This is a genomic window from Halomonas litopenaei, from assembly GCF_017303055.1.
Taxonomy (GTDB): domain Bacteria; phylum Pseudomonadota; class Gammaproteobacteria; order Pseudomonadales; family Halomonadaceae; genus Halomonas; species Halomonas litopenaei_A.
This window is the reverse complement of sequence record NZ_JAEKJT010000012.1, coordinates 1-57,671: the sequence shown is the minus strand read 5'-3', so window position 1 is coordinate 57,671 and position 57,671 is coordinate 1. Positions and strand designations below refer to the sequence as shown.

The following is a 57,671-nucleotide window of genomic DNA, read 5'->3' as shown; positions in this document are numbered from 1 at the left end:
TCTTTTTCATTTATTTTGACTGAAAATTGCGTATATGCAATGCTCAATCACGATAGTGATGCTTAACACGCAGTGTCTGCCGATCGATAACAACGCCGGCTGGGCATTGCCTTGCGCTCCTGTACGCCTATAAGAAATCCAACGAGGATAACAATGTATAAGTTGAACCGACTGGCTGGCAGCGTGACTGTTGCCGCCGCCCTCGCGAGTGTCTCCCTGTCTGCGACTGCCGAACCGATGGAGTGGAAAATGGCCACCCCATGGGGTGGCGGGCCGTGGTTGGAGCGGGACGCCCAGACCTTCGCCGACTATGTCAATCAGCTGACGGCGGGTGATGTTTCCATCGAGGTGTTTCCTGGTGGCACCCTGGGTGGCGCGCTGCGGGTGACCAATACCGTCAAGGCCGGGGTCGCCGAGGTCAGCCATAATTACGTCAACTATGACTACGGCACAGATCCGACGGCGGCGCTGCTGGCAGGTCATTCCAGCGGCCTCACGCCGGAAGAATTCATGATGTGGATGTACGAGGGCGGCGGCGTGGAACTCTATGAAGAGTTCCGCCGTGATGTCTTCGATGTGGTGGCCTTCCCGTGCTCCATTCTTGGCACCGAGATCTTCCTTCACTCCAACAAGAAGGTCGAAACGCTGGAGGATTTCCAGGGCCTGCGCCTGCGCACGTCAGGGGCCTGGGCTGAGATCGCCTCACGCCTGGGTGCCTCGACGGTGGTCATGGCCGGCAGTGAGATCTACAACGCCCTGGATCGCGGCGTGATTGATGCTGCCGAGTGGGGCAGTCCGGAAATGAACAAGCCAACGGGCTTCCAGGATGTGGCTCAGTACGTGGTGCTGCCGGGCGTTCACCAGTCTGGTGGCTTCCTGGAATGTCAGGTAAACCAGGAGGCGTGGGACGCGCTGAGCGCCGAACAGCAGGAGCTGCTGCGTCTTGCCGGCAAGCTCAGTGTGTTTGACTCCTGGCTCGCGAGCTCCTACGCCGACCTGGAGGCCTATCAGGAACTGGTGGACGGTCCGAACGAGATCGTGCAGCTGGATCAAGACTTTATCGACGCCATCTACGCGGAGACCCGCAAGTGGGAAGATGAGTACGCCGAGAGCAACGAATGGTTTGCTCGAGTGCTTGAATCTCAGCGTGAGTTCAAGGCCAGCATGACCAACTGGCAGCAGTACCGTCTGCCGATCGGTGCCATGGCTCGGGACTGACATCGTTGCTGGCGGCCCGGAGGAGGGGATGGTCCCTTCCTCCGGGCCGTTTCCTGTTCTGACTTCCTACTTTCGGGCAATTCAAGATGACGCTTATTCACGCGATCGAGCGGCTGACGCGCTGGGCAGGAGGGCTGGGTGCTCTGCTGACCTTTCCGCTGATAGCCGCGCTGGTCTACGAGGTCTTCAGCCGCTATGTGTTGGGACAACCTACCCTGTGGGCCTTCGAGGTCAGCTACATGGTCATGGGGGCCATCTTCATGCTGGGCATGGCTGATACGCTGCGACAGGGGCAGCACGTCAGCGTTGATCTGATGACGCTGCGTTGGTCGAGGCGCACCAATGCCCTGGTGCAACTGATCGGCTATGCCGGGTTCTTGCCGGTTCTGGCCTGGCTGGTGTGGGAGCTTGGCCAATACGCTCACGAAGCGCTTTTATCCAATGAACGCTCAGGCAGGTCGGCCTGGAACCCGGTGATCTGGCCGGTGTTCCTGACCTGGTGGCTCGGCTTTCTGCTGCTGGCGCTGCAGGTCGTGGCCGAAGTGTTCAAGGCGATTGCTGCATGGAAAGGTCAGGCAACCGAGAGTGAGGGCGCCCAATGAGTGATTATCTTGCCCTGGTGATGTTTCCGGCGCTGATTGGCTTCATCATTTCCGGCTTCCCGATTGCCTTCTCGATGATTGTGGTAGCGACGCTGTTCGGGGTAATGCAGTTTGGGGATGCTGCTGCCTACCAGCTGTTGACCAAGATCGAGGACACGGCGTCCAACTCGATTCTCGCAGCGGTCCCGCTGTTTATCTTCATGGGTGCGATGCTCGAGCGTTCAGGCATCGCGGAGCGGCTGTTCACCGCCATTCATTTCTGGACCCGGCGCCTGCCTGGCGGACTCGGCGTGGGCGCGGTCATCATGGGTACGCTGTTTGCAGCAGCGAGTGGGGTAGTGGGCGCGACCGAGGCGGTGATCGGCCTGCTGGCCATCCCGGTGATGCTCAAGCATCAGTACAGCAAATCGCTGATGTCGGGCACCATCTGCGCCAGTGGCTCCCTGGGCACCGCGATCCCTCCCTCCATCACTGTGGTGGTACTGGGGCCTGTGGCCAGCGTGTCGGTGGGATCACTGTTCAGTGGGCTGATGTTTCCCGGATTCCTGATGGCGTTGCTGTTCCTGCTGTACATCGTGCTGGTGGCGTACCTCAAGCCAGAAATGGCGCCTCGCATGTCGGCAACAGAGGGTGAGAGCGCGACCCTGGGGGAGAAGCTCAAGGTCACCTTTGGCGCGCTGCTGCCGACGATGGCACTGATCGTGACTGTGCTTGGCACGATCCTGCTGGGTATCGCGACCCCCACCGAAGCGGCAGCCTGTGGCGCGCTGGGTTCGGTGGTGCTGGCGCTGGCCTATCGCAACCTGACCCTGGACGTGCTGTGGAACTCGGCCAAGCGGACCTTGAATATTTCGGCGATGATTCTACTGATCGTGCTGGGGGGCAATATGTTCGCCGGTGTGTTCTTCGCCGCCGGTGGCATGGCCACGGTGCAGTCGCTGCTGATGGATACCGGGCTGAGCCCCTGGATGATCCTCGGCATGATTCTGCTGATCGCCTTCCTGGCAGGGTTCGTGCTGGACATGATCTCAGTGGTACTGATCGTGATACCGGTGGCCATGCCGATCGTGCGGGCACTGGGGTTCGATGAGATATGGTTCTGTGTTGCCTTCCTGGTGGTCATGCAGACAAGTTACCTGACGCCGCCTCTGGCTCCTTCCATCTTTTATCTCAGGGCGATCACGCCCCCCGAGGTTACGCTCAAGCATATGTACACCGGGGTCATTCCTTTTATCGTTGTACAGTTGATCGTGTTGGCGCTGGTTCTGGCCTTCCCTTCCTTGGCGCTGTGGTTGCCTGATCAGCTGAGTGGGCCGTCATGGAAGTAGGCCGATCATGTTCCAAGGAGAGTCGCTGATGCAGGACACTAACGCCGCCAGTTCAGAGGGGACCTACCTGACGCGGGAGGCCATGATGTCGCTATGTCGCAGCGTGTTGGCCCAGCATGGCTTCAGCGCCGCCCAGGCCGAGGCCTTGGGGGCCACCCTGGTCGCGGCGCAATGGGACGCTTGCCAGTCCCATGGGCTTTACCGCTTGCTCGGCATCGCCGCGACGGTACGTGCAGGCGCGGCTGTCGCGGATGCACAGCCGCGTGTCGAGGACCTGGCCCCGGCGGTAGTCAGGGTGGATGCTGACGGTGGATTTTCGCCGGCAGCCTTCAACCTGGGTCTGCCGCCTCTGATCGACAAGGCCAGGCAGGGTGGCATCGCGGTAATGGCCATTCAGCGTTGCGTCCATGCCACCGCCCTGTGGGTAGAGCTCGAGCAACTGACCGAGGCAGGGCTGGTGGCCATTGCCTGCAACCCGACCCAGGCGTACATGGCTCCCCATGGAGGCAAGCGTCCCCTGTTCGGCACCAACCCGCTGGCGTTTGGCTGGCCGCGGCAGGGGCAGCCACCGCTGATCTTCGACTTTGCCACCAGTGCCATTGCCCGGGGTGACATTGAGCTTCACCGTCGCTCCGGCGATGCGATTCCGGAAGGCTGGGGCGTAGACCGACATGGCCAGCCATGTACCGATCCGGCGGAAGTGCTGGATCATGGTGCGATGCTGCCCTTCGGTGGCCACAAGGGGTCGGCGCTGGCACTGATGGTCGAGCTGATCGCCGGGCCGATGATTGGTGACTTGATGAGCCTTGAGTCAACGGATCACGACGATGGGCGTGGTGGGTTGCCCTTCCACGGGGAGTTGATCATCGCCATTGATCCGGCCCGAACAGGAGCGGGAGCCGCTGACATGGGCAGGGCAGAGCAACTGTTCGAGCAGATGTTGGGACAGGGGGCTCGGTTGCCCGCCCAGCGCCGCTATCAGGAGCGTGCACGCAGCGCCCAACGCGGTGCCTGGGTGTCCCAGGCGCTGCTCGACGATATCCATGCCTTGATGAACTCTTGATGAACTAGGGCTTGTACGAAAAGTGCCTGCGCTTGGTGATACGGCGTTAACAATCGGCTCAAAGTGCTCATTTACACCTCGTAAACTGCGCTTTCTCACCGATTTTTGCCTTATCTAACCTTCGCTCGTCGACTTTTCGGACAAAGCCTAAGCCACCAGGCATGCGGTAGCCCGCATGCCTGCCTACCTTCCGACTGACACCTATGAATCTACTGGACAAGCGAGCGCTGTATCTGCACGAGGTCTGCAGTTGCGGGGGTATTCGCGCCGCGGCTGAGCATCTGCATGTCAATCCTTCTGTGATCAGCCGCCAGGTGCGAAGCCTCGAGCAGGAGTTAGGCATGGCCCTGCTGGAAAAGCAGGGCCGTCACGTGGTGCCGACAGAAGCCGGCAAGCTTGTGGAAGAGAGCTACCTGGCCCAGCGTCGGCTGCATTCGGAACTCGGTGATACGCTGTCCCGGTTGCGCAACCTTCAGCGTGGCAAGGTGGTGGTGTCGGTGGGAGATGGCTTCGTCGATAGCTTCATTTGCCATGTCATGAAGCGGGTGGCGGCGCAGTTCCCCGATGTGTTGATCGATATTCGCACGGGCATCTACTACCCCCGCGAACCACATGAAATGGTCGCCAATGATGAAGTCGACATTGCGGTCACCTATGGGCCGGTATCCGACCCCAGACTTGTGGTGCACTCTTTCGAGCGAGGGGCGTTGTGCGCCCTGGTGGCTCCACAGCATGCGCTGGCGCAGTACGATGCTGTCAGCGTCACACAGCTGCTTCAGCACAAGTTGATCTTCCTGCCGGACGAGTCCGGGTCCCAGCGTTTTGTCGATGCGATTTTTCGTGCGTCAGGATTGCTGGCCACGCCCTCATACCGCTGCAATCTGCATTCGATATCTCGACGCCTGGCCTGTGCCGGGATTGGTGTCGCATTCATGACCGCTGCGGCAGCAGGCCGAGAAGTGCGAGCGGGAGAGCTGGTCGCCATTCCCATTGACCACCCCATGGCCAGGGCGAGTCAGGGGAATCTGGTGCGCAGAGCCGGCAGGCGGCTGTCGCCGGCTGCCAGCTATCTGTGGAAGGTGATGTTGGCGATGCAGTGATCAGCTTGCCATCATGTAGACCCCGGGTCCGATCGGCCAGCCCATGGTCAGCCAGAACATCAGGAAGGCGCTCCAGGTCAGCAGGAAGGTGATCGCCATGGGCAACATCGTGGCAATCAGGGTTCCCAGGCCCATATCCGGTTTGTAGCGCTGCATGTAGACCAGGGCGACCGAAAAGTAGGGACTCATCGGCGAGATGATGTTGGTGCTTGAGTCGCCAATCCGGAACATCGCCAGCACGAAGGCCGGGTCAAAGTCGATCATCATCAGCATCGGCACGAACACCGGTGCCATCAGTGCCCACTGGGCCGAGCCGCTGGTCATGAAGACGTTGAGCACGGCACTCATCAGGATGAAGGCGCCAACCAGAGGCAGGCCGGTGAAGCCGGTGCTCTGCAGGATGTTGGAGCCTTCAATGGCAATGAACTGCCCCAGCTCTGACCACTTGAAGTAGGCAATGAACTGCGAGATGGCGAAGAAAAGCACCAGCGTGGGGGCCAGCTCGCTGGCCGCCTCGGCCATGCGCTGCGGGACGTCACGGCTGGTCTTGATCTTGCCCACCGCGATGCCGTAGACCAGACCGATGGCGACGAAGTAGCCGAACATCAGGGGTACCAGCGACTTCAAGAACGGTGACGGGATCAGTCCGCCCTCATCGTTGCGCAGAGGCGATGCCTCTGGCAGCACGGCCAGCAGTACCAAGGCCAGATAGACCAGCGTCGTCAGTCCCACACGCTTGAGACCGCGCTTCTCGTCGGCGCTCAGTTCGTGAGTCTCCACCTCAGCGGTGAAGTCCTTGCCAAGTGGCAGGGTTCGCTGCAGTCGCGGTTCGATCACCTTGTCGATCACCAAGGTGCCTACCGTGGCAAGCACGAACACGGAGCAGGCCACGAAGTAGTAGTTGTCCACTGGAGAGATGTACGCCTCTGGATCCACCAGTCTCGCCGCATCGGTGGTAATACCGGCGAACAGCGCATCCCCGACCGTGATGAAGAGGCTGGCGTCGAAGCCCGCCCCAGCCGCTGCATAGGCGGCGGCCGCACCGGCAATCGGATGCCGACCGACGGAGTAGTAGACCATGGCGGCCAGGGGAATCAGGATCAGGTAGTTGGCATCCGAGGCGATGCTGCCGCAGATGCCCGCCAGAAACACGCAGAAGGTGAGCAGCGACGGCGGTGCCTTGGCCACGCTGACCTGCATCAGGGTCGACATCAAGCCCACCTTGTCGGCGAGACCGATACCGAACATCACCACCAGGATCAGGCCCAGGGGCGGGAAGTTGACAAAGTTGCTGACGACGCTGGTCAGCATGAACTCCAGTCCATCTGCAGAGATCAGGCTTCGCACGTGGACCACGGCATCCGTCTGCGGGTTGACCGCTGACACGCCCAAGGTGGCGAGAATGGCAGAGACCACCACCACCACGGCAGCCAGGATGGTGAACAGAATGAAGGGATGAGGCAGTTTGTTGCCTACACGCTCAATGGAGCTGAGGACGGCTTGCATGGCTCTTGACCTTGTTATGAGGTTGTCTGAAACGTTCACTCGCGGACACAGCAACAGAACGTTGTCGATGGTGTCTGTTCTGCTACCGCCGGCACCGTTAGGGGTCTCTGTCAGTTCGCTTGCATCAGGTGTTGCGCCAATGCCACGAAGGTGCCGCCTGCGACCGGCAGGATCTGGTCGTTGAAGTCGTAGTGCTCGTTATGCAGGTAGGCACTGTCACCGTTACCGACAAAGAAGAAGCAGCCAGGGACCTGCTGGAGATAGAACGCAAAGTCCTCTGCCCCCATGGTAGGCATGTAGTCCAGTTGCTGGATGTCGTCACTGACCTGCGCTTCCTTGGCCGCCGTAAGAACCTTCTCAGCCCATTCCGGGTCATTGACCAACGGTGGAATCTGGTGCTCGTGGAACATCTCGAAGCTGGCGCCGTGGGCGCTGCAGACTCCGTCGACCACCCGTTCGAGCTGTCCGGCCAAGGCCTCGCGGGATGAGGCGCGATCGCTGCGGATATTGACGACCAGTTCGGCTTCGCCGGGAATCACATTGGCGGCCTCTCCAGCATGAAAGGCCGCGACGGTGATGACCCCGGCCTCGAGCGGAGACTTGTGACGTCCCACCAGGCCCTGCAGCTGCTGGACAACACTGGCGCCGACGTAGATCGGGTCCACCGCGAGGTGCGGCATGGCGGCATGCCCGAAACGTCCCTTGATGGTCACGCGGAAGGTGTCATTGCCCCCCATCGCCGGTCCTGGCTTGACGAAGACTTGGCCAGCGGGGAAGCCGGGGCGATTGTGATAGCCGAAGATGGCGGACACGCGGGGATTGTCGAGGACTCCTTCCTCGATCATGCGCGCGGCACCATTGCCACCTTCCTCGGCCGGCTGAAAGATCAGCTTGAGGTGGCCGCACAGAGCGTCTCGACGCTGGATGATGGCTTCGGCCGCCAGCAGCAGGGCGGCGGTGTGGCCGTCATGGCCGCAGGCATGCATGAGGCCCGGATGGCGTGAACCGTGGTCAAAGGTGTTGGCCTCCTGGATGGGCAGTGCATCCATGTCGGCCCGAAAGGCGATCACTGGCCCGATGCGTCCGGTATCCAGTTCCGCCAGGACGCCCGTCCCGGCGATGTTTTCGGTGACCTTGTAGCCGAGCTCCTTGAGTCGCGATGCTACGATCGCGGCGGTGCGGTGCTCCTCGAACTTGAGCTCGGGATGGCGATGCAGATCCTGTCGCAGCGCCATACTCTCGTTGACCTGTTGCGCGGTGAACATGCTGGGTCCTTGTTGTTGACGATGATCCATGGACGCTTAACGTCGCTGAGCAGTGCCAAGGTAGGGGAATCAGCGTCACGGATGCAGCGGTCAACAGGCATGCAATTGTTGCTTGGTGGTCAACAGTTGTGGCGTGTCAGAAACGATCAATCACCGTAGCGCCCACCCCCTTGAACTGATCCATGCTGGTGAGCCGGGCGGGAGTGTCATCCAGCGTAATGCGATCACCCACCAGCAGCGATGGATTCAGCTGCCCCTGCTGGATCATCCCCAGCATGGCGTCATAGCGGTGAGCCTGCATGCCGTGGCTGCCGACAAGTTCGAGCTCCTCGGCGATCACCTTGTGCATGGGGATCGCCGGTGCCCGGTGCTCCCCAGCCAGCAGCCCAATCTGTACGTGTCGGCCTCGGGTACGTAGTCCCATGATCGAGTTGCTGCAGGTGACCTGAGTGCCCAGGGCATCAAAGGAAAGGTGAGCGCCGCCGGCACTGATGTCTTGAATCGCTTCCACCACATCCGATCTTTGCGAGGCATTGATCGTGGCAACGGCGCCCAGTTTCTTGGCCATCACCAGTGCGCCGTCCGTGATGTCGATGGCGATGACCCGGGCGCCAAGCGCAGAGGCGATCATGATTGCAGACAGGCCGACGCCACCACAGCCATGCACGCTGACCCACGCACCGGCAGACACGCGCCCCTGATCCACTACTGCACGGAAGGCTGTGGCAAAACGGCAGCCGAGACTGGCGGCGGTGGAAAATGACATGTCCTCTGGCAGCGCAACGAGGTTGAGGTCGGCGTGATGCAGGCTGGTGTATTCGGCAAAGGCCCCCCAGTGAGTGAAGCCCGGTTGAAACTGCGAGTGGCAGACTTGCTGATGGCCTGCACGACACTCGTGGCAGCGTCCGCAGCCGCTGACGAAGGGCACTGTGACACGGTCGCCCTCTTTCCATTGCGTGACGTCCTTGCCGGCGGCAACCACGACACCCGCCATCTCGTGGCCGGGGACATGGGGGAGGGTGATATCCGCATCGTGGCCCATCCAGCCATGCCAGTCACTGCGACATAGCCCAGCCGCTTCGACCTTGACGACCACGCCGTGGGGCTCTGGTGCAGGATCCTTCACCACCCGAACACTGGGTAACTGCTGGAACTTTTCAATGACAACGGCACGCATGATCGACTCTCGCAAAGGCTGAATGTGTCGTTCCATGCTAGAGCGTTGGCCAGGAATTGCTTTGCTATATTTTCTTGAGAGCCCGCAATGTGGAAAGTATCTTTTATTTCTACAAGGTTTGTTGGGAGAACATTGCGTGAGTGGGCTGGACAGGAAAAATCTACAGCTGCTTGATCTGTTGCAGCAGGACGGTCGAATCACCAATGCGCGTCTTGCCGAGGCGCTGTCATTGAGCGAGACACCATGCTGGCGACGGTTGAAGCGTCTTGAGCAGGACGGCGTTATCTCAGGCTATCAGGCAACGCTTGATCGCAAGCGTCTCGGGCTAGGGGTGATGGCGTTCGTTCAACTCAATTGCATGGCCCATGACGCCACCACGGTGGCGGCGTTCGAGAAGGTGGTGATCGACAGCCCGAATATTCTGTCATGCCACAATACGACCGGAGATGATGACTTCCTGCTGATGGTCGTCGCTCGAGACCTGGAGGACTACAGTGACTTCATCGAGCGCGTGTTGCGGCGCTTGCCGGGCGTCACCAACATTCGCTCCAGTCTGTCCCTGCGAGAAATCAAGTCCACCAACCGGCTGCCGCTGGGCTAGACACGGCGGAGTGCACTGGCGACCTGGCGCGTCATGCGCGCCGGACGCTGCTGCGGAGCATCGGCGTCACCGGCAGGGTCAGCTGCTGCGGAGGGGTGTCCGGGTGATCGATCTGGGCCATCAGGAGTTCGGTGGCGCGCATGATCATGGTCTGTACCGGTTGCTGCAGAGTGGTCAGGGAGTGACTGGGCCAGGCGGCCATGGGCACATCATCGAAGCCGATGATCGATACGTCCTGTGGGATGCGCAGCTGAAACTCGCTCTGCAGCACCTCCATGGCAGCGATGGCCATCAGGTCGTTGGCGGCGAACAGGGCGTCGGGCGGAGTGGGGTGGGTAAACAGGCGGCGAGTCGCCTGACAGGCGTCTGCGTACTGATAGTTGCCCACGTCGCAGGCATGCAGTGTCTGGCCTGCCGCTGCCAGACCCTCTTCCAGTCCCGCCTGCCGTTGGCAGCTGGTAGACGTGGCGGGAAGACCCGCCAGGTACGCCACGCGACGGTGGCCTTGTGAAGCGAGGTGTCGGCCCGCCCAGTAGCCCCCTTGATAGTTGTCGCAGGCCACCTGACTGATGCCGGCATAGTCCACGGTACGGTTGATGATGACCACGGGGATTTCGTAGTCGGACACCACGGCGGCTTGCTCCTCCGTCATGGTGATGGCGAGCATGAGAATGCCTTCCACCTGACTGCGCAGAATGTCTTCCAGCACGGCATCGAAGCCATCGCTGGCGGGGGCAGAAAACAGCAGCAGGTGATAGCCCTGCTGCCGAAAGAACCGTGATGCCTCTTCGAGCATGAAGCTGTAGAACGGATTCTCCAGGCTATACACCACGACGGCGATGGTCCTGCTGGAGCGAGTGATCAGGGAGCGCGCGATGGTATTGGGGCGATAGCCGAGCTCTCGAGCGGCTTCCATGACCTTCCGGCGAGTCTTTTCCGATACCTTCGCCTCGGGAGAGAAGGTGCGACTGACGGCAGACTGCGAGACACCGGCCAGGCGGGCAACATCGCGGGAGGTGACGGATTTCTTTTTCATCGAGGCATATCTTGTCGGGTGACTGTATTGCCGGCGCTCACGCCGGCTCAATACGCTCCAGAGAAGCATAGGTGGCGATCTTGTCGATATAGACCTGAGCATTGGTCTTCACCGACTCGACCTCTTCCTCGGTCAGCTCACGCACGCGTTTGGCGGGACTGCCGAGGATGAGCGATCGTGGGGGAAAACGTTTGCCGGAGGTAATCAGGGCTCCGGCGCCAACGATACTCTGCTCCCCGATCACCGCTGCGTTGAGGATGGTAGCATTCATGCCGACCAGCACCTCGTCGCCAATTCGGCAGCCGTGCAACATGGCCAGGTGACCAATGGTGACACGCTGGCCAATGGTCACCGGCTCACCGGGGTCTGTGTGGACCACGCAGCCATCCTGCAGGTTGCTGCCGGCGCCTACCAGGATGGGGGCATTGTCGCCACGCAGGACGGCACCTGGCCAGACACTCACGTCTGCTCCCAGCTGCACGTCACCGATCAGGGTCGCCTCGTCCATCACCATGGCGTCGGCGGCGATATCGGGGGACGCGCCCCCGAGTCGATAAAGCGTCACAACCCATCTCCTTATGCGGGTGCTGATATTGGCATGCTCAACGGCGGGCCAAGCCTAGAACCCGACCTGATCCCCGCCCTTGAGTCCAAGCATCTGACGCGCCTCGTCGGGTGTGGCCACCTCGAGAGACAGGCCCTCCAGAATCTCGCGAACCTTGGTCACCTGGCTTGCATTGGTCTCGGCCAGCTTGCCCGGCCCAAGCCACAGCGAGTCCTCGAGACCGACGCGCACGTGTCCACCCATGGCAGCGGCTTGCGCTGCAATGCGCATCTGGCTGCTGCCGGCCCCCAGCACAGACCATTCATAGTCATCGCCGAACAGGCGGTCTGCGGTGCGGCGCATGTGCATGACGTCTTCAGGATGCGGCCCGATGCCACCCAGGATACCGAACACGCTCTGGACGAAGACGCGGCCCTTGGCGACACCACGGTCGAGTAGATTGCGCAGCGAATACAGGTGGCCGATGTCGTAGCACTCGCATTCAAAGCGGGTGCCATTGGCATCGCCAAGCGTCATGGCTTTTTCGATATCAGCGAAGGTGTTCTTGAACACCAGGTCACGGCTATTGGCCAGGTGATCGCGCTCCCACTGATGGGTCAGCTCGTTGTAGCGATCCAGCATCGGGAACAGGCCGAAGTTGATCGATCCCATGTTCATGGACGCCAGCTCAGGCTTGAACTCCATGGCGGGGCGCATACGTTCTTCCACCGTCATATGGGGGCTGCCGCCGGTGGTCAGATTGATCACCGCGTCGCAGGAGCTCTTGATGCGCGGCAGGAAGCGCTCGAACATCGCCGGATCCTGGGTCGGCCTGCCATCCTTGGGGTCCCGGGCATGCAAATGCAGCACCGACGCGCCAGCCTCGGCGGCGGCGATACCGGCCTCGGCAATCTCCTCGGGGGTGACGGGAAGGTAGCGAGACATGGACGGGGTGTGAATGGCGCCGGTGACGGCGCAGGTGATGATGACCTTGCGTTTTGCAGCCATTTCCGTGAAGTCCTCTAGCAAAGTGAGCACAGCGGCGTGAACGTTGCCGCATGACGTGTGCGGTTTAGCGTGGTGTCGTAGCCTGCTGATGGGCGAGCAGTGCCATCAAGCGGCGATCACGCCAGGCCTGGCGTTCACCCAGTTCGTGTGTGGGGAGCAAGGCGCGGCGCTGCTCGTCCAGTGCCTCCAGGGTGGCGTCGAGCCAGGGGTCTTCCTGTCCGCGCTCGCGATCAATATCGCGATACAGCGGGCCGTAACGCTTGCCGTAGTCGGCAATGCCTGCAGGCGCATTGAGGTCGATGGTCTCGAAGGGGCCCATGAAGGACCAGCGCAGGCCGAGCCCGTGTTTCATGGTCTTGTCGAGGTCCTCGGCGGACACCACGCCATCGCGGAACAGCCGCAGGGCTTCGTTGAGCAGCGCCCCTTGCAGGCGGTTGAGGACAAAGCCTGCCACCTCCTGGTGGACCAGAATCGGGACCTGGCGGGCTTGTTCCATCAGGGCCATCGCCCGCTGAACACTCTGTTCACTGGTGGCTGGCGTCGGTACCACCTCTACCAGAGGAATCAGGTAGGGCGGGTTGACCGGATGTGCCACGAGGCAGCGCTGAGGGTGCTCCAGGTGATCGGTAAAGCGCGAGGCGGCGATCCCCGAGGTGGAGCTGGCCAGCACGCAGTCACTGCTGACCACCGCCTCCAGATCGCGGTAGATCTGACGTTTCGCGGTCACGTCTTCCGGCCCGCACTCCTGGACGTAGATGGCGTCCTGCATGGCCGAGACGAGGTGGCTGTCAAAACGAATTCTGGCCATGATCGCCACTGGATCATCGATCAGCCCAGCGTCAGCCAGGTCCGTCAGCGACTGCTGGATCGCTGCAGATGCCCTGTCCAGGGCATCTGCATCTACATCAAACAAGGTGACGGGCAGCTCTGCTCGAGCAAAGACGATGGCCCAGGCGCGACCAATGAGTCCTGCGCCGACCACACCGATGGAAGTCGTCATGAGAGCGTCCTGAGGTCAGAGGGATTCGACGTTGGCACAGACACTGAGCGCCTGCCCCGAGATGTTGGATCCGCCTGGTGCAGCGAGGAACAGCGCCATGGCGGCGATATCCGTCGGGTCTACCATGCGGCGCATCGATATCTTTGAGAGGTTCTCGGTCTCCATCTCCTCGTAGCTGATGCCACGCTTGGCCGCTCGATCCTCAATGACCTTGGTGATCCGTGGGCCGCGCACGATGCCCGGAAGAATGGCATTCACACGCACGCCTTCCGGACCAAGCTCGCAGGCCAGGCTCTTGGTCAGGCCGACCACGGCCCATTTGCTGGCGGCATAGGGGGTGCGATAGGCGAACCCCAGGCGGCCAGCCACGGAGGCCAGATTGACCAGCAGTCCCTGACTATCACGCAGCAAGGGCGCTGCACGGTGTGCGACCCGGTACTGTCCGTTGAGGTTGATATCGATGGTCTGGGTCCAGCTGGCGTGGTCGATGTCCTCGATGCCTGCCGTCGGGCCAGCAATACCGGCGTTATTGACGACCACGTCCAGGCCCCCCAGGGCCGATGCATCGTCGAACAGGCGAGCGACATCCTCGTCGTTGCTGACGTCGCAATGGGTACGTGTGATGTGTGGCGGCAGGGCATCCAGCGCCTTGTCATCGATGTCGCAGACGTGAACCCGAGCACCGGCTTCGGCAAAGGCGCTGGCAATGGCAAGGCCAATGCCCGACGCGCCGGCGGTCACCAGTACGCGCAGTCCCTGGCGGGGGCGAAGGCTTTCTACAACACTCATGGGGTCTCTCCTTGTAGGGTTACAGCGACGGCAGCCAGGTCGACAGGGCCGGCAGCAGACTGATGATGAGCAGGTTGATCAGCACGATGGCGACGAAGGGCATGACGGCCCAGGTCAGCCGCGCAATGCCGATATTGGTGATCTGAGAGGCCACGAACAGGTTGAGCCCGACCGGTGGGGTAAACATGCCCATGGCCAGGTTGACCACCATGATGATGCCGAAGTGAATCGGGTCGAAGCCGTAGCTCACGGCAATGGGCAGCAGGATGGGCACGAAGATCAGGATGGCGGCGGCCGCCTCGATGAACATGCCAGCGAGCAACAGCAGCAGGTTGGCCAGCAGGATAAACAGCAGCGGACTGTCGATGGCCGAGATCACGAAGTCGGAGATCATGTCCGGCACTCTGAGGCTCTGAAGAATGCGTCCATACAGTCCGGCGGCAGCGATGATGCTGAGAACCACCGCTGTGGTTACTGCGGATTGACGCAGAATGCCCATTAGACTGTCGAGCTTGATCTCTCGATAGATCACCGTGCCGATGACAAAGGAATAGGCCACCGCGATCACCGCTGCCTCGGTCGGTGTAAACACCCCACCGTAGATACCGCCAAGGATGATGACCGGCATGAGGATGGCGAGGATGGCTTTCTTGCCGGCGCGCCAGACGTCGCTCAGTGAGCTTTTCTCGCCACCGCCAAGACCGTTGGCGCGGGCAAAGAAGTAGGCAAAGACCAGGAGGGTCAGGGTGACCAGAATGCCAGGCAGGATGCCGGCAATGAACATGTCGCCAACAGAAACATTGGCCGCGATGGCATAGAGGATCAAGGGAATACTGGGAGGGATAATGACCCCCAGAGCGCCCGACGCCGCCTGATTGGCCGCCGCATAGCCACCGGGATAGCCCTTGGCCAGCATCGCGGGAATCAGGATAGAGCCGATGGCCGCCGTGGTGGCTGCCCCGGATCCGGAAATCGCAGCAAAGAACAGCGACGTGACGATGGCGACCATGGCCAGCCCGCCCGTCATGCTGCCGACCAGGGTGTTGGAGAAATCGACCAGGCGCTTCGAGATGCCGCCGCCCTGCATCAGGTAGCCCGCGAGGATGAAGAACGGAATCGCCATCAGCGGGAAGGAGTTGACCGAGGCAATCAGCTGTTGTGCAACGATCAGCATCGGCATCAGGTCGCCTTGCCACACCGTCAGGGCAGACGCCAGTCCCAGCGAGAAGGCAATGGGAACACCCACCACGAAAAGAGAGATAAGGGTCAAGAACAGCATGAGGGCCATGATCAGCTGACCTCCTGCAGTCGCTGGACGGGTTGTCCGAGGGCTTCATCAATCAACAGCCCCAGGCTATTGATCAGAATCACGACGCCGCCGGCAGGAATGGACAGGTATGGCCACATCATGGAAATGCGCGTGCTTGGCGCCGTCTGGCTGGCCACTCGGCCGACCAGCTCGAGGCCATACTTGATCATGACGAACGCAAACAGTGCCGAGCACAGCACGATCACGATCCGCAGCAGCCGAGCCAGGCGCTCTCCTGCATATTCGAGCACGATGTCGACGGAGATCAGGGCGCCATGACGATAGGCGTAGCCGGCACCGATAAAGGTTAGCCAGAGCATCGAAAAGCGAGCGATTTCATCGGAGAAGAACAGCGGGCTGCCCACCACGAAGCGAGCGAACACCTGCCAAAAGATCAGTACGGTCATGATCAGCAAAAGCAGGGCGAGCCCCCAGCCGATCAACCGATTGAAGTGCCAGATCGCCGTGTTGGCGACACGCAGAAAGGAGTGCATGAAGGGCCTCGCAGAATGCAGTGCCCCCTGACCAGCTGGCTGGCCAGGGGGCCGGGTACTCAGTGCTCGAAGTTGATGGCCGCGTCGACCAGGTCTTCGCCGACGGTCGGGCCCCACTTGGCGATAACCGGACGCACGGCCTCGCGGAAGGGCGCCAGGTCAGGTTCGGTGACCGTCATGCCCAGGTCAGCCAACTCGCCCTTGTAGCGTTGTTCCAGCTCCTGGCTGGCCTCCCGCTGAACCGGCAGTGCGATTTGAGCGGCCTCCAGAATCAGGGCCTGGTCGTCTTCGCTGAAGGAGTTGAACAGATCCAGGCTCATCATCAGCGGCGCCGGTGAATAGACGTGCTGGGTGATGTTCAGGTAATCCTGAACCTCGTAGAAATTGACGTCGTAGATGGTGGCCAGAGGGTTTTCCTGGCTGTCCATGACGCCCTGTTGCAGCGCTGTGTATACCTCGGTCCACGCCATTGGCGTGGCGTTGGCGCCCAGCGCTTCCCAGGTATCGACCTGCACGCGGCTTTCCTGCGTACGGTGGTTGATCCCTTCCAGGTCGCTGGGCTGCTCCAGCGCGCGCACGGAATTGGTGTTGTGACGGAAGCCATTCTCCATCCACGCCAGGAACTTGACGTTCATCTGGTCTTCGGCGAGTTGGGCCAGCTGGTCACCGTATTCGCTGTCGAGGAAGGCATAAGCATGCCCGTGATCCTCAAAGATGTAGGGCAGGTCGAACAGCAGGAATTCATCGACAAAGCCGCCCATGGGGCCGGTCGACGCGATGCCTGCATCGATGATGCCAAGCCCCATCCCCTCGATGACTTCACGCTCGGCCCCCAGCGCATTGTCATAGTGGGGCTCGATGGTCAGCCGGCCTTCCGACAGACGCTCCAGCTCCTCTCCGAACTTGAGCACGCCGATGCCCTGCTGGGAGTCGGGTCCCAGCGGCAGGCTGACATCGATGGTCCGCTCCTGCTGGGCGAAGGCTGCGCTGGACAGCCCGATGGCGGCGGTCAGGACGGTGAGGCGGAAAGGAAGGGAGTTGAATTGGCGCATGATGCTCTCCTGTTATCGTTGTGATGCCCTGGGGTGGGGCGGCCGCTGCCGGGAGGCGTGTCTGTGTGACGGGCAGCAAGGGGAATCACTTTTAAAGGCTTGGGAATACGTATTCAACATCAAAGTTTTTGTGTCTTTGGTTTTTGTTTTTAAGACCATGAAAATAAAGTAAATATACTTTAGTAGTGCTAAGTGAATACGTAGTCGTTAATTTTTCGGAATCATGATGCGAATGTCGCGGATGAAGGCATTGGGTGTGGGCTATGGAAGGGCCCGATGACGGTCGAACTGGGCGGTCGCTCAGGATGGTCAGTCAGAGCAGTCAGTCCGGGCGGTCAGTCCGGGGGATAGTCAGGCGCTGGCAAGGGGCGGTTCGGGGGGAAGAGGAAGAAAGCGAAGACATCGTCAAGCTGTCATATGGTGCTGATTGACTACACTGAGGACGGCCCTGGCGGGGGTCACTTTTCGGTGCGAAAAGCCGTGGCATGAGCTGGCAAATGTGGTTAGCATGCGCCGTCCGGTAGTAGGGTAGGGGCATGTCTCGAGGACGTGCCCTATGGGCGAGGCGCCAAGCACCTCAACCGGGCCCATTAAGCGAGTCCACGTCACGGGTCGGGCCCGCTGGCTTGCTCGGAGGAGCGAGTCAGGGAGTCTGTCGAGAAGGGCTGCTCAACAGGTCTATCCATCCTCTCTATTGTCTGTGGATGGATCGTTGTATTCAGGCGGGAGCGTATCAACATGTCGAAAGTGATCATCATTGGTGCCGGCGGTGTCGGCAGTGTCGTCGCCCACAAGTGTGCCCAGCTGGACTCGGTGTTTACCGATATCCTGTTGGCCAGTCGCACCGAGTCCAAGTGCAAGGCTATCGCCGAGCAGCTGCCGCGCCCCATCCGCACGGCCCAGGTCGATGCCGACAACGTGGCTGAATTGACGGCGTTGCTCGAGGCAGAAAAGCCCGAGCTGGTCATCAATGTCGCCCTGCCTTATCAGGACCTGAGCATCATGGATGCCTGCCTGGCAGCGGGTGTTCACTACCTCGACACGGCCAATTACGAACCCCTTGATACCGCTAAGTTCGAGTACAAGTGGCAGTGGGCCTATCAGGAGCGCTTCCAGCAGGCGGGGCTGACGGCTCTGCTGGGCAGCGGCTTCGATCCGGGCGCCACCAACATGTTCACCGCCTATCTCGCCAAGCACTATTTCGACGAGATCGAAGAGCTGGACATCATCGATGTCAATGGCGGCGATCATGGTTATCCCTTCGCCACCAACTTCAACCCGGAAATCAACATCCGGGAGGTCAGTGCCGAGTGTCGTCACTATGAGAATGGCGAGTTCGTCACTACCCCGCCGATGTCCAAGATGGCGCGTTTCAGCTGCCCTGAAGAGGTCGGTGACTACAACATCTACCGTCTCTATCACGAGGAGCTTGAGTCGCTATCGAAGCACTTCCCGAGCCTCAAGCGGGCTCAGTTCTGGATGAGCTTTGGTGACAGCTATCTCAAGCACCTTGAAGTGCTGAAGAACGTCGGTATGACGGGGATCGAGCCGGTCGACTATAACGGCCAGGAAATTGTGCCTATCCAGTTCCTTGCCAAGCTGCTGCCCGACCCTTCCACCCTGGGGCCGCGCACCAAGGGCAAGACCTGCATCGGCACCGTCGTCCGCGGCAAGAAGGACGGCCAGGAAAAGGTCATGTACCTGTATAACATCTGTGACCACGAGGTATGCTATGCCGAAGTCCAGTCCCAGGCCATTTCCTACACGACCGGTGTGCCCGCGATGATTGGCGCCAAGATGATCCTCGAGGGTCACTGGAAGCGTCCCGGTGTGTGGAACATGGAACAGTGCGATCCCGATCCGTTCATGGCCGACATGAATGCCTACGGTCTGCCGTGGAAAGTGGTCGAGCTGGATCCCTCCTTCCGTCTTGACGTACAGAAGGGCGAGGACCTGTAAGGCGTGGAGATCCTTCAGTTCACGGATATCTCGCGGCTCGATACCCGCGCGCTGCCATCTCCCTGCTATGTGGTGGATGAGGTGGCGGTGGAGCGCAACCTGCGGATTCTCGCCGAGGTGGCCGACGCCAGCGGGGCCAAGGTGCTGTCAGCGCTCAAGGCCTTCAGCATGTGGCATTTCGCGCCGCTGGTGTCGCGCTACCTGAGCGGCACCTGTGCCAGTGGTCTGCATGAAGCCCTGCTGGGCCATGAGCACTACGAAGGCGAAGTGCATGTCTTTGGTGCTGCCTACAGTGAGGCCGATCTGATCGAGATCCTGAAGATCGCTGATCATGTGGTGTTCAACAGCTGCGCGCAGTGGCAGCGCGCGCAGCCGCTGGTGCAGGCAGCACTGGAGCAGCGGCCTGGGATCAAGTTCGGCTTGCGCATCAATCCGGAGCACTCCGAGGGCGATGTGCCGATCTATGATCCCTGCGCTCCCGGCTCGCGTCTGGGTATTGTGCTGTCGGAGCTGGATGAAGCGACCCTGGATGGCATCACCGGTCTGCATTTTCACACTCTGTGCGAGCAGGATTTCCCGCCGCTTGAGCGAACGCTGGCGGCGGTGGAAGAGCGCTTCGGCCACCTGCTTGGTCGCATGGAGTGGGTGAACTTCGGTGGTGGCCACCACATCACCCGGCCCGACTACCAGCGCGACGACCTGGTGCGCTGCATTCGCTCATTCGCAGAGCGTCACCAGGTTCAGGTTTACCTTGAGCCAGGCGAAGCGGTGGCGATTGGGTCCGGTGTGCTGGTCACCACGGTACTGGATACCACCTTCAATACTCTCGATCAGGCGATTCTCGATACCTCTGCCACCTGTCACATGCCGGACGTGCTGGAAATGCCCTATCGGCCTGGTCTGCTGGGGGCAGGGGAACCTGGTGAGCGGGCTCACACCTATCGTTTGGGAGGCTTGACCTGCCTGGCCGGTGATGTGATCGGTGACTACAGCTTCGATGCCCCTCTCGAGATAGGGCAGAAGCTGGTGTTCAAGGACATGGCGCACTACACCATGGTCAAGACCACCACCTTCAATGGCACGCGTCTGCCGGCCATCGCAGTGTGGAACTCGGACACCGGAGCCCTGCAGGTCATCCGCGAGTTTGGCTACCAGGACTTCCGCGAACGCCTGTCCTGAGGTTCAAACAGGAAAGGCTGAGCTGGCGATGCTGAGTTGACGACGTAAGCTGCGCCGTCTCGATCGCAGCGTCGTCGCCCCATATGACGCCCGCCCCGTTCGGCAAGACCGAGCGGGGCGGGCGTTTTCTGTTGGCGCCTTGATGGCCAGCTAGGCCAGGGCGGCTAGGTCAGGCCAGCTAGGCCAAGGCAGCTAGGCCAGGGTGGCTATCAAGAGGGACCGCCTAGAAACCTTCGAGCACGACCTTGCCCTTGGCGCGGCCGCTCTCGATCAGGGCATGGGCACGTTTGAGGTTGGCGGCGTTGATGGTGCCAAAGGACTCAGTAGCGGTGGAGCGAAGGTGCCCGGTATCGATCAGGTGCGCCACCTTGGCGAGAATCTCTCCCTGGCGGGCGATGTCGGCCGTGGAAAACAGCGGGCGGGTGAACATCAGCTCCCAGTGGATGGACACCGCCTTGGGCTTGAACGGCACCACGTCGAGGGAGGCCGGGTCGTCGATCAAGCCAAAGCGACCCTGGGGCGCAATCAGTTCTGCTATCTGGGGCGCGTAGCCCTCTGAGGCATTGGTCGAGAACACAAAAGCGGGAGCGCCGAGGCCAAGGGCATCGATCTGTGCCGGCAGCGGTTGATGGTGATCGATGACATGGTGGGCCCCCAGCTCCTTCACCCATTCCTGGGTTTCTGGCCGTGACGCCGTGGCAATGACGGTGTAGTCGGTCAGTGCGCGCAGCAGCTGGATAGTGATCGAGCCGACGCCGCCGGCCCCGCCGATGACCAGCACTGCGCGAGCGGCGCCGGGGACCGGGTCGTTGATCTTGAGCCGATCAAACAGCATCTCAAAGGCGGTCAGAGCGGTAAGGGGCAGGGCAGCGGCGGCCGCGTTGTCGATGGAGCCGGGTGCCTTGCTGACGATGCGTGCGTCCACCAGGTGGTACTCACTGTTCGTGCCCGGGCGAGAAATATCCCCGGCGTACCACACTCGGTCGCCCACTTGGACAGAGGTTGCCTTGTCGCCGACAGCCACCACCTCTCCGACGGCATCCCAGCCGATCACCGCGGCCAGGCCTTGCTCGGGCGCTCGTGACTGGCGGATTTTGACGTCGACGGGATTGACCGAAACGGCCTCGACCTTGACCAGCACGTCGTGCCCGCTGGCCTGAGGCACCTCTTGCGCGAGATCCACCAGGGCGTCGTCGCGATCGATGGGGCCTGGGGCGTAGTAACCGATAGCTTTCATGGGATCTCCATAACAGTGGGGATTGGGATATGAGCAACACCTTAGCCTGCTATGGATATTCCGAACACCGTCAAACGCGAAACACTCTTTTCGGGATGTAAGGACAATCGACGCAACGACAGTCTGGCGGTGCCCCCTGCTTCACGACGTGAGAAGCAGGGGGCATCTTGGCATTGCGGCGGCCCCGATCGGCACGGTGGCCGGGAGATGCGATCAGTCGATCAACCCCTGGTCGGCGAGAAACTGCTCGGCGACGGTTTCCACGACGTCGCGGTTGACGTCCACCTGCTCGTTGAGTCGCGTCATGACGTCATCGTCTAGCGTGGCGGCAAGTGCATTCAGCTGGGCCGCCAGCTCTGGGTGGGTGTCCAGCGCTTCCTGGCGCACCACGGGAGTCATTGCATAGGGCGGGAAGAAGCCCTTGTCATCGTCAAGAATACGCAGGTCGAAGGCCGACACTCGTCCATCGGTAGTCGTGACCATGGCGATGTCGACCTGGTCGTCTCTGAGGGCGGTATAGGTCAGGCCCGTATCCATGCGCTTGATATCGGAGCGGTCGAACTGAAAGCCGTAGATGTCCTGCATCGGACGCAGTCCATCGGGGCGCGCATAGAATTCGGCATTGGAGGCAAACAGCAGCTCTTCGCCGGCGTTGATCGCCGAGGCCATGTCCGAAATGCTGGTGATGTCCATGGCCTCGGCATCGGCCTCACGCATGGCGATGGCATAGGTGTTGTTGACGCCGGAAGGCTCGAGCCAGGCCAGCCCCTTGTCGGCGTCCAGCGCCTTGACGCGATCATAGGTCGCCTGGGCGTCCAGCTTTTCGTCAACGCCATTGAAGACGATCAGCGAGGTGCCGGTGTACTCCCAGTAGACGTCCACCTGGCCGTTTTCCTGTGCCTGCCGCAGCACCGCGGATCCCATGCCGGCGCGTTTGTCCACGTCGTAACCCAGATGCTCCAGGTACTGGGCGGTCATGCTCGAGATGATCTGCTGTTCGGTGAAGTTCTTGCCGCCGACCACGATCTCATCGTCGGCCTGGGCGGTGGCGGTCAGGAGGGCGAACAGGCCCGTGGTAATTGTTGTTTTAGCGAAGTGTTGTAACGGCATTCTGACGTCCGGCTGGAAATTGAGCCTTGATTCTAGCCCAAGTCGACAGGCTGCCAAGGGACTGGGTACGAGTCTTCGCAATGGGGGCGATTGCCGATGTAAATGCCTGGCGCGCCGAGACATCGCTACCATGATGTGGCACATCTGCCTACGGAAGGCCTTATGGAAATTGAAGCGTTCATCAACCGCTATCAGCAGGGACTCCACGGACTCCAAGGGATGCCCCCCGTTGACGCCCGGCGTGGCTACGAGCGTCTGTGCCAGAGCTTTCAGCTGAACAGTGCCACCATCGCCGACGAGGCCACCACCATTGCCGGGGTGCCGGTGACCAGGCTATGGCCACGGGACGGCCCGCGCCAGGGCGGTGGCGTCGTAGTGTACGCCCATGGTGGCGGCTGGACGCTGGGGTCCAGCCGCAGCCACCGTGGCGTCGCTGAAGCCCTGGTGCAGGCCCTGAGCCGGGAAGTGGTCAGCGTTGACTACCGCCTGTTGCCCGAGTCGTCCTACAGTGACGCTCTATCGGACGTGCTCGGCGTGTGGCAGGCCTGTGATCCTGTCGCCGCGGTGGGGGACAGCGCTGGAGGTCGGCTGGTTCTGGATGCGGCGGCGACACTGGCTCGGGAGGGCGCCGGCGTACCGCCGCTGGGGTTGATCTATCCGGTGGTCGGCACGCCGCAGGCGTCGCTGTTGGGGGCAGACGCGCCGCTGCTCAGCCGCGATGACGTCCTGGCATTGTGGACGATGGTCGCGGCAACGGTTCCCGCCCATGATGGGCACCTGCCGCCATCGCAGCATATGCATGTGCTGGCGGCCGAGCATGATCCGCTGACGGCAATGATAGAAGACGCCGTAGCGCAATGGTCCCGCACCTCGGCGCAGGTATCGCTGGAAGTCGCTGACGGCATGGTGCACAGCGCGTTGCATGGCCTCCCCTGGCTGCCGTCCCTGCAGCTGGCCTGGGGGCGTTTCTGCTCCAGGCTCGGTGAATCCATCGAGGCCGACGGGAGCGGCCAGTAAGGAGCGCGCGCGGGAGCTCGACAACCCCGGCGGAAGCCTCGTCCGGGCGGGTATCCGCCGCGGGTTTGAATGGGGGTAGGATGGAAGAGATATAGGGCGAAATGGGTGTAGGGTTGAACGGGTGCCTATGCGAAGCGCTCGAGCGCAAGGCAAGGTGCGCAACATCGCTTCGACAGACCTTTCTTCTAATTCGAGCTTGTCGCTCTGGTGATGTCGAGGTAAGTGCCGCGTGAAGAGGACAAGACTGTGGTTGGTCGCTGGCCTGGTCGGAATGGGAGCGCTGGCGGTATTGGGCCCGAGGGCGGTCGATACCGTTCGTCCGATGACCTTTGTCCAGTCCAAGGTCACTCCCAATCTCTACCTGGTCAGACATCCGGTCAGCGACCGACAGGCGCTCTATCAAAGTGTGCGCCACAAGGCCATGGAAAGGATGTCGGTCGAGTTTGTCGGCAACGAGCAAGCTTACCGCAGTAGTCCCTATTCCCTGCTCTTCTACGAGTACACGGACAATGGCGTGTTGTCGCTGTTTGGCGGTGCTGGAACCGCCTATTTTCTAGAGAATCATGACGATTCCGGAGGCTTTGGCTCGGAACAGCTCAGGCTATATGTCGAACAGCACATCGCTGATTTTGATATCCGTTTTTGCGATGGTACGACGGGGTATCAGGGCGTCATGACATACTCCTGGCAGGGGGTGTGGGCCGGAATCGACGTTATCGTCGATACCTGTCCGCCATCGACGAGCTCGGAGCCGGCCGATGCCGAAGTGGCCACCGAACGCGGAGCGATGCTGTAACGGCATTCACGGTGCCGTGGCGGGCTTTATCGAGTGAGGTGTCGTTTACCTGCTTCCCTGGGGTACGGGCCGTGGCTACACTTGGGCCCTTGTGCCAGTAAAAGGATCCCTCATGGTCAGCAAGCGGCCTGGTTACGCCAGAATCAAGGAGCATTTGCTATCTCATATCGAAGAAGGGACCTTTTCTGCTGGCGATCGTATTCCCGCCGAAAATGCGCTCGCTCGGGAGTTCGGTGTCAGCCGGATGACCGCCAACAAGGCCATTAGGGATCTGGTGCAGAGCGGTCTGCTGGTCAGGCGCGTCGGCTCTGGCACCTATGTCAGCCAGCGCAAGTCCGAGTCGTCCCTGTTCGATATTCGCAATATTGCTGACGAAATTCGCTCGCGAGGTGGCGAGCACTCCAGTGATATCATCGCGCTCGAGGAGGTGGAGGCGTCTGAGGAGGTGGCGGTCTTTCTTGGCGTGAAAACCGGGACCATGGTGTTCTACTCCGAGATTCTGCATCGGGAAGATGGCGTGGCCATTCAGCTCGAGCGACGCCACGTCAATCCTCGACTGGCTCCGGACTACCTCAAGCACGATTTCACGCGGCAGACCCCAAACGCCATCCTGGTCGCGCGCTACCCCGTCACCGACGTGGAAAACAGCGTCGAAGCGATCAACCCGACGGCTGAAGAAACGCGTCTACTCGAGATCCCGCCCCAGCAGGCCTGCCTGCTGGTTGTGCGTCGTACCTGGTCAGGAGAACTTCTTATCAGCTATACCCAGCTTCTCCATCCTGGACATCGCTACAAGCTGAACACCTCCCGCCACGGTTGATGGCACGGCCAAACCTCTGACGCTGCTCTGCGCGGGGTCCCCATCCGCTGTGCCGATTGTCCCGCCATGCGGTCGCTTCACGCTCGCCCTTCACGGGTAGCGTCCAGGTGATGGCGTCTCGGTACAGAATGGGTCGGTGCATCAAGATGTATATACCAATTTGTGCCTGTCAAGCCATCTTCGCCTGTTCTTCCTTTTACTTTAGTCTACTTTCAGCCCCTGCCTGAATACTGGGTTTGATAGTAAAAACAAGGATTTCTTTGCTTTTTTTGCGAGTTGGCAAAATATTGTCGCTGTGCCTCAGGCTTTTATGACGACCAAGATATGTATATACATATTGTGTGGCTCGTCGAGATCGTCGTGCCACGTCTCAATAACAAGACGCTGGAGGACTGGCACGATGAAGCCATTGGAAGGGGTCACCATTCTTGATCTGTCGAGGGTGCTGGCGGGGCCCTATTGCACCGCGATGCTGGCGGACCTGGGGGCGGACGTCATCAAGGTCGAGTCGGGCCATGGTGATGACAGTCGTCACATTGCGCCTTATGTCCAGGGGGAAAGCCTGTACTTCTCGATGCTCAATCGCGGCAAGAAGAGTGTATGCCTGGACCTCAAGGATGCCACCGATCGCGAGCGTTTCTTCACCCTATGCGAAGAGGCGGACGTACTGGTGGAAAACTTCCGGCCGGGCGTGACCGAGCGCCTGGGTATTGACGAGAAGAGCCTGGGAGAGCGCTTTCCGTCGCTGATCTACTGCTCGATCTCGGGCTTTGGTCAGACGGGCAGCATGCGGTCAAAGCCCGCCTACGACATCATTGCGCAAGCACTGTCGGGACTGATGGCCGCCACCGGTCCCGAGGGAGGGCACCCCACGCGGATTGGCGAATCGCTGGGAGATGTCTGTGCTGGCATGTTTGCGAGCTGGTCAATCTGTGCCGCCCTGTTTGCACGGGAGCGGGATGGAGAACGCCTTGGCTGTCACCTTGACGTGTCGATGCTCGATTGTCTGTTCGCCATGCAGGTCACCAATCTGGCGCAGTTCATCGCTGGTGGCCCCACGCCTGCGCCTATCGGCAACCGTCATCCGCTGTCCGCTCCGTTCGATAGCTTCGAGGCCAGCGATGGCCAGGTGATTATCGCCGTCATCAATAACCCGCTGTTTGCCCGCCTTGCCGAGTGCATGGAAGCCCCTGAGCTGTTGACCGATCCGCGCTTTGCCAATGACGAGCAGCGTTGCATCCATCAGGCCGCACTCAAGTCCGAGATCGAACGCTGGACCCGTCACTACTCGGTGAAAGACGTCTGTTCGCGTCTAGATGAAGCAGGGGTTCCCGCTTCCCCCATCTGGGACATTGCCCAGCTTGCCGAATCACAGCATGCCGAGGATCGCCAGCTGTTACTCGACATGGGGCAGTGGAAGTCCCCCGCCCAGCCGGTTTTCTTCAATGGTCAGCGGGTCGTCTGCCATCGCCCCGCGCCGACGCTCGGTCAGCACACCGTGGACCTCGATCAGGAGATTGACGCATGAACTTTACCTTCAATGAAGACGATATCGCGTTTCAGGATGCCGCCCATCGCGTCTGCGCCGATGTGCTGAAGACCCATGCAGCCCGTTACGACGAGACCCGGGAATTCTGCCAGGAGAGCCTGCGTGCCCTGGGCGAGTTGGGCTTCTGGAGCATGAACCTGCCTTCCGAGTACGGTGGTGTCGATATCTCCAGTATTGGCATGTCCCTGGCAGTGGAAGAAATTGCCTACCACTGTGCGGCGACCTGCTCGTCGCTGACGGCGCACTTTCTCGCCACCGACTCGGTACTGATCGGTGCCACCGAGGCACAGCGGCAGGCGCTGCTGCCGCTGTGCGCAAGCGGTGAGAAACTCGGCGCCTTCGCGCTGACCGAACCCGGTGCCGGTTCCAATCCCGCCGAGATGCGAACCCGCGCGGTGCGCACCGCTGACGGCTGGCACCTGACTGGCACCAAGCACTACATCACCAATGGCGCCTTCGCCGATTTCCTGGTGGTCTACGCCAAGACCGACCCTGACCAGGGACATCGCGGTATCTCGGCCTTCCTGGTAGATCGTCATACGCCCGGGATCAGCTTCTCCAGCCCAGAAAAGACCCTTGGTCTGCGCGGCAGCCACATCTACGAGATCGACTTTGACTGTGTGCTTCCCGATGACGCCCTGATGGGGGAGGAGGGCGCGGGATTCGCGACGGCCATGGAAGTGCTGGACCGAGGACGTGTCGAAGTGGCGGCGATGAGCGTGGGGATTGCCCGAGCTGCCTATGATGCCTCCATCGCCTGGTCGAAGGAGCGCATCATCGCAGGCAAGCCGCTGGGCCGCCATCAGGGCATTCAGTGGATGTTGGCCGAGATGCATGCCCAGTTGGAGGCGGCACGGCTGGTCACCTACAAGGCGGCGGATGCACGTGATTCCGGGCAGCGCTTCAGCCTAGAGTCCGCGGTAGCCAAACTGGTGGCGTCCGAGGCTGCGGCCAAGGTGACCGATGCCGCGGTGCAGGTACATGGCGGGTATGGCTACATCAGCGATCTGCCGGTTGAGCGCTATTACCGCGATGCGCGCATCACGCGGATCTTCGAGGGCACCTCGGAAATCCAGAAGATCATCATCGGTCGAGCCATCACGGCGTAACACCCGAACAAGGAGATATCACCATGAAAATCCTCGTCGCGGTGAAACGCGTCATCGATTACAACGTCAAGATCCGGGTCAAACCGGACCACTCGGATGTTGATCTCAGCAACGTCAAGATGGCCTTGAATCCCTTCTGTGAAATTGCGGTGGAAGAGGCCGTTCGTCTCAAGGAAGCGGGAGTCGCCAGTGAGGTCGTGGTGGCAAGCATTGGCCCCCAGGCCGTCCAGGAGCAGTTACGTACCGCACTGGCGCTGGGAGCCGACAGAGCCATCCACGTCGATGCCCCGGCGGCGCTTGATGCGTTGGTCATCGCCAAGCTGCTGCAGGCGGTGGTCGCGGCGGAAAGACCTGGGCTGGTGCTGTTGGGCAAGCAAGCGATCGACTCGGACAACAATCAGACCGGGCAGATGCTGGCTGCGCTGATGGGCGTACCCCAGGGCACCTTTGCCTCCCAGCTGAGCGTCGAGGGCGATGCGCTGCGGGTCACCCGTGAGATCGACGGTGGGCTTGAGACACTGGAGCTGACGCTGCCGGCGGTCATTACTGCGGATCTGCGCCTGAATGAGCCACGCTACGCCAAGCTTCCTGACATCATGAAGGCCAAGAAGAAGCCGCTGGATCGCTGGACGCCGGAGGAGCTGGAGGTCGTCGTGACGGCTCATCAGCGGCTGCTCAAGGTAGAGCCCCCCGCCGAGCGACAGGGAGGCATCAAGGTGAGTTCGGTCAGCGAGCTCGTGGAGCGACTCAGAAACGACGCCAAGGTGATCTCATGAAGCTACTCGTACTGGCCGAACATCATCAGGGACAACTCGCTGCGGCCACCGCCAAGGTGGTGGCTGCCGCCAGGCAGATCGCGGACTGCCAGCAGGACGCCAACGTCGAGATCGACGTTCTGGTAGCAGGCTTCCAAGTCACTGAAGTGGCACAAGGCGCTGCCGGCATCGAGGGCGTGAGTCGGGTCCTGTTGGCAGATTCATCCGTCCTTGACCATCAACTCGCCGAGCCTATGGGCGAGCTACTTGTCACCCTTGCCGACGGCTACTCCCACGTGCTGGCAGCGGCCTCGACCACGGGCAAGAACGTGTTGCCGCGTTTGGCGGCGCTCAAGGACGTGGCACAGCTTTCAGAGATCGTGGCGGTGATAGACGAGGACACGTTCAAGCGGCCGATCTATGCAGGCAATGCCATTGCCACTGTCCAGAGCCTGGATCCCATCAAGGTCATCACCGTCAGGGTCACCGCCTTTGAGGCAGCGGCCAATCGCGACCAGACCGCTCCAGTATCGGTGCTGCCTGTCACGGCTCATAACGGGCACTCGCTCTTCGTCAGTGAGTCCCAGGCCGTCAGTGACCGGCCGGAGCTGGGCTCGGCCAGGGTCGTCATTTCCGGCGGTCGTGGAATGGGAAGTGGCGACAACTTCGCTCTGCTCGACGGTATCGCCGATGCCCTTGGCGGGGCCATTGGTGCCTCGCGGGCCGCGGTCGACGCCGGCTATGTGGCCAACGACCTGCAGGTGGGGCAGACCGGCAAGATCGTCGCGCCCGAGCTCTATATCGCCGTCGGCATCAGTGGGGCGATCCAGCATCTGGCGGGAATGAAGGATTCCAAGGTCATCGTGGCCATCAACAAGGACGAGGAGGCGCCGATCTTCCAGGTAGCCGACTACGGCCTGGTGGCCGATCTGTTCCAGGCCTTGCCGGAGTTGGAAAGCGCTTTGCAACGCCGCTAGACAGCCTGCGCAGACGACGCAGACACCAAGCGACGGGCCGGAGCATGGTCGTCCGGCCCTGTCACGGGCGCATACCGTGACACCTTTCGATTGCCAGCCCCCACTGGAGACACAACATGAATAATCCCAAGGTGGCATCCACATCATCTAGCGCTGGACTGATCTCGCTGGCAGGCAGCTTGATCGGTCTGGGTATCTTCTTTCTACCGCTCCCTCACGGTGACGGACAGATGACCATCCCCCTGGTCATCATGATCAACCTGCTGAAGCAGACCCTGGGGGGAGCGCTGAATTTCATCACGCTTGGACTGATCGTACTGCTGTGTGTGACGTGGCTGATGTCACGTATTTCCGGGCATGAAGGACTCCGGCGTTATCATCGTCAGGACGGCACCATGACCGGAATCACCTTCCTGCTGGCGGCGGTGTTCGCTGCGCTGCTGGCGTTTGGAGTCGGCCCTCAGTGGCTTCTGCATGAGGACGTCGGCGGGCTTGCCTTGTACCTTGGCGGCAGCGTCTTCCTGACTGTGACCATCGCCGGCTTCTTTGTCATCTTCCTGACTGAGTTCGGTTTTCTGGAGTTCGTCGGCACGCTGATGGAACCCTTGATGCGCCCCCTCTATCGCTTGCCTGGAAAGTCTGCTGTGGATGCGGTGGCGTCTTTCGTGGCGGCACCCGCGGTGGGCATCTTCATCACCAACAAGCTGTACATGGAAGGCCACTATACCGAGCGTGAATCTGCGGCCATTGCCACCAACTTCAGCATCTGCAGCCTGGGCTTCTTTGCCTTGCTGGCCTCCATTGGCGGCATCATGGCGTATCTGCCCCACATGATCCTGGTGTCCTTTGTCATCAACTTCACCGTGGCGGCGTTGATGGTCAGGATTCCGCCGCTGTCGCGCAAGCGCGATGTCTACTTCGCGGGTAACCCGCAGACGGCTGAAGATCTTCAGAGCACCAGTGACACCCCTATTATCGCTCGTGCCTGTGCCGCGGCAGCCGAGCGCGCCGCACAGACCCGTCTGGATGTGTTCTACAAGGGGTTTTGGGAAGCCATTACCTTCGCCCAGAAAATCGTCGCCTACATTCTGGCCATCGCCACACTGGCGCTGCTGCTGGCCACCTATACGCCTGTCTTCGACATGCTTGGCAGCGTGGTTGAGCCGCTGATTTCAGCGCTGCAACTGCCTGATGCCAGCGCCATTGCGCCTACCGTGCTGGTGGCGATCGCCGAGATTGCTCTGCCGGCCATCATCATCTCTGGTGCAGAGGTCGACCCGATGGCGGTGTTCTTTGTCTGCACGCTGTCGACGGTGCAGATCATCTTCTTCACCGAAAGTGCCAATGCCATGCTCGAGTCCAAGATTCCGCTGACCGTGCTGGATCTGGTCGTCGTGTTTCTGTTGCGTACCCTGGTGGCCTTGCCGATGGTGGCGCTGGCCACTCACCTGTTGTTCTAAGCCTGGTCTTCTAGGTCCTGCGTCTCGCTGGACCTTGGTCTCTCTTCATAGGCTGTGCCCATTGGCATCACGGGTGATCACCGTGGTGCCTTTTTTCCGTTGCGCCTGCCTGGCACAACACGCCAGCGCCCCGCTCGACAAGAGCGGGGCGCTGGCTGATGCGCGTCGTTGTCAGGTTCAAGCCAACACTTGCGTTATGTAGGGGCAAGAACCTTGGCGAGATGGCTTACTGAGCCGTGATGACGGCCATCACCAGGTTGCCATCCACCTTGACCGGGCCATCTTCGCTGGCGCCAAGGGTGTACTCGAAGACGCCGGTCTGGTTGCCGCCATCTTCGCCGTGGAGCATCAGCATCAGCATGTCACCATTGGCCACTTCCTCTGTCAGGATCGCGGCAATGTCAGTGTTCTCGCCAGCCTTGAGCGGAGCGTAGCCGACTACCGGACCCGGCTTGTGGCTGTCATCGGTGCGGTGAACGACCATCCAGCCGTTGTTTTCGGCAACGATGCGTTCTGCCGTCACGGTGCCCTCGGCAACGGACTGGTCGTCTGCCCACACGCCAAGATCATGGGATCCTTCCATGTCCGCATGATGGTCGGCATGGGCGCCAGCGGTGAGGAAAACTGCTGAGCTGACGAGGATGCTTGCTGTCAGTTGTTTGAACATCATTCTCTCCTGGTGCAGTTGACTGGCTTTGGCTCTCGGGCCCGTGGTGTGGCGCCGAGTCACTGTCAGGTACGTAGCCTCTGGGCACAAAGTTTCAGCGGCGAGGTTTTTTTTGATCGCTGTGCCTTTGATCGTTGTGCCTTTGATAAAAAAGGCCGCCGGGAGGGCGGCCAAGCAGGGAAGTGGTGAGGCGAACAGGTGGCAGGCATGCAACGCTCACCCTCGCGGAAGACGCCCTCGCGCCGCTATGGTCGCGCCACTATGATCGCGCCCTATGGCGTGGGGCACTGCAGCGGGGGCACGCTGGTATGCCGTTGGCTGCTCGCTCGCCAGCAACAGATACGTGTCATGAAAGGCAAAGGTTTCATGAACGACAAAGGTTTCAGTCAGAAACGGGGAAAACCGCGCACTGTTGAAGTTCGCTTAAGGCGCTGCTGTCCCGGCGATTGACGTTGGGAGAACGCTGAAGGAGGCACTTCGCAGGACCCCTTGGGAATAGATCAGAGGAATCCACGGGGCCTGAGCTGGTGCTGACAAAGCCGATGCGGCAGAGAGGAAGCGTTCCTCTCTGCGGCCATGGCTAGAGACGCTGGTTGCCGGGGGCCTGGGTGGGATACAGATACCCGTGAATGGCGGGCCCCGTGGGCTGGCCGGTGGGTGAGCCTCCCGAGGGCTCGACACTGATACCAAAGGTGGCCCGTTTCAGCAGCTCGGGCGAGTACTGCTGCAGAGCGCTCTGGTCGATGCTCAGGTCGTCGTCCAGGACCCCCACCGACTGTGGCGTCGGCCCCAGGGAGGCTTCCTTGATCCATAGCTGGTAAGAGCGGTCTTCCATCGGCTTGGCGGTAACGGGCATAACGTGCAGGCGGCGCTGTTCAAGGTTGACGCTCAACATGAAGGCGGGTTGCTGGTCGTCCTGCTGGAACACCGCGACAAACTGGGACTGGTCGGGAGATGACGTCGGTGCACCCACCAGCAAGGCTGCCAGTATCAACGCTGCGGCAGAAGAGACCCCAGCCATCCCTCGCCAGAGGGTTAAACGACGGCGCAGCCGGGTAACCCGATCATCGCTATGCTGCAACGCGGCCCGAGCTTCGACAGCGTCGATACGTCGCTCGATACGCGCCAGCAGGTGGGGGCCAGGAGCAATGGACTTGACCTCATCACCCAGGGGCGCGAGCCGTGCCTCCCAGGCCTGGATCAGCTGCTCAAGCTCGCCATCTTGCTGGCGTTGCCGGTGGACCTGCTGGCGCTCGGAATCGTCGAGTGTGCCGAGTACAAACTCGGCGGCAAGGAGGTCCTTGTCAGTAAGATCGCTCATGTCGACAAGCATCCTTTCAATTGCTTGAGAGCGCGATGCAACCAGGTCTTGACGGTGTTGACGGGTTGCCCGAAATGGGAGGCCAGGTCGGCCCTCGACCAGCCGTCCAGATAGGCCAGCCGGACCATCTGGCTGCGTGTCTCCTCCAATTCCTCCAGGCACTGCGACAGGCGGTCGGAGGACTCGTCCTGGTCTCGCTGCTCGAAGGCCGAGGCCTGGGTAGCTGCGGCGTGCTCCAGGTGACTGTCGTCCTCACTCTGGTGGCGGGGTGCTCTGCGCAGGTCATCGATGGCCGCATTGCGGGCGATGGTCGCCATCCAGCCGATGACGGAGCCGCGCTGTCGATCGAAGCGATCTGCCTTTTGCCAAATGGTCACGTAAACGTCCTGAATGACATCGTCTGCCCACGTTGTGTCCTTGAGGATACGCAGCACGGTGCCGAAAAGTTTCGCCGAGGTTGCCTGGTACAGTTCGGCAAATGCCTCTCGGTCGCCCTTTTCCACTCGAGCCAACAGCATCACCAGCCTGTCTTGAGGAGACTGCGCATCACTCGGCGCGGACGTGTCAGATTCCAGGCGTTGGACATGCGTCATTCATGGGATCTCTGTGACGGGGGCGTGTTGGGCAGCGTGACGCGGCCGGCCGGTTCGGGTCAAGTGGCACAGGACGGGGCGATTCAGGCCGGTAGCTGGTCTGGCGGGATGCCGTGAGCGCGTAGCGGCTGATCGACCAGCACCTGCGTGGCACGTTCCTCCAGAAGGCGCCTTAATTCGGCTGCAGGGACGGGCTTGCTGAACAGGTATCCCTGGTACTCATGCCCTTGAAGCTTGCTGATAAACGCCAGCTGCTCCGAGTTCTCGATCCCCTCGGCGATGATATGCAGCCCAAGGCTTCGGGCCAGTGAGATGACGGCCCGGACGATCGCCGCGTCCTGGCTGTTGTTGGCGATGTCTTCCATGAAGCTGCGATCGATCTTCAGGCGATCGACGGGCAGGTTCTTCAACTGGGTAAGGTTCGAGTATCCGGTACCGAAATCGTCAATGGACATCAGAACCCCGAGCTCCCGCAGGGTGCCCAGGACTTCCATGGCGCGATCCGGGTTCTGCACCAGGCAGGTCTCGGTCAACTCAAGTTCCAGCAGGTTGGGCGGAAGGCCGGTATCGGTGAGCACGGTCTTGATGGTGTCGACGAAACCTCGGTGGTTCAGCTGAATTGCCGAGATATTGACGGCTACCGGCAGGGCCTGGCCGGTTTCCTCCATCCACTGACAGGAAAAGCGACAGGCCGTGCGCAGGACCCATTCACCCAGTGGCAGTATCAGCCCGCAGTCTTCCGCCAGAGGAATCGCTTCATCGGGGGCAATCTGGCCGAGCTCCTCATCGTGCCAGCGCAAGAGGGCTTCTACTCCCGCCACCTGGCCGCTGTGCACATTGATCTTGGGTTGGTAGGCCAGGGTCAGACCGTCGTTGTCGAGGGCATGGCGTAGGCGCTGTTCGAGGATGCTGCGGCGGTCCGCCGCGTGGGTCATGTCAGGCGCAAAAAACTGGTAGGTGTTGCGGCCGTTCTGCTTGGCGCTGTACATGGCGGCGTCGGCATGCACCATCAAGTCGTGGCGGGACCTGCCGTGTTCCGGGTGCAGGCTGATCCCCAGGCTGGTGGAAACCTTCACCATGCTCTTGTGAATCTGGAAGGGCTTGTCCAGCGCGCTGAGAATTCGGCGCGCCATGGCCTCTGCATCGCCATGTGTGATGTTGGGGCCCGCCACGATCATGAACTCGTCGCCACCGACCCGGGCGACCAGGTCGCCATCGCGCACCGCAGACTTCAACCGGGCGGCGGCTCCCTTGATCAGTTCGTCACCGGCATGGTGTCCCAGCGAATCGTTGACCTGCTTGAAGCGATCCAGGTCGACGAAAAATACCGCGAAGCTCGCAGACTCGGTGGCAATCATCGCGTCCAGGTGCTCTTCGAGCTTGAGCCGGTTGGGAAGCTGCGTCAGCGCGTCCTGGTGGACCAGATCCTTCAACTCTTGATTGGCGCGCTGCAGCGAGTCGGCCAGCAGCGCATTGCGCGACGACAGGTGGGCGTCGTAGATGGAAATGAGCAGCGCCGTCACCATGATGAAGATCGATGCCAATGCCACAAGGAAGGCGAGCTGACCGTTGCCCAGGCCGCCGGCATCGACGGCCATGGGCACGCGCTGATAGCTGGTAGCAGCCATGCCGGTGTAGTGCATGCCAGCGATGCCGACGGCCATGATCAGCGCAGCAAGACCCCGCTGCCATAGCGGAGATCGTATGCCTTCACGGTTCAGTCGAAAGGCCAGGGTGAGGGCGAGGGCTGAGGCGACAACGGCAACGGCGACCGAGGCCAGAAACAGATCGATGCGATAGCGCAGCTCGGTGATCGACAGCATGGCTTCCATGCCGATGTAGTGCATCAGGCACACGCCAGTGCCCATGATGATGGCACCGGATGTCAGCCTAGGCCAGGTGAGCCGGCCTCCCTGCACGGTCGCCAGGGCCAGCGCCGAGGCGAGCAAGGCGGCCAGCAGTGAGACAAGCGTCAGCGGGATGTTGTAGGCGGAACGGGAAGCCGTATCCATGGCCAGCATGCCGACAAAGTGCATCGACCAGATGCCGGTGCCCATGGCAAAGGCGCCCCCGGCCAGCCAAAGCTGCCGAGCCAGCCCGCGACTGGACTTGACCCGGCCTGCCAGGTCCAACGCGGTCAATGAGGCAATGGCGGCGATAGCGAGACTCAACACGACGAGCGCGGGATGATAGGACGCAACGGTATGGTCCATGCAGGAAATATCCTCAAGGAATGATAGCGGTGTTGGCCGTAAAGGCACCTACCATACCTTTAGAAGAAACTCCGCGCTGGTTTAACTTAACGTTACGTCATATGTTTCTTATTTTTCTTAGGTATGTCAGTGGTATAGCGGCAATGCTCTAACTGCCTTTGTACATGTCGGATGCCGTGGCGACCGACGTATCAGGGCGCAAGCATCAGTGAGCGATGTTAGGGTAGGCCTGATCCAAGGCCTGCCGGATCGTCCGGGAGGCCATCGACAGGAGGTCCCATGAACACTCGCAGTGAAGGCATCGTGATTGTTGGTGGTGGAGCCGGCGGCCTGGAACTGGCCATTCGTTTGGCCAAGGCCGGGCACAAGGACGTGTTGCTGATGGATCGCGATGCGACCCATGTGTGGAAGCCTCGTCTGCACGAGCTGGCGGCGGGTTTCACTCGGGCCAGCGTTGATGAGCTGGATTACGCTGGTTTGGCGCAGCAGTGGGGATTTCGTTTCGAGCAGGGCGAATTGGCTGACGTAGACGCTGGCCACAAGCGTTTTACCCTGGCGCCATGGAAGGACGACAACGGGCGTGTACTGGTCGCCGAGCGACAGCTGTCGTATGACGCACTGGTGCTGGCACTGGGGGGCGTGACCCCGGACATGGGGGTCGACGGCGTTCTCGACAATGCCTTCCTGCTCGATAGCGAGCGAGACGCAGAACGACTGTATCGCCATTTCTCGGCCGGTCTGCTGGCGCGCCGCTCCCAAGGGTGCAGCGATCCCTATCATGTCGCCATCGTGGGAACAGGTGCGACCGGCGTCGAACTGGCTGGCCTGCTGGCTACCGAGGCCAGGGCATCCAGCATGGCGCCCAAGGAGATCCAGCCCGAGGTCAAGGTCACCTTGCTGGAGGCAACCGACACCTTTATGCCTGGCATGGACGACGAAGTACGGCACGTCGTGCAGGCTCGTCTGCAGGAGGCCGGGGTCGACATTCATACCGCGCAGCAGGTCAACGCGGTCAGCGCCCAGCGTGTCACCACCGAGGGTGGTCAGTCCTTCCCCGCCGACATGACCATCTGGGCGGCCGGACGGGTTGGCCCATCGCTGGCGAGTCGAATGAAGGGGCTTGCGGTCAATGACAAGCGCCAGTGGATCGTTAGGCCGAGCCTCCAGGCCATGGACAATGACGCGGTGTTTGCACTTGGGGATTGCTCCTGGATCGAGGAAAGCCCGGCGCCTCCTACCGCTCAGGCCGCCAGCGAGCAGGCCGAACACCTGGCCCGAGAACTGCCGCGTTATCTGGCAGGAGATGACCCGGTCCCCTTCCGCTACGAGGACAAGGGGACCCTGCTGTCCTTGGGCGAGGCGGGCAGCGTGGGTACCCTGCGCGGCGTGTTTGCTGATGACATCACGCTGCGCGGGCGCCTGGCCCGAGCCGCGTATCAGGGCCTGCAGCGACAGCATCAGTTCCTCTTGCTGGGCCCCTGGAAGGGTGCTGCCGAAGCGGTGAGCGATGCCTTCGGTCGCTCAGTGGGCCCCCGTCTCAAGGTCCACTAAGCCAAAGCCGGCTCAGGCCGGATCAATCGTCAGCAGTAGGCGTCGACCGCCCGACGCCACGGCGGGGCTGCGATGGACCAGGCCCCGCCCTTCATTGCCGGCCCAGCCATCTCCCTTCAACAGCGCCAGGTCCCCTGGTGCCAGCGCCCGAATCGCGCTGGGCTCGCGCAGTACGTCGGGCTTGTCCGGGGTCGGAGCGCCCAGTCCCTGACGATTGACGGCAAACTCCGGAAGCCATTCGCTGCCTGCGCCGACATAGGTCGTGACCATGCGCACCGGCAGCTTGTCACAATGGAAGCGCGGGCACATCGCGGCATTCATCAGGCGCAGTCTGACCCCCAGGCTGTCAGTGTCGAATAGCATTCCCATGGCCTCCGTCAGCAGCAGGACGTCATCGATCAGTGCTGTTGCTTGCTCAGCTGCAGGCAAGCTGCGCAGCAGGGCCTGCTTCATGTCCGTATTGGCGGGACCCAGCCACTGAAAGCTCCACAGTCGCGCGCTGCGGCATTGGGCCTGAGCGCTGCTTGCCAGAACGGCAGGCAGGGCCCGTTGGAGCACGGAGATGGTGATAGTGTCTTCATAAATTCGGGGCAATACGCTGGCCTCGGTACCCATCGCCCAATGTGGCACGTTGCTGTGAGCCTGCACGGGCGCTGCGGCGGCCTGGGGGGAGTCGACCAGCGCGCTGCTTGAGCCAAGAGGGAGGGAGGGCGCGACGGGGCGCGGCTGAGAAAGCGACATAAAGGAAGGCTCCTGGGAGATTTTTATATGTTATATCGTAACAATATGCCCGATGAAAGCCCCCCCTTACCTCCATGCATTGGCATGCATTGGCGCAGCCGACAGGACCTCGTCTCTGATATAAGCACCAAGCGGTGACGTGGTCCCTGAGTGAGGAATCCTGAGCGACTATTGGGGGAGAGACGACGGTATCAGGTGGCTCTGATCAGCCCTTCAAAAGGGGCGATGGTCCTGCTGTCCGGGAAGACGGTGGTATCCAGTGCGGCACGCTGCAGCCCCAGATGATCTCGCAGCACTCCCTTCAGTACGCTGCGAATATCCTGAGCGGCGACAAGGTCTCTATTGTCGCGAAGGCGAGCGAGACCCGGCCAGTCGCCGTGGACCTTGCCCCCTCGGATGGCGCCGCCAGCCAGCAGCACGCAGCTGGCGGTGCCGTGGTCGGTGCCACCGCTGCCGTTGACGCGAACGGTGCGACCGAACTCGGTCATTACCACCACGGCCGTATGCCGCCAGCTAGCGCCGAGCTGCCGATGCAGCGCTGACAGGCCGTGATCCAGGTCGGCAAGTTTGCGCGCCAGTACGGCGTTCTGGCGCGCATGCGTATCCCAGCCCTGGTCATCGATCAGCGCCACACTGGCTCCCTCGGCAGGTGCCAGAAAGCGTCCCGCCGCCGGCATGATGTCCTCCAGGCGGGTACCGCCCACCACCTCATCTGAAACGATGCGCTGCATCTCCAGGGCTCTGGCGAAGGCCGGACCCAGCCGCTCGTCGTGTCGATAGAGCCCGCTCATTCTGGCGGCCAGCACGCGGGTAGCGTCCGAGGTGGGGGAGGGGACCCAGCTGGTGATGGGGGCGGGCCCTCGAATCATCAAAGGGCGGTCATCCGTGAGGCTGATGCCTTGGGTGTGAGCCTGTTCGCCAATGGCTCGATTGAGCCAGCCGGTGCGACTGCCACCCGGATGGTCGGTGCCGTTCTCCAGGCAGTCCTGGGCACTGAAGTGTGAGCGTCCCCGATAGGCCTGGCCGCAGGCGTGTATGGCGGCCATGTCCCCGGCCAGGAAGCGTTGATGACAGAATGACAGCGCAGGATGCAGCGCAAAGGTGTCATTCAGCATAGGGGCTGTCGGGTGCAGTGCCGCCGCAAGGTCGCCGCGCAAGCTGGCGTATGCCGGATCACCGGGGCAAGGAAGTGCCGTTAGACCATCGAGGGCACCACGCAGCAATACCACCACCAGACGAGGACGCGCCTGGTGTGTCTCGGCCCTGGCGAGGGGCGGCCATAGCCACATGCTGCACCCCAGCGCCAGGCGTCCGAGAAAATCACGTCGATTCAGCATGGCAGCCTCCGTAGCGAATCCCCAGGGTTCAGGATCGAGAGTGTCGGGAATGAGAAGGTCGAAAAGGAGGAAGTCGGGCGACTAGCGCCACTGGAACTCCGGGCTTGCCAGCACCATGGCTCGGCCCATCCCAGGGGGCTGCTGGCTGATCGCGACGGCGGTCTCCTCGCGTAACCTGGGTCCCAGGCAGTGCTCCGCCAGAGCCAGCGGTTCCACCGTACTATCGCGTCCATGGCGGCGTGCCAGTGCAACACGTCGATACAGCGCATCCGCGCCGATCCAGTCACGGCTGTCGTCACTCCACCCGGCGGGAGAGCCAGGCCAGAAGGGGCGCTGGCCGAGTAGACGCAGCTCCTGTTCCCACTGATTTCCCGTCGAAGGTGGGGTCTTGTCCAAGGCGTGATAAAGGGCCACCAGGAACTCCTCAGGTCGGCGAAACTTGGGTGCCCCGGGCTGCCAGGCAAGAGGATGACGGAAGAGGGTACGGTAGAGTTCGGCAAGGTCGCCGTCTTGATCGCGAAAGCTCCTGGCCAAGGCGCTGACCAGCTCTGCCGGAGGATGGTCTGCCACGAAATGGCCGGCAAGCTTGCGCGCGATGAAGGTAGCTGTCGATTCATGCTGTGCCAGCAGGCGCAGCATGGCTTGACCCTGACCGGCGCCATCTGCAGCGAAACGCTGTCCCAGCAGGATCCGTGGACCTGGCTCATGGGCCGCTTCGTGAAAGACACTGCCATGGGAGCCCAGATCAGGTGGGTTCGTGGCCGGCGGCATCTCCAGCGGGGTGCGCCAGCCGGTAAGCGCCTGGGCCAGGGCGACGACATCTGCTTGGTCGTATGGCCCGTCGACGCCCAGGGTGTGCAGCTCGAGGATTTCCCGGGCCAGATTTTCATTGAGCCCCAGAGATCGCGGTGAGGCCCGTCGGCGAGCGGCGCGAGCAACGGCCGAGGAAGGGCCGACAGAGTCTGCGTTTTCCAGGTACAGCAGCATGGTCGGGTGCTGTTCCACTGCCAGCAGCAGGTCGCTGAAGCGGGAGGTGATGTTGGGGCGGATGGCCTCGCGCTCGTAGGCGCCGGGCAGCATCACGACCTTGCCGCGATCGGCGGAAACGCAGAAGTGGTTGCTCCAGAACATCACCCAGCGTTCCAGCACCGGGGCGCCCGTAAGGCACTGCTGTCGTGCCCGAGCTTGTCGTTCCGCCTGCATATCGCGACCAAAGCGCTGGGACAGGCGCGGTAGCGAGGTCCCGCCCGCTGCCGTCTGGCGGGCCATGCGTCGCCGTGCCTCGGCATGGTCGCGCTGAAACTGGGCGAAGCGCTCCAGATAGTCGAGCGTGGAGGGCAGTGGCGTTCCTCCGGGGCCTAGCAGGGCCTCTTGGGGCGCATCCAGCTGGGCCAGCACCCAGCCTTGGGGATCGTGAGCAATCTGCTCGAGCTCTCCTGGCCGGGGACCCAGGCCGAACCGGCTGGCAGCGATTTCCGCCAATACCAGAGCATCAGACACCACAGCGACTCCTGAAGACGAAGGCCATGCTGGCTTTGGCCGGGGAGGAGGCGCCAGGTTCCCTTATTCCTTGAGTGGCGGCTGATTCGGCAAGGTATCGAGGTTTTCGCGTGCGATGGGGTGGAGAGAAGAGCGAGAGAAGAGCGAGAGAGCCGGCGAGAAACGTTGGTGAACGCTTCACTGATAGTCGCTTGCTACGGGGTATGCAGGGCCAGGCTCAGCAGCACCCGTTGGCCTTTCTCGATCCGCGACACGCTGTGCTGGTAAAGGTCAGGCCGGAACAGGATGACCCGGTTGAATAGGTTGAAGATCACTCGCTCCGTCTCGAACACGCCTCCTGCCTTGGGCGCCTTGAGGATCATGTTCAGCTTGAAGTATCGGCCGCCGCCCATGGGATCATTATGACGATAGACGCTATGACCCTCAGGGTAGGTGACCAGATTGGCGGTCAGTCGCCCCCAGTCCAGCAGGGTGCGGTTGATGACGCGTGCCATGGTGATGCTCCTCATTGGCTGTCTAGCCGGTATTTAGGAGGCTATTCAAACTCATCTTGAGCAATCACTCAAATTCTTTTTGCAGCTGCCATGACCTCAGTTGACGGCAGGGTGGAGGCACAGAGCCGCAGAGCCGAGCAGCGCTACTCTGCACGCGGCCGAGCGTTACCATGGAATCGTGCTGACGCAGCAGTATCGGCACATGCGCCTCATGACGAGGCGCGTGCTTTCAGGCCTTGGATGACTGCGCCCAAAGATTGATGCCACCATCCACCGCGTAGCGGTCGATCTCTGCGAGCTCTGCGTCGCTGAATTCTGGGTTGTCCAGTGCTCTGACGCAGTCGACGACCTGTTCCGACCGGCTGGCGCCAATCAATGCGGTGGTAACGCGGCCCTGGCGCAGGACCCAGGCAATCGCCATTTGGGCCAAGGTCTGGCCCCGTTGCGCGGCGATATCGTTGAGCGCCCTTACCCGCCTCAGGTTGTCGTCCGACAGGTGGTCCTCGCGGATGGCGCCGCCCTTGGCCAGACGGCTGTCCTGGGGCACACCATCGAGATACTTGTTGGTCAACAGTCCCTGGGCGAGGGGCGAGAAGACGATTGAGCCGATGCCTTCCTCGTCGAGAACGTCGAGCAAGCCGTCATCTTCGATCCAGCGATTGATCATCGAGTAGCTGGGCTGATGAATGAGGCATGGCGTGCCCATGTCGCGCAGCAGTCTGGCGGCCTCGCGAGTGCGTTCTGGGCTGTAGGACGAAATGCCGGCATAGAGCGCCTTGCCGGAGCGCACGGCGTGGTCGAGCGCTCCCATGGTCTCTTCCAGCGGCGTCTCTGGGTCGAAGCGATGGGAATAGAAGATGTCGACGTAGTCGATGCCCATTCGCGCAAGGCTCTGGTCGAGGCTCGACAGCAGGTACTTGCGGCTACCCCATTCACCGTAGGGCCCAGGCCACATGTGGTAGCCCGCCTTGGTCGATATCACCAGCTCATCGCGATGGCCGGCAAAGTCCGAGTGCAGAATACGCCCAAACATCTGTTCGGCACTGCCGGGGGGCGGACCATAGTTGTTAGCCAGGTCGAAGTGGGTGATGCCGTGGTCGAACGCCGTGCGGCAGATGTCGCGTGCATTGCGCTCGTCGGCGTTGTGACCGAAGTTGTGCCACAGGCCGAGCGACAGGGCAGGAAGTTTCAGACCACTTCGACCACAGCGCCGGTAGCGCATGCGATCATAGCGGTCTGCTGCAGGATGGTAGGTCATGCTGATTTCCTCCGTGACAAGGGCGGACATGAGGGGCCGAGGGGATAGTGCCAGGACCTGTGGCATGCCCGGGGTTCCAGGGTGATGACGCCTGCCGGGAAGCTACACTCTGGCTGCCCGCACCCTGGCCGACCTCACTCTGGCTGCCCACACTCTAGCTAGGGCTAGCGTTCGCTAGAAGTCAGTAGCGAGAAAACATTGTTCGTTCAGGTGAACAGTAAGGCCTGTCACCGGTCATTCAGCAAGGGTAGAGTTTTACTGCAAGCACGGCGTCATTCGTGGTGCAGACCGTCCTTTATTGGCAGGAATCTGATGATGGCAAGTCCTGATCACAAGACATTGGAGCGGATGGCACTGTTCGCCGATGTCGCCCGCACGCTGAGTTTTACCCGTGCTGCCGAACAATCCGGCGTGTCGAAAAGCTATTTGTCCGAGCAGGTCCGGCGTCTGGAGCGTGACCTCAACGTCAGTCTCTTGATTCGTTCGACCAGGAGCGTGCGGCTCACTGAAGATGGTGAGCGCGTGCTGCGGCGCATGGACCAGGTGCAGGATAGCCTGATAGAGCTGGGAAGAGAGCTCGAGCACGCTGGCGGGCGCCTGTCAGGAGAGCTGCGCATTACGGCGCCGGTGCTGTTTGCCGAGCACTACCTGATGGACATCTGTAACGACTTTCAGCGCACACATCCCGAACTACGCCTGCACCTGGACGTCAGCTATCGCAACCATGACCTGACACGAGAGCGCTTTGATCTGGCATTTCGCTCGACCCTGGTTCCACCGGAGCGCATGATCGCGCGTCCGCTGATGCGCTACCGCGCGGTTTGCTGCGCGGCACCTTCCTATCTGGCGCGCCATGGTCAGCCCCAATCCACGGCAGAATTGCGCGAGCATCGTTGCCTGACCTTCACCCAGCAACAGCTGTGGTCGTTCGATGCGGAGGACGTCACCCTGGAGGGATGCTTGAGCATCAATGATCATCGACTGCTGCGTCAGCAGGCGTTGGCAGGTCGGGGCATCGTGCGAGTGGCAGACTATCTGGTGGCCGACGATCTGGCCAGGGGGGACCTGGTGGAGGTGTTGCCGACGTATGCTGAGCGCACGCGTACGATTCAGATGATCTACCCGCCCAGACTTCGCCAGTCGGCCAAGCTGCGTGCCTTTATCGAGGCCCTGAGTGAGCGTCTAGAGAGCTAGCCAGCGACGCGCTCTCGCGACACTGGCGGGGATGGAGAGATAGAGGGGGAGAGATAGGGGGGAGAGATGGCTGGGTCGGCCAGGGCGTGGGCCCCGGCCGGCCAGGACATTAGCTGTCTGCCTCCATGGCAGCGGGCATGGCGGCCAGGGTGGCTTCGTCAGACAGCAGGTCATGCAGGGTCTGGGAGGCCAGCTGCGAGTTGCCGTCCATCACTCCATCCAGCCATACCAGCGCTTGTTCCCGGTTGGCGTTTTCCAGGCCGTTGGCGGCAAGGTAGGCCTTGGCCAGGGCCAGCCGCGCGGTCTCGTGCCCTTGGCGAGCGGCTTGCAGCAGATAGTCGGCTCCCTGCCGAGTATCACGCTCCAGGTTGTCACCGCGCAGATATTCGCGGCCAAGGTTGGCCTGGGCGCCGGCATGCCCCTGGTCGGCTGCGCTGGTCAAAAGCTGCTCTCCTCGCTGTACGTCCTGGGCCAGTTGCTGGTCGCCGCGTATCAGCGCCGTGCCCAGGGCGGAGCGGGCCGACAGGTTGCCGGCCTCGCTGGCCTGGCTGAGCCAGCGTTCGGCCTGCTCTCCATCGGCGGTGACACCCTGGCCATCCAGATAGGCCTCACCCAGAGTCTGGGCAGCGTACTGGTTGCCTGCTTCTGCAGCCTGTTGCAGCAGCTGACGGCCTCGCTCAGGGTCGGCGTCGACCCCGTTTCCGCTCAGCAGAAGCTCGCCAAGGTCTGCTCGCGCGCCGGCGTGGCCTCCCGCCACCGCCATCTTGAGCAATTCGGCGCCCTTGGCGGGATCCCTGCTGACCCCATCACCGTCCAGGTACATCCGGCCCAGGGCGGCGGCGGCGCCAGGGTGACCCTGACGAGCGGCCTGTTCCAGCCAGCGACTGGCCTCGGCGTTGTTCTGGCCAATGCCCTGACCGTCACGATAGGCGCGACCGAGATCCGCCATGGAGTTGACGTTTCCCTGACGCGCAGAAGCGATCAGGGCCTGGATATCGCCGGCCTTGCCGCGATCCCGTTGGGTGCGCAGCAGGGCTTCAGCCGCGGAGGGATGGCCCGCTTGCTCGGCCCGTTCAAGCCAGTCTGTCGCCGCGGTCAGGTCGCGCTCGACACCGGTACCATCGCGATAGGCTCGGCCCAGCACCACCATGGCATAGGCGTCGCCCTGCTCGGCAGCTTCTGTCAGCAGACGACGACCCGCCTCGACTCTGGGGCTGACCTCCGGCTGCGCCGATGGGGTGGGAAGCCTGGTTGATGACATGGTCGAGGACGCGGCTGGCGTCTGCGGCTGTGAGGGTACAGAGGCCTGCTGGAGGCCTTGACCACCGGCCAGGTCGCCGGTGAGGTAGGCTTCACCCAAGCGAGTGGCCGCGCTGGTGTCGCCCGCCTCGACGGCCTGGGACAGCAGGCGCTCTGCTTCATTGGGCTGGTAGGCCAGCGGGCCGTCCTGCTGCAGGTAGGCCTCACCCAGTACCCGCAAGGCGCCGGTCTGGCCCTGCTCGATGGCCTCGCGCAGCAGGCGTTCGGCGCGGGCCGGGTTGGCGGCTACGCCACGGCCTTCGAGATACAGCTGTCCCAGCTGCTCGGTGGCGAAGGGGTGCCCCAGTTCATGGCCACGCTCAAGATAGCGAGCGGCCATGATCGGCTGTGACGGCACCCGTTCGTCAGACAGGTAGACCTGGCCGAGAACCGCGAGGGCCAGAGCGTCATCGCGGTTGGCCGCTTCCTCGAGCAGGCGAATGCCTCGCTGCGGCTCGGCCGGCAATGCATCCCCTTCCAGCAGGGCACGGCCCAGCGTGACACGCGCCGTCACGGAGTCTTCGGCGATGGCCTTTTCAAGCCATGAGCGGGCTTCCATGGGACGCGCTCTGAGCCCGTCTCCCTCGAGCAGCAGTTTGCCCAGGCGCTCCATGGCATCGACATCGCCCGTCTTGGCCGCTTCACTCAGCAGCTCAGCGCCCTGGTCGGCGCGGCCGCTTTCGAGCATCTCACGGCCGGCCTTGGCGACAGCGCCAGGATCACCCGCCTGGGCGGCCTGACTCAACCAATGCAGGCGCTGCTCATCGTTGCCGGCAAGCAGGCCATCCGCGGCGTACAGCTCGGCCAGCTCGGTCATGGCCTTGACGTCGCCGCCACCGGCTCGCTCGCGCAGGCCTTCGGCATAGCGCTGCGCATATTGGCGTGAGCGCTCGGGGTCGTTGTCCAACCAGCCGCCTTCAGCGTAAGCCTGGGCCAAGGCCAGAGTGGCATCGGCATTGCCGTTGTCAGCCGCTTGACGGTAAAGCGCCAGGGCACGCTGAGGGTCGGCGGCAACGCCGTCGGCACCGCGAGCCAGAAGCGATGCCATGACCACCCCCTCGTCACGGCCAATCTGCTCTTCCATGGCCTGTTCGAGCAGGTAGTAGGCGAGTACCGGGCGGTAGGGGGCACCTTCCTGCTCAAGGCTCAGCTTGGCCAGATTCAGCGATGCGTGGCCCAGTATGTAAGATGGGGTGCGCACGGCGTCTTCATAGTAGGTGGCCGCCTTGGCGGGGTCTGCCTGGATGCCTTTACCCTGGTCCCAGATCTTGCCCAGTTCGTAGTACGCCTTGGGTATGTCCTGGGCCGCCACGGCCTTCAGTTCGAGGATCGCCTCGCGGGTCTGTCCCGCGGCGACCAGCTGCTCGGCTTTGTCGAGCGCGTTGTCATGCATCCATTCGGGATTGCGCGGCTGTTCGCCATCAAAGAAGTCCTGGTACTGCGCCGGCAACGGGTCGACCCCGGTCGACTGGAATTGCGAGCCCGGCGCGGCGCAGCCGCCCAGCCACAGGGCCATGGCGGCGGATGCGGTCAGCGGAAAGGCCTTCGACCAGCGCAGGCCTTGAGGAGTAAAGGAGCGAAAGTGGGGGAGCATCATGGGCAGGCCTCCTGGGGCTTTTTTATCGGTCACTGCGACACAGCGTCATCGGCAAGGCCTTCGAAGGCGGTCGTCTCGCGCCGGCTTTCGTCGATGACCAGGTGCTGTTGCGCCTGCGGTGACATGAAGTAGAGCGTCTGGTAGCCGCCGGCGCTGCGGTTGTAGACCGGGCGGACCTGAGTCAGGAATTCCTCGATGCGGGGGTCATCGAAGTGGTTCTGGTAGATCTCCATCCAGGCAAAATACTGGTTGTCCTTGAGAAAACCGGTGTACTGCTCGCGAGGAGCAAGGTCTCCAAGAGCTTCCGGGTTATTGAAGATGGTCAGGGCGAAGTCCACCGCATCGTGGATGCTGTGGCCGTCTATCTCGAGATCGAAGATGTCGTAGCCCTGACGCGCGATGACCTGCATGTTGGTGATCAGGTAGAGCAGGGCATAGTTCTGGTAGTGAGTGGCGCGACGACCCCGGTCGATTTCCAGCGGGAAGGCCCCCTGATCGGTCATGTCGGACAGTGCCGAATAGATGGCGCTGACACCGAAGCGAAACAGTTCGTCATCCTCGGTCACCACCCCGATCACGCTGGCGTAGAGGGCTCGCCGGTAGAAGTGGTTGTTGCAGCAGCTGTTACCGGGCTGCCCGGGAATCTTGGCGTGCTTGTGCGCCAGCCGGTTCAGCCACTCTTCGATGCGTTGCTTGGCCTGGGTGTGGCCCTCGACCTCGGGCCGCACCACCGAGTAGGCCATGCCGGCGGCAAAGATCATCGACTCGGTGGCGAACCACGCCTGGGGCTCCATGGGATCGTAGTGGAAGTCGGTCAAGGCATCGTGCTGCGCCCATTGATCAAGGAACGACACCAGGCACTGTGCATAGTAGTCGTCGGCGGTGGCGACGAAGGAGCCAGCCAGCATCGATACGCTGTCTTCAAAGTCGAACAGCGGCTGGGAGGCCAGCTCCCACTCCTTGGGGCTGGGGTAATAGCCTGGTATACGCAGCCGGGTCGTGATCGGTTCCTGTGCCAGCAGCTGCTGGCAGCTCGGCCCGTTGGAGAGCTGGTCGATTTCCTGCAGCAAGATGGAGTTATCGGTGCTTGCCAGCATCTGCATGCGGCTGTCCACATCGAAGTAGGAAGCGTCAGGACGCGTCACGCGGTAGTCGCTGAGGTCGAGTTCGGCTCGCTCTTCCAGGGTCATGGCCTGGGCCGCTGTCGATACGGCTGCCAGCGCAAGGCTGCCCGCCAGCACGGCAGGTAGCGCTGTCCAGGCCGAGGCGATGATGCGAGGCGATGATCCGCGCAAGTCAGGCATGCAGGGTCTCCTTGTTGACGGCCCGTGGGCCGTCACACTCATGAACGTGGTGCGTAGAAGTGAAAGTCGGCGAAGTCGACGTGCTGGTCCCGCGGCGTGCGCCAGTCCTTGCCATGTCCACCAAAGAAGGTGGAGAACATGAGGCCGTCGATGTGAACGCTGTCGCTGGTGCGATAGGTGATATCGGTCTGCTCGATCAGCGGCTGGCCATTGACCCAGACGCGAGCGACGCCATTGGCCTGGCCGGGATCATTGAGGATGATTTCCTGTTCCAGCGTGACCCACTGTCCGGATGGAAAGCTGAAGCGCCCACGGGCAATGGAGTCTCCGTAGTCGTTGTCACCGCCCACCACGTATTCGTAGAGCTCGCCTTGACCGTTCTCGCGCCACATGTAGCGCATCGAAAAACCGTTTTCGCCGGTGACGTCATCGCCGCCACTGGGGGCTTCACCGCCGAACAGACCCGGCAGCTTGCCGCCCTTGACGAAGTCGAAACCCTGCTCGAAACGGACCCGATAGCTGAGGCAGGCGTGGTCGCTGCCTGACAGTTCGGCGGGCTCGGCGTAGAAGCCGGCACCACCGACGTCGGTGTCTCCCGGTGAGGACGTTCCTTGCGGATAATGCACGCGCAGGGCGGGCGTCTCGGCGTGTCCGGCGAGCAGTTCGACGTTTTCCTCGGTGCCCCAGGTTCGGGTGGTGTCAAAGCCCTCTCGAATCGCATCGTGAGCGCTCGACTCGCCAAGCATCGGCGCCGGAGACGCTACCAGCGGAAGGCGGGTGGAGCAGGCAGCAACATCGGGCCGTCCTGGCTCGTCAGCGGCCTGGACCAGCAGCGGTTGTGCGGCCAGTACGGCGAGGACAGAAGCGGTCAGGCGCGTCGTGTTGGTCATGGCGTGTTCTCCTTGATCACTGTCATGCAGCGCTCAGGGGAGGCGCTCCCCTGACGCGTCGATGGCGAGGGCATCAGCCTGCCTGGTTGGCCTCAGGGCTTTCCTTGGCGGAAGAAAACAGTCGACTGGCCTGCTGGTAGATGCCGCGGCCGCTCTGCCAGATCCACTCGGCGGTGGCGCCCAGCAGCGCCTGTTCGGTGAAGCGCACGTCCACCGGGGTGCCGACGCTTTCGACGGGCAACGGCTTTTCCGGTACCAGCAGCACGCTGGCGACGTTCTGCTGCTGGCGCACCCAGCTGGGGAAGCCCGCGCGGGGCTGGCGCTCGATGTCGAGAGCCACACTGCGCACCCTGGCGCTGATCGTGCCTGAGGCATTGGGCAGTGATAGGTAGGCCAACTGATCCGGCTCGATGCGGTCGATGTCGTCCATATGGACCAGAGCTTCGACCATGACCTCGTCCTGACCGGTGCGCATCAAGGTCATGATCTTTTCGCTTTCATTGATGTAGGTGCCGTCAGAACTGGACAGGGCCCAGGCGACCAGGCAGTCGCAGGGGCTGTAAATCTCGTTCTGGGACTGGCGTGCCTGCAGTGCGGTGACGCGGGACGCCTGGAAGTCCCTGGCCGTCTCGAACTGGTCGATCCGGGCCTCGGCAATGGCGGGTGACACCGTCTCGAAGCTGACGGCTTCGCCGTTGCCCGGCTCAGCGGAGTTGGCCAGGCTGACCTGACCGCCGTTGGCGCTATCCAGGCTTTCCTGCAGATTTTCGATCAGTTGGCTGTTATAGCGCTGAGCCGCCTCGGCCAGAATGAGGTCGGACTCCAGGTCTACGTCCTTGACCCGCGTGAGTGCTTCGTCGCGGGTGACGCGATCACCGGCTTCCAGCTCATGGGCCATCAAGATACCGGGGCTAGGGGCTCGGATATCGATGCGTGGAGCGGTGACCGCGGCAAAGCTGGGTTCAATCAGCATGAAGTTGCGGTAGGCCGTGGCCGCCGCCACGATGGCCAGAACCGCAAAGCCCATGAACAGCGCCACGTAACGACCCAAGGGCTTGGGGGGACGCGCCGCCGGTTGGGGTGCACTGCCCGCTCCACGTCGCTTGCGGGGAGTCTGGCTGTCTTCACCCTGCAACAGCTGTTCGACGTTCAGCGGTCGTCCTGCCAGGTGGGCTCGCACGACCTGGCGCAGCAGCTCCAGGTGGGAGGGGGAAATGTCGGTAATCTCGAAGCCAGCGTGATGCGTACCGGCGCGCCCCTCCTGTGCGAGGCTGTGGCGGCAGCTGGCGCCGACCGGCACCAGCAGTTCCCCGCTGGCGGTCTGGATGGCGATCTCGCCGCGAATGCGCGCATCCTTGCGCATGGCTTTCGGGCTTTCGATCGCGAACCCACCCTGTGACAGGTCGACGCCGCGAAAACGGTTGCCATCCTCGAAGCGCACTTCAAAGGTCGGCGTGACGCGGATATAGCGGCGTTCATCGCGTCGCTCGTGGGCGAGGCCTGGGCGGCTGTCACCGTTGCTGGTACTGGCGTCATGGCCAGCCTGCCCGAGGCTAGGCTCTGCCCGCTGTTGAGAGGGCGAAGAGGCAGGACGTGACGAAGGTGTCTCTTGATCGTGGTGGTCGAAGTAATCGCTCATGGCGGTATCTGAGATCCTGTGTCGAAGTTGGCCGTGTCGGGACGTATCTGGTCGTGCGTATCGATCGGGTATCGTGGGACGCTTGAATGGCGCGGCGTAGAGCCCCTAGGGAGGCGCAACAGTGGCGGGGCTAGCGGCGGCTCCTGACTGACCAAGAATGTCGAGGGATGTGGCGTCCGGGATCTTCAGCACACCGGTTGCCAGGGTCAGCACGAACAGCATCAGGCAGACGTGGAAGGCATGCAGCAGATGCCCCATCCGCCGCTGTCGACGAACCGCCTTGGGGTTGTCCGGTTCACCCGCAGAGATTCCCTGGCGCGACCATTTCTGCCGATTGAAGCGAAAGCTCACGTAGGTCTTGAGCAGGGCGCCGTAGACCTGGTTGTAGTAGATCAGCGGAATCCACAGCAGGCTGAAGCGACCGCGCTGCCAGGCAAGAATCAACGTCGAGATGCCCCTGGTGAACAGAATCCACAGGGCATAGGCGAAGATGAACGACGGGCGCACGAACAAGGACACCAGTATTGCCACCGTCGGCCCGATCAGGGTCGTCCACATGGAGAGACGCTGGTCGATCAGGCTCCACCAGGTGAATAGCCCCATCGGGCGCGGTCCCAGGGCGATGGCTCGGCCACTGGTGCGCAGCATGTTGCCGTACCAGCGGCGCATCAGATCGGTGGTAGAGGCGAAAAAGCGCGTGCGATCAGGTAGCTCCTCGAAGCCAGAGACGTAGACGTCCGGCAGGTAGAGCATCTTCCAGCCATTTTTCAGCAGCCAGTACCAGGTCGACTTGTCGTCGCCGGACAGGAACTTGAAGGTGCCGAAGCGCCAGTGATCCACGTGGTCGTTCTCGACCATGTCAATGAAGTCAGGGTGGGTAGCGAGGTCTGCACGAAAGGCACTGTAGCGCCCGGTGAGCACCAGCAGGCGCTCTGACACAGACATCGAACTCATCACCAGGTGGCGTTGCGCGTAGCGCAGGTCGTACCACTCCTTGGTGGCATCGTTGCCAGTGACGATCGCACTGTTGTTGGTCGTCAGAGCGCCAAGGTCATCACGCAGCGCGAAGAACGACAGCGAGCGCTCCAGGGTGCCGGGTTCCAGCAGAATGTCACCGTCCATGGACACCAATAGCGCGTCCGGTGCCGGTGCACGACGGGAGATCGCACGTAGCACCTCAGCCATGGCGGAGCGCTTGCCGTCGCCCTTCTGGAACATGTATCTGACTTCGATATGCCCGGGCCAGCCATGCTCCTGCAGGACGTGGGAGATGATGTCCACGTCGGTCTGGTCCGACACCGAGGCGAAGACCGTCGTCGGCACGCCGTAGCTGCGGGTTTCGCGAATCAGCGCATCGTAGACGCGATAGCAGACGTCCGGATCGATCCGAAACGAGGTGCACAGCACGTACAGCTCCGACGGCCTGCCGGCGTCACCCAAGGCATCGGCCTGTGCCCGCATCCGAGGGAAGATGCGGCGGTTGTACCACACCGAGCGCAGGGCCTGGACGAACCACCAGGAGTAGCGCCAGGCACCCACGGCACCGATGGCAAAGAAGAAGCTCTTCGACGCCGGTGAGAACACCTCTGATGGGAGTTCACTGACCAGCACGACGAGCAGGGCGAGCAGCAGAGCCAGGGTGGTCAACTCCGTGGCCTTGCTGGCCACGGAGGTGTGCTTGGGAAGTGATGACATGGTCGAGCCCTCACACCCTGGGTTGCTGGAGAGACGCTCCACGGCCCATGGCGTAGTACTCGAGCCCAGCTTGTTCCACATCCTCGGGGGAGTAGAGGTTGCGGCCATCGATGACCAACGGATGGTTAAGCGTGCGAGCGATCTTGTCGAAGTCCACCGTGCGGAAGGCTTTCCATTCGGTGCAGATGACCAGCGCGTCGGCGCCTTCGAGGGCGGCATCGCGCTGTTTTGACAGGCACAGGTCCGGGCGCTCACCGTAGATGCGATGACACTCGGCAGCGGCTTCGGGGTCGAAGGCCTGGACCCGTGCGCCGGCTTGCCACAGTTGCTCCATCAGCACGCGACTGGGGGCTTCACGCATGTCGTCGGTGTTGGGCTTGAATGCCAGGCCCCAGATGGCGATGGTGCGTCCTTCCAGGTTGCCATGCAGCGCAAGTTCCAGCTTGTCGAACAGTCGCGTCTTCTGGTTGTTGTTGACGGTTTCCACCGCCTGAAGCATGCGCGCTGGTGCTCCCACTTCACTGGCCGTGCGCGCCAGTGCCTTGACGTCCTTGGGGAAGCAGGAGCCACCGTAGCCACATCCCGGGTAGATGAAGTGATAGCCGATGCGAGGATCACTGCCGATACCGTGCCTCACCTGTTCGACATCCGCTCCCAGATGCTCTGCCAGGTTGGCGATTTCATTGATGAAGCTGATTTTTGTCGCAAGCATGGCGTTCGCTGCGTACTTGGTCAGTTCGGCACTACGGACTTCCATGAACATCAGCTTGTCGCGCTGGCGGCTATAGGGCGCATAGCATTCGCGCATCAGTCGGCGTACTCGATCGCTGTCGGTTCCCACCACGATACGAGCACCACGCGAGAAGTCCTCGATGGCGGCCCCTTCCTTCAGGAATTCCGGGTTTGAGCAGACATCGAAATCGACATCCAGCTGACGACCTTCCAGTGTGTTGGCAACGGCTTGAGTGACCTTGTCGGCTGTACCCACCGGCACGGTGGACTTGTTGATCACCACTCGATAGTCATTCATGTACTGGCCAATGGTCTGCGCCACACCCAGCACATGGGTCAGGTCAGCGCTGCCATCTTCGTCAGGCGGAGTTCCGACCGCGATGAACTGAAGCAGACCATGCGCGACACCCTCTTGTGGGCTGTCGGAAAAGCGCAAACGACCGTCATCCATGTTGTGGCGGATCAGCTCTTCCAATCCTGGTTCGTAGATAGGGACTTCGCCGCGCTTGAGTCGGGCGACCTTGACCTGGTCGACGTCCACACACATGACATCGTGTCCTACGTCAGCGAGGCAGGCGCCGGTGACGAGACCCACGTAACCAGAACCGTGAATGGTGATCTTCATGAACCCTCTCCTTGCGAACGTCTGTGGTAGTGGCGGCTGCCCTGGTGCACTCACGCTGTGGTGCTGTGGCGCGGGTCAAGCCTTGTACTGGGTGTTCTGGTGCGCAAAGTCTGGGCCATGTTTCATTGATTTATATAAAAAACAGATACTTATGGCGTTTCGTCTTTGGCGTGCCTAGCCGTTCGGGCTCAGTGAAAGACAAAAGTGTCTCCCTAAGGAGACGCATGTATGTGACCTTTGTATAAGTCCTTAAAAATCAACATCCTAGATGTTGCCCATTAGATACGCCTCGAGCTTTGTTGGTATAACTAATTGAAATTATTTGTTTTTTTCTGAATCAGGAAGGCGTGCTGAATTCACCCCGGCGCTGCGGGCGGCGCGCTGGTGCTAAAGACGGTTTTTGACGACTTAGCAACGTCATGCCTGGGGGGAGGAGAAGAGACGGTGGGAGCCGGCTGTCCGGCGTGCCTCCCAAAAGAGTGAGGCACGTCTTGGGCGTCGCCCTCTAGGAAGCAGGACCACAAAAGATCGCTGATTTAACGAGTTAGCAGAAAATGACTAGATAACTAGTGTTAGAAGGTGTGTCTTAGATAGATATGGTCACGGCAGTCAGTACCAGTATTTTAATCTTAGGTAATGTGAGTTCTATATGATTTTGATGTGTGAAAATGCATCTCTAATCTAAGATTGATGCTTATAAAATTGACCAAACTGAGCGTTCTGCAACGGAATGCTCTTTGTGCCTGTACTTGAGTCCAATGCCGAGACATAAGGTGCTTCGCTAATACTGCTTCCAAATTGTGCTGGATGTGCGGGTTGTTTGCAGACTGCAGATATGTGCAACAACGGAACGCACCGACAGCTATCTGGAGATAACTAGCGGGATGCGCTGAGTCTTGGCGGGGTCATTATGGCCACGGTACCCGGGACGGCGAGGCACACCGCGAGACAGGGGCAGGGACTCGATAATGAGCACAGCGACAGTGGTGGCGGTTCAAGGGCAAGCGTGGATTCAAAGCGAAGACGGGACGCTTCGAGAGCTTCGTCCTGGAGACCAGATCCAAGACGGCGAGAGACTGGTGACATCCCAGGGTGGTGAGGTGTCCATCGCTCCCGGCGGCACCGGTGCTCCTCAGGCGCTGACGGGGAGCGGGCAGGTAAGCCTATGGCAATCCCCCCAGGGGGCCGTCGATGCGGTGCTGCACACCACTGAAGCCGGAGACGGTGCGGACGACGGTGCGCTGGACTCCCTCGGTGTTCCGCTTGCCGCAGGCAGTGCGGCCTTGATTGACGCCCCTGTACCCGACGGTACACAGGCGGCTTCCACGGGTGAGGGTGAGGAGCTTGCCGAACTCGCTGAGCTTGCCGATCAGGCCGACAACGTGTTGGGGGACGCAGAGCTCAATGACCTGCTCGCGGCGATCGATGCTGGAGATGGTGATCTTTTTGATAACCTCGAAGATCCGGCTGCCGGTGGCGCTGGCGGCGGCGATGATGAAGGTAGCAACTTTGTCCGTCTGCTGCGCATCGTGGAGCTGGTGGACCCGCTGGCGTTCCAGTTTGATCTTGGTGGACGTGACGAGCTCATCGACCGTGACTTCACCGGCGTCGATGCCGTCGATCCCGGTGACGATGACGAAGGTGTGATACTGACCGGGCTCGATGGCCCTGGAGACGGCGGCACGCCGGGATCTGGTGGCCCCGGTAATCCGGGAGGTCCTGGCAGTCCCGGTAACCCGGGAGGACCTGGCGGTCCCGGGAATCCTGGGGGATCCGGCGATCTGCCGGTGGGCGCGTCCAGCGCTGAACAGGTCCTCTACGAGGCCGATCTTCGTGGCGGCACCCGCGGAGATAGCACGCAGCTGATTCGCAGCGGTTCCTTTGGTTTTACCTCTCCGGATGGCTTGTCAACGCTGTCCGTAGGCCCTGTTACGCTCACCTTTGCTCAGCTGAGCGCGCTGGGAACCTCGCCGGTCACTATCGTTACCAAGCACGGGCTTCTTACGTTGACCGGTTTTTCCGGTAGCGCAGCCGGTGGCACGGTCAGCTACACCTATCAGTTGACCAATAACGTGGATAACGATGCCGAAGCGGGTGCCACAGACGGTGGCTTCCTGGACAGCCTGGCGGTTCGCGCAGTGGACGTCGATGGCAGTAGTGCCGGTGGTTCGCTGGACATTCTGATTATCGATGATGCGCCTGTTGCGGTGGACGATGCCACTGTCGAAACGACAGACGATGCTGCGGTCACGCTCAACGTTGTCACCAATGCCACCGGTGCCGATACCCTCGGTGCCGATGGCGCCAGCCTCACTGCGGCCGAGCTGGTCGACGCCGATGCCGGCAGTCTGGTGTTCAATGCCGATGGCACCATTACCTACACCCCAGCCCCTGGATTCGAAGGCACCGCTGAGATCCGCTACACCCTTACCGACAATGACGGCGACACCAGTCAGGCGACCTGGCGGGTGGTTGTCGAGGATGACGAGCCCGTTGTTCAGGTGATGCCGGATGCACCGAAAGCGTCCGGAAACAGCGAAGTCGACGAAGCCGGTCTGGACGACGGCGGCAGCCAGGCTGCCACCGACCTGGAGACCACCAGCGGCACCATCGCCATCGATACCGGCTCCGACAGCGTGGGCTCGGTGGTGATCAGTGGCGTGGACGTGACCAACGGCGGCACCGTGCAGGGCACCTACGGCACCCTGGTCGTCAGCGTGGTGAATGGGGACTACAGCTACACCTACACCTTGAGCGACAACACCACCGACCATAGCAGCCAGGGCACCGACAGCGACGGTATCCAGGACGTGTTCAGCCTGGTGGTGACCGACTCCGACGGCGACGTCAGCGATCCCGCAGCCTTGACCATCGACATCAAGGATGACGTGCCCGAGGCCACCGACGACGCGGCCGAGACCGACGAGAACGTGGCGATCACCGTCAACGTGCTGGACGGCAGTGCGGGCGGGGCCGACGTGGCCGGCGCCGATGGTCCGGTGACCCTGACCAACGCCGCGCTGCAGGACCCGAGCCAGGGCAGCGTGAGCTTCAATGGTGACGGCAGCGTGACCTTTACCCCGGCGACGGGTTTTGAAGGCGACGTGCTGATCGACTACACCATCACCGATGCCGATGGGGATACCGCTAACGCGACCCTGACCATCACCGTGGACGCTACCCCGGTGGTGGAGGTGAATCCCGAGTCGCCCAATGCGTCTGGCAATAACGAGGTGGACGAAGCCGGTCTTGACGACGGCGGCAGCCAGGCTGCCACCGACCTGGAGACCACCAGCGGCACCATCGCCATCGATACCGGCTCCGACAGCGTGGGCTCGGTGGTGATCAGCGGCGTGGACGTGACCAACGGCGGCACCGTGCAGGGCACCTACGGCGTGCTGGTCGTCAGCGTGGTGAATGGGGACTACAGCTACACCTACACTCTGGACGACAACACCACCGACCATAGCAGCCAGGGCGCCGGCAGCGACGGTATCCAGGACGTGTTCAGCCTGGTGGTGACCGACTCCGACGGCGACGTCAGCGATCCCGCAGCCCTGACCATCGATATCAAGGATGACGTGCCCGAGGCCACCGACGACGCGGCCGAGACCGACGAGAACGTGGCGATCACCGTCAACGTGCTGGACGGCAGTGCGGGCGGAGCCGACGTGGCCGGCGCCGATGGTCCGGTGACCCTGACCAACGCCGCGCTGCAGGACCCGAGCCAGGGCAGCGTGAGCTTCAATGACGACGGCAGCGTGACCTTTACCCCGGCGACGGGTTTTGAAGGCGACGTGCTGATCGACTACACCATCACCGATGCCGATGGGGATACCGCGAACGCGACCCTGACCATCACCGTGGACGCGACCCCGGTGGTAGAGGTGAACCCCGAGTCGCCCAATGCGTCTGGCAATAACGAGGTGGATGAGGCCGGTCTGGACGACGGCGGCAGCCA

At 61.8% G+C, this 57,671-nt stretch carries 47 protein-coding genes; 19 read left to right on the top strand and 28 right to left on the bottom strand.

Annotation, left to right across the window (positions count from 1 at the left end):
* The first annotated feature begins 249 nt into the window (after window positions 1-249).
* The 5 genes from JF545_RS19465 to JF545_RS19445 all read left to right on the top strand — a co-directional run bounded on the left by JF545_RS19465 (window position 250) and on the right by JF545_RS19445 (window position 5,311).
* Window positions 250-1,218 carry a C4-dicarboxylate ABC transporter substrate-binding protein gene (locus JF545_RS19465; protein ID WP_242520972.1) on the top strand — a complete coding sequence of 323 codons (969 nt, stop codon included), beginning with the start codon at window positions 250-252 and terminating at the stop codon, window positions 1,216-1,218.
* Between the two features lie 86 nt (window positions 1,219-1,304).
* Entirely contained in the window at window positions 1,305-1,820 is a 516-nt protein-coding gene (locus tag JF545_RS19460) for a TRAP transporter small permease subunit (protein WP_206944813.1), read from the top strand.
* Window positions 1,817-3,148 carry a TRAP transporter large permease gene (locus JF545_RS19455; RefSeq protein WP_206944812.1) on the top strand — a complete coding sequence of 444 codons (1,332 nt, stop codon included), beginning with the start codon at window positions 1,817-1,819 and terminating at the stop codon, window positions 3,146-3,148. Before JF545_RS19460 ends, JF545_RS19455 begins: the two co-directional genes overlap by 4 nt.
* Before the next feature lie 28 nt (window positions 3,149-3,176).
* Window positions 3,177-4,211: an Ldh family oxidoreductase gene (locus JF545_RS19450; protein WP_277987403.1), complete on the top strand. Its 1,035-nt coding sequence runs from the start codon at window positions 3,177-3,179 to the stop codon at window positions 4,209-4,211.
* 203 nt (window positions 4,212-4,414) lie between these two features.
* Entirely contained in the window at window positions 4,415-5,311 is an 897-nt protein-coding gene (locus JF545_RS19445) for a LysR family transcriptional regulator (protein WP_206944811.1), read from the top strand.
* Here the strand turns inward: JF545_RS19445 and JF545_RS19440 are convergent, their stop codons facing one another.
* The 3 genes from JF545_RS19440 to JF545_RS19430 all read right to left on the bottom strand — a co-directional run bounded on the left by JF545_RS19440 (window position 5,312) and on the right by JF545_RS19430 (window position 9,259).
* On the bottom strand, window positions 5,312-6,817 hold the full coding sequence (locus tag JF545_RS19440; RefSeq protein WP_206944810.1) for an AbgT family transporter: 1,506 nt from the start codon (window positions 6,815-6,817) through the stop codon (window positions 5,312-5,314). It abuts the gene before it with no gap.
* 110 nt (window positions 6,818-6,927) lie between these two features.
* Complete coding sequence (locus tag JF545_RS19435; RefSeq protein ID WP_206944809.1) at window positions 6,928-8,082, bottom strand: M20 metallopeptidase family protein; 1,155 nt, start codon at window positions 8,080-8,082, stop codon at window positions 6,928-6,930.
* Between the two features lie 136 nt (window positions 8,083-8,218).
* On the bottom strand, window positions 8,219-9,259 hold the full coding sequence (locus tag JF545_RS19430; RefSeq protein ID WP_206944827.1) for a zinc-dependent alcohol dehydrogenase family protein: 1,041 nt from the start codon (window positions 9,257-9,259) through the stop codon (window positions 8,219-8,221).
* A 136-nt stretch (window positions 9,260-9,395) separates the two neighbouring features.
* Here JF545_RS19430 and JF545_RS19425 point away from each other — a divergent pair, with 136 nt between their 5' ends.
* Complete coding sequence (locus JF545_RS19425) at window positions 9,396-9,860, top strand: Lrp/AsnC family transcriptional regulator (protein WP_206944808.1); 465 nt, start codon at window positions 9,396-9,398, stop codon at window positions 9,858-9,860.
* A 31-nt stretch (window positions 9,861-9,891) separates the two neighbouring features.
* Here the strand turns inward: JF545_RS19425 and JF545_RS19420 are convergent, their stop codons facing one another.
* The 8 genes from JF545_RS19420 to JF545_RS19385 all read right to left on the bottom strand — a co-directional run bounded on the left by JF545_RS19420 (window position 9,892) and on the right by JF545_RS19385 (window position 17,092).
* Window positions 9,892-10,896 (bottom strand): LacI family DNA-binding transcriptional regulator, encoded by a 1,005-nt coding sequence (locus tag JF545_RS19420; protein WP_206944807.1) that lies wholly within the window; start codon window positions 10,894-10,896, stop codon window positions 9,892-9,894.
* A 37-nt stretch (window positions 10,897-10,933) separates the two neighbouring features.
* Window positions 10,934-11,461, bottom strand: coding sequence for a gamma carbonic anhydrase family protein (locus JF545_RS19415; RefSeq protein WP_206944806.1), 528 nt, complete (start codon window positions 11,459-11,461; stop codon window positions 10,934-10,936).
* Window positions 11,462-11,515: 54 nt separating this feature from the next.
* Window positions 11,516-12,448, bottom strand: coding sequence for a 3-keto-5-aminohexanoate cleavage protein (locus tag JF545_RS19410; protein ID WP_206944805.1), 933 nt, complete (start codon window positions 12,446-12,448; stop codon window positions 11,516-11,518).
* A 64-nt stretch (window positions 12,449-12,512) separates the two neighbouring features.
* Entirely contained in the window at window positions 12,513-13,448 is a 936-nt protein-coding gene (locus tag JF545_RS19405; protein ID WP_206944804.1) for a 3-hydroxyacyl-CoA dehydrogenase, read from the bottom strand.
* Window positions 13,449-13,463: 15 nt separating this feature from the next.
* Window positions 13,464-14,237: an SDR family oxidoreductase gene (locus JF545_RS19400; RefSeq protein ID WP_206944803.1), complete on the bottom strand. Its 774-nt coding sequence runs from the start codon at window positions 14,235-14,237 to the stop codon at window positions 13,464-13,466.
* A gap of 19 nt (window positions 14,238-14,256) precedes the next feature.
* Window positions 14,257-15,525, bottom strand: a complete 1,269-nt coding sequence (locus JF545_RS19395; protein ID WP_206944802.1) for a TRAP transporter large permease — start codon at window positions 15,523-15,525, stop codon at window positions 14,257-14,259.
* Window positions 15,526-15,527: 2 nt separating this feature from the next.
* Window positions 15,528-16,040, bottom strand: a complete 513-nt coding sequence (locus JF545_RS19390) for a TRAP transporter small permease (RefSeq protein ID WP_206944801.1) — start codon at window positions 16,038-16,040, stop codon at window positions 15,528-15,530.
* Window positions 16,041-16,099: 59 nt separating this feature from the next.
* A complete protein-coding gene (locus JF545_RS19385; RefSeq protein ID WP_206944800.1) occupies window positions 16,100-17,092 on the bottom strand; it encodes a DctP family TRAP transporter solute-binding subunit in 993 nt (330 codons plus the stop codon).
* A 738-nt stretch (window positions 17,093-17,830) separates the two neighbouring features.
* On the opposite strand from JF545_RS19385, the gene JF545_RS19380 reads away from it, so the two are divergent.
* Together JF545_RS19380 and nspC are read left to right on the top strand one after the other, a co-directional pair.
* The gene (locus JF545_RS19380; protein ID WP_206944799.1) at window positions 17,831-19,051 is read left to right on the top strand and encodes a saccharopine dehydrogenase family protein; all 1,221 of its coding nucleotides are present in this window, start codon (window positions 17,831-17,833) and stop codon (window positions 19,049-19,051) included.
* A 3-nt stretch (window positions 19,052-19,054) separates the two neighbouring features.
* The gene (nspC, locus tag JF545_RS19375; protein WP_315900659.1) at window positions 19,055-20,230 is read left to right on the top strand and encodes a carboxynorspermidine decarboxylase; all 1,176 of its coding nucleotides are present in this window, start codon (window positions 19,055-19,057) and stop codon (window positions 20,228-20,230) included.
* Window positions 20,231-20,453: 223 nt separating this feature from the next.
* Here the strand turns inward: nspC and JF545_RS19370 are convergent, their stop codons facing one another.
* Both JF545_RS19370 and JF545_RS19365 read right to left on the bottom strand, forming a co-directional pair.
* The gene (locus JF545_RS19370) at window positions 20,454-21,467 is read right to left on the bottom strand and encodes a zinc-binding alcohol dehydrogenase family protein (protein ID WP_206944798.1); all 1,014 of its coding nucleotides are present in this window, start codon (window positions 21,465-21,467) and stop codon (window positions 20,454-20,456) included.
* Window positions 21,468-21,680: 213 nt separating this feature from the next.
* On the bottom strand, window positions 21,681-22,577 hold the full coding sequence (locus tag JF545_RS19365; RefSeq protein ID WP_206944797.1) for a glycine betaine ABC transporter substrate-binding protein: 897 nt from the start codon (window positions 22,575-22,577) through the stop codon (window positions 21,681-21,683).
* A 162-nt stretch (window positions 22,578-22,739) separates the two neighbouring features.
* On the opposite strand from JF545_RS19365, the gene JF545_RS19360 reads away from it, so the two are divergent.
* From JF545_RS19360 to JF545_RS19325, 8 genes are all read left to right on the top strand, one after another.
* Complete coding sequence (locus JF545_RS19360; protein WP_206944796.1) at window positions 22,740-23,594, top strand: alpha/beta hydrolase fold domain-containing protein; 855 nt, start codon at window positions 22,740-22,742, stop codon at window positions 23,592-23,594.
* A gap of 229 nt (window positions 23,595-23,823) precedes the next feature.
* Window positions 23,824-24,390 carry a hypothetical protein gene (locus JF545_RS19355; protein ID WP_206944795.1) on the top strand — a complete coding sequence of 189 codons (567 nt, stop codon included), beginning with the start codon at window positions 23,824-23,826 and terminating at the stop codon, window positions 24,388-24,390.
* Between the two features lie 112 nt (window positions 24,391-24,502).
* On the top strand, window positions 24,503-25,210 hold the full coding sequence (gene hutC / locus JF545_RS19350; protein WP_206944794.1) for a histidine utilization repressor: 708 nt from the start codon (window positions 24,503-24,505) through the stop codon (window positions 25,208-25,210).
* Between the two features lie 400 nt (window positions 25,211-25,610).
* The gene (locus tag JF545_RS19345; RefSeq protein WP_206944793.1) at window positions 25,611-26,738 is read left to right on the top strand and encodes a CaiB/BaiF CoA transferase family protein; all 1,128 of its coding nucleotides are present in this window, start codon (window positions 25,611-25,613) and stop codon (window positions 26,736-26,738) included.
* Window positions 26,735-27,868: an acyl-CoA dehydrogenase family protein gene (locus JF545_RS19340; protein WP_206944792.1), complete on the top strand. Its 1,134-nt coding sequence runs from the start codon at window positions 26,735-26,737 to the stop codon at window positions 27,866-27,868. Before JF545_RS19345 ends, JF545_RS19340 begins: the two co-directional genes overlap by 4 nt.
* 23 nt (window positions 27,869-27,891) lie before the next feature.
* Window positions 27,892-28,644 carry an electron transfer flavoprotein subunit beta/FixA family protein gene (locus tag JF545_RS19335; RefSeq protein WP_206944791.1) on the top strand — a complete coding sequence of 251 codons (753 nt, stop codon included), beginning with the start codon at window positions 27,892-27,894 and terminating at the stop codon, window positions 28,642-28,644.
* Complete coding sequence (locus JF545_RS19330; protein ID WP_206944790.1) at window positions 28,641-29,600, top strand: electron transfer flavoprotein subunit alpha/FixB family protein; 960 nt, start codon at window positions 28,641-28,643, stop codon at window positions 29,598-29,600. Before JF545_RS19335 ends, JF545_RS19330 begins: the two co-directional genes overlap by 4 nt.
* Before the next feature lie 116 nt (window positions 29,601-29,716).
* Window positions 29,717-31,060 (top strand): YjiH family protein, encoded by a 1,344-nt coding sequence (locus JF545_RS19325; RefSeq protein ID WP_206944789.1) that lies wholly within the window; start codon window positions 29,717-29,719, stop codon window positions 31,058-31,060.
* A gap of 226 nt (window positions 31,061-31,286) precedes the next feature.
* Here JF545_RS19325 and JF545_RS19320 read toward each other — a convergent pair whose 3' ends face one another.
* The 4 genes from JF545_RS19320 to JF545_RS19305 form a co-directional block, all read right to left on the bottom strand.
* The gene (locus JF545_RS19320; protein ID WP_206944788.1) at window positions 31,287-31,727 is read right to left on the bottom strand and encodes a DUF7282 domain-containing protein; all 441 of its coding nucleotides are present in this window, start codon (window positions 31,725-31,727) and stop codon (window positions 31,287-31,289) included.
* A gap of 580 nt (window positions 31,728-32,307) precedes the next feature.
* A complete protein-coding gene (locus tag JF545_RS19315; RefSeq protein ID WP_206944787.1) occupies window positions 32,308-33,048 on the bottom strand; it encodes an anti-sigma factor in 741 nt (246 codons plus the stop codon).
* Window positions 33,045-33,641, bottom strand: coding sequence for a sigma-70 family RNA polymerase sigma factor (locus tag JF545_RS19310; protein WP_206944786.1), 597 nt, complete (start codon window positions 33,639-33,641; stop codon window positions 33,045-33,047). The genes JF545_RS19315 and JF545_RS19310 overlap by 4 nt, the downstream gene beginning before the upstream one ends.
* Before the next feature lie 83 nt (window positions 33,642-33,724).
* Window positions 33,725-35,854 carry a putative bifunctional diguanylate cyclase/phosphodiesterase gene (locus JF545_RS19305; RefSeq protein ID WP_206944785.1) on the bottom strand — a complete coding sequence of 710 codons (2,130 nt, stop codon included), beginning with the start codon at window positions 35,852-35,854 and terminating at the stop codon, window positions 33,725-33,727.
* Window positions 35,855-36,133: 279 nt separating this feature from the next.
* Here JF545_RS19305 and JF545_RS19300 point away from each other — a divergent pair, with 279 nt between their 5' ends.
* On the top strand, window positions 36,134-37,405 hold the full coding sequence (locus JF545_RS19300) for an NAD(P)/FAD-dependent oxidoreductase (RefSeq protein ID WP_206944784.1): 1,272 nt from the start codon (window positions 36,134-36,136) through the stop codon (window positions 37,403-37,405).
* 12 nt (window positions 37,406-37,417) lie between these two features.
* On the opposite strand, the gene JF545_RS19295 is transcribed toward JF545_RS19300, so the two are convergent.
* The 5 genes from JF545_RS19295 to mgrA all read right to left on the bottom strand — a co-directional run bounded on the left by JF545_RS19295 (window position 37,418) and on the right by mgrA (window position 42,735).
* Window positions 37,418-38,146, bottom strand: a complete 729-nt coding sequence (locus JF545_RS19295) for a DUF1826 domain-containing protein (protein WP_206944783.1) — start codon at window positions 38,144-38,146, stop codon at window positions 37,418-37,420.
* A gap of 191 nt (window positions 38,147-38,337) precedes the next feature.
* Window positions 38,338-39,483 carry a DUF1501 domain-containing protein gene (locus JF545_RS19290; protein ID WP_206944782.1) on the bottom strand — a complete coding sequence of 382 codons (1,146 nt, stop codon included), beginning with the start codon at window positions 39,481-39,483 and terminating at the stop codon, window positions 38,338-38,340.
* Window positions 39,484-39,564: 81 nt separating this feature from the next.
* Window positions 39,565-40,983: a DUF1800 family protein gene (locus tag JF545_RS19285; protein ID WP_206944781.1), complete on the bottom strand. Its 1,419-nt coding sequence runs from the start codon at window positions 40,981-40,983 to the stop codon at window positions 39,565-39,567.
* A 194-nt stretch (window positions 40,984-41,177) separates the two neighbouring features.
* Complete coding sequence (locus JF545_RS19280) at window positions 41,178-41,477, bottom strand: hypothetical protein (protein WP_206944780.1); 300 nt, start codon at window positions 41,475-41,477, stop codon at window positions 41,178-41,180.
* A 229-nt stretch (window positions 41,478-41,706) separates the two neighbouring features.
* The gene (gene mgrA, locus JF545_RS19275) at window positions 41,707-42,735 is read right to left on the bottom strand and encodes an L-glyceraldehyde 3-phosphate reductase (RefSeq protein WP_206944779.1); all 1,029 of its coding nucleotides are present in this window, start codon (window positions 42,733-42,735) and stop codon (window positions 41,707-41,709) included.
* Window positions 42,736-43,050: 315 nt separating this feature from the next.
* On the opposite strand from mgrA, the gene JF545_RS19270 reads away from it, so the two are divergent.
* A complete protein-coding gene (locus tag JF545_RS19270) occupies window positions 43,051-43,929 on the top strand; it encodes a LysR family transcriptional regulator (RefSeq protein WP_206944778.1) in 879 nt (292 codons plus the stop codon).
* Window positions 43,930-44,038: 109 nt separating this feature from the next.
* Here the strand turns inward: JF545_RS19270 and JF545_RS19265 are convergent, their stop codons facing one another.
* The 6 genes from JF545_RS19265 to JF545_RS19240 all read right to left on the bottom strand — a co-directional run bounded on the left by JF545_RS19265 (window position 44,039) and on the right by JF545_RS19240 (window position 53,710).
* Window positions 44,039-46,825 carry an SEL1-like repeat protein gene (locus JF545_RS19265; RefSeq protein WP_242520971.1) on the bottom strand — a complete coding sequence of 929 codons (2,787 nt, stop codon included), beginning with the start codon at window positions 46,823-46,825 and terminating at the stop codon, window positions 44,039-44,041.
* 29 nt (window positions 46,826-46,854) lie between these two features.
* A complete protein-coding gene (locus JF545_RS19260) occupies window positions 46,855-48,129 on the bottom strand; it encodes an alginate lyase family protein (protein WP_206944777.1) in 1,275 nt (424 codons plus the stop codon).
* A gap of 38 nt (window positions 48,130-48,167) precedes the next feature.
* Window positions 48,168-49,019, bottom strand: coding sequence for a polysaccharide lyase (locus JF545_RS19255; protein ID WP_206944776.1), 852 nt, complete (start codon window positions 49,017-49,019; stop codon window positions 48,168-48,170).
* A 73-nt stretch (window positions 49,020-49,092) separates the two neighbouring features.
* Window positions 49,093-50,658 carry a PilZ domain-containing protein gene (locus JF545_RS19250; RefSeq protein ID WP_206944775.1) on the bottom strand — a complete coding sequence of 522 codons (1,566 nt, stop codon included), beginning with the start codon at window positions 50,656-50,658 and terminating at the stop codon, window positions 49,093-49,095.
* Between the two features lie 105 nt (window positions 50,659-50,763).
* Window positions 50,764-52,353, bottom strand: coding sequence for a glycosyltransferase (locus tag JF545_RS19245; RefSeq protein ID WP_224908328.1), 1,590 nt, complete (start codon window positions 52,351-52,353; stop codon window positions 50,764-50,766).
* Window positions 52,354-52,363: 10 nt separating this feature from the next.
* Window positions 52,364-53,710: a UDP-glucose dehydrogenase family protein gene (locus JF545_RS19240; RefSeq protein ID WP_206944774.1), complete on the bottom strand. Its 1,347-nt coding sequence runs from the start codon at window positions 53,708-53,710 to the stop codon at window positions 52,364-52,366.
* A gap of 968 nt (window positions 53,711-54,678) precedes the next feature.
* On the opposite strand from JF545_RS19240, the gene JF545_RS19235 reads away from it, so the two are divergent.
* Window positions 54,679-57,671: retention module-containing protein (locus JF545_RS19235; protein WP_206944773.1), on the top strand; the 2,993-nt coding region annotated here is incomplete at its 3' end.

Bases quoted from the DNA above. Each gene is read 5' to 3' on its own strand.
- JF545_RS19465 (WP_242520972.1), top strand. From the start codon at position 250: ATGGCCACCCCATGGGGTGGCGGGCCGTGGTTGGAGCGGGACGCCCAG.
- JF545_RS19460 (WP_206944813.1), top strand. From the start codon at position 1,305: ATGACGCTTATTCACGCGATCGAGCGGCTGACGCGCTGGGCAGGAGGG.
- JF545_RS19455 (WP_206944812.1), top strand. From the start codon at position 1,817: ATGAGTGATTATCTTGCCCTGGTGATGTTTCCGGCGCTGATTGGCTTC.
- JF545_RS19450 (WP_277987403.1), top strand. From the start codon at position 3,177: ATGCAGGACACTAACGCCGCCAGTTCAGAGGGGACCTACCTGACGCGG.
- JF545_RS19445 (WP_206944811.1), top strand. From the start codon at position 4,415: ATGAATCTACTGGACAAGCGAGCGCTGTATCTGCACGAGGTCTGCAGT.
- JF545_RS19440 (WP_206944810.1), bottom strand. From the start codon at position 6,817: ATGCAAGCCGTCCTCAGCTCCATTGAGCGTGTAGGCAACAAACTGCCT.
- JF545_RS19435 (WP_206944809.1), bottom strand. From the start codon at position 8,082: ATGTTCACCGCGCAACAGGTCAACGAGAGTATGGCGCTGCGACAGGAT.
- JF545_RS19430 (WP_206944827.1), bottom strand. From the start codon at position 9,259: ATGCGTGCCGTTGTCATTGAAAAGTTCCAGCAGTTACCCAGTGTTCGG.
- JF545_RS19420 (WP_206944807.1), bottom strand. From the start codon at position 10,896: ATGAAAAAGAAATCCGTCACCTCCCGCGATGTTGCCCGCCTGGCCGGT.
- JF545_RS19410 (WP_206944805.1), bottom strand. From the start codon at position 12,448: ATGGCTGCAAAACGCAAGGTCATCATCACCTGCGCCGTCACCGGCGCC.
- JF545_RS19405 (WP_206944804.1), bottom strand. From the start codon at position 13,448: ATGACGACTTCCATCGGTGTGGTCGGCGCAGGACTCATTGGTCGCGCC.
- JF545_RS19400 (WP_206944803.1), bottom strand. From the start codon at position 14,237: ATGAGTGTTGTAGAAAGCCTTCGCCCCCGCCAGGGACTGCGCGTACTG.
- JF545_RS19395 (WP_206944802.1), bottom strand. From the start codon at position 15,525: ATGGCCCTCATGCTGTTCTTGACCCTTATCTCTCTTTTCGTGGTGGGT.
- JF545_RS19390 (WP_206944801.1), bottom strand. From the start codon at position 16,040: ATGCACTCCTTTCTGCGTGTCGCCAACACGGCGATCTGGCACTTCAAT.
- JF545_RS19385 (WP_206944800.1), bottom strand. From the start codon at position 17,092: ATGCGCCAATTCAACTCCCTTCCTTTCCGCCTCACCGTCCTGACCGCC.
- JF545_RS19380 (WP_206944799.1), top strand. From the start codon at position 17,831: ATGTCGAAAGTGATCATCATTGGTGCCGGCGGTGTCGGCAGTGTCGTC.
- JF545_RS19370 (WP_206944798.1), bottom strand. From the start codon at position 21,467: ATGAAAGCTATCGGTTACTACGCCCCAGGCCCCATCGATCGCGACGAC.
- JF545_RS19365 (WP_206944797.1), bottom strand. From the start codon at position 22,577: ATGCCGTTACAACACTTCGCTAAAACAACAATTACCACGGGCCTGTTC.
- JF545_RS19360 (WP_206944796.1), top strand. From the start codon at position 22,740: ATGGAAATTGAAGCGTTCATCAACCGCTATCAGCAGGGACTCCACGGA.
- hutC (WP_206944794.1), top strand. From the start codon at position 24,503: ATGGTCAGCAAGCGGCCTGGTTACGCCAGAATCAAGGAGCATTTGCTA.
- JF545_RS19345 (WP_206944793.1), top strand. From the start codon at position 25,611: ATGAAGCCATTGGAAGGGGTCACCATTCTTGATCTGTCGAGGGTGCTG.
- JF545_RS19340 (WP_206944792.1), top strand. From the start codon at position 26,735: ATGAACTTTACCTTCAATGAAGACGATATCGCGTTTCAGGATGCCGCC.
- JF545_RS19335 (WP_206944791.1), top strand. From the start codon at position 27,892: ATGAAAATCCTCGTCGCGGTGAAACGCGTCATCGATTACAACGTCAAG.
- JF545_RS19330 (WP_206944790.1), top strand. From the start codon at position 28,641: ATGAAGCTACTCGTACTGGCCGAACATCATCAGGGACAACTCGCTGCG.
- JF545_RS19325 (WP_206944789.1), top strand. From the start codon at position 29,717: ATGAATAATCCCAAGGTGGCATCCACATCATCTAGCGCTGGACTGATC.
- JF545_RS19320 (WP_206944788.1), bottom strand. From the start codon at position 31,727: ATGTTCAAACAACTGACAGCAAGCATCCTCGTCAGCTCAGCAGTTTTC.
- JF545_RS19315 (WP_206944787.1), bottom strand. From the start codon at position 33,048: ATGAGCGATCTTACTGACAAGGACCTCCTTGCCGCCGAGTTTGTACTC.
- JF545_RS19310 (WP_206944786.1), bottom strand. From the start codon at position 33,641: ATGACGCATGTCCAACGCCTGGAATCTGACACGTCCGCGCCGAGTGAT.
- JF545_RS19305 (WP_206944785.1), bottom strand. From the start codon at position 35,854: ATGGACCATACCGTTGCGTCCTATCATCCCGCGCTCGTCGTGTTGAGT.
- JF545_RS19300 (WP_206944784.1), top strand. From the start codon at position 36,134: ATGAACACTCGCAGTGAAGGCATCGTGATTGTTGGTGGTGGAGCCGGC.
- JF545_RS19295 (WP_206944783.1), bottom strand. From the start codon at position 38,146: ATGTCGCTTTCTCAGCCGCGCCCCGTCGCGCCCTCCCTCCCTCTTGGC.
- JF545_RS19290 (WP_206944782.1), bottom strand. From the start codon at position 39,483: ATGCTGAATCGACGTGATTTTCTCGGACGCCTGGCGCTGGGGTGCAGC.
- JF545_RS19280 (WP_206944780.1), bottom strand. From the start codon at position 41,477: ATGGCACGCGTCATCAACCGCACCCTGCTGGACTGGGGGCGACTGACC.
- mgrA (WP_206944779.1), bottom strand. From the start codon at position 42,735: ATGACCTACCATCCTGCAGCAGACCGCTATGATCGCATGCGCTACCGG.
- JF545_RS19270 (WP_206944778.1), top strand. From the start codon at position 43,051: ATGGCAAGTCCTGATCACAAGACATTGGAGCGGATGGCACTGTTCGCC.
- JF545_RS19265 (WP_242520971.1), bottom strand. From the start codon at position 46,825: ATGATGCTCCCCCACTTTCGCTCCTTTACTCCTCAAGGCCTGCGCTGG.
- JF545_RS19260 (WP_206944777.1), bottom strand. From the start codon at position 48,129: ATGCCTGACTTGCGCGGATCATCGCCTCGCATCATCGCCTCGGCCTGG.
- JF545_RS19255 (WP_206944776.1), bottom strand. From the start codon at position 49,019: ATGACCAACACGACGCGCCTGACCGCTTCTGTCCTCGCCGTACTGGCC.
- JF545_RS19250 (WP_206944775.1), bottom strand. From the start codon at position 50,658: ATGAGCGATTACTTCGACCACCACGATCAAGAGACACCTTCGTCACGT.
- JF545_RS19245 (WP_224908328.1), bottom strand. From the start codon at position 52,353: ATGTCATCACTTCCCAAGCACACCTCCGTGGCCAGCAAGGCCACGGAG.
- JF545_RS19240 (WP_206944774.1), bottom strand. From the start codon at position 53,710: ATGAAGATCACCATTCACGGTTCTGGTTACGTGGGTCTCGTCACCGGC.